Source organism: Marinomonas atlantica (genome assembly GCF_001639725.1).
GTDB classification, from domain to species: domain Bacteria; phylum Pseudomonadota; class Gammaproteobacteria; order Pseudomonadales; family Marinomonadaceae; genus Marinomonas; species Marinomonas atlantica.
This window is the reverse complement of the sequence record NZ_LTAW01000008.1, coordinates 1-57,671: the sequence shown is the minus strand read 5'-3', so window position 1 is coordinate 57,671 and position 57,671 is coordinate 1. Positions and strand designations below refer to the sequence as shown.

Annotated in this window: 51 protein-coding genes (1 of these 51 running past the window's edge); 38 read left to right on the top strand and 13 right to left on the bottom strand. The window is 45.0% G+C overall.

Going from position 1 to position 57,671, the window contains the following annotated elements:
- The 3 genes in view from hisF to hisB are tightly spaced (at most 21 nt apart) and all read right to left on the bottom strand, a layout consistent with a single transcriptional unit that may run on beyond the window.
- Positions 1–571 carry the 5' portion of an imidazole glycerol phosphate synthase subunit HisF gene (gene hisF / locus AYW75_RS14710; protein WP_067100929.1) on the bottom strand. Its footprint begins 203 nt before the window's first position, so the window shows 571 of its 774 coding nt (coding positions 1–571); its start codon is at positions 569–571; its stop codon lies off the left edge, out of view.
- A gap of 21 nt (positions 572–592) precedes the next feature.
- Positions 593–1,255, bottom strand: a complete 663-nt coding sequence (hisH, locus tag AYW75_RS14705) for an imidazole glycerol phosphate synthase subunit HisH (protein ID WP_067100926.1) — start codon at positions 1,253–1,255, stop codon at positions 593–595.
- 16 nt (positions 1,256–1,271) lie between these two features.
- The gene (gene hisB, locus AYW75_RS14700) at positions 1,272–1,865 is read right to left on the bottom strand and encodes an imidazoleglycerol-phosphate dehydratase HisB (RefSeq protein WP_067038498.1); all 594 of its coding nucleotides are present in this window, start codon (positions 1,863–1,865) and stop codon (positions 1,272–1,274) included.
- Positions 1,866–2,050: 185 nt separating this feature from the next.
- On the opposite strand from hisB, the gene AYW75_RS14695 reads away from it, so the two are divergent.
- The 4 genes from AYW75_RS14695 (at position 2,051) to AYW75_RS14680 (ending at position 6,898) form a co-directional block, all read left to right on the top strand.
- On the top strand, positions 2,051–4,252 hold the full coding sequence (locus AYW75_RS14695) for an AsmA family protein (protein WP_067100924.1): 2,202 nt from the start codon (positions 2,051–2,053) through the stop codon (positions 4,250–4,252).
- Positions 4,253–4,264: 12 nt separating this feature from the next.
- A complete protein-coding gene (mutY, locus tag AYW75_RS14690; RefSeq protein ID WP_067100921.1) occupies positions 4,265–5,329 on the top strand; it encodes an A/G-specific adenine glycosylase in 1,065 nt (354 codons plus the stop codon).
- A 48-nt stretch (positions 5,330–5,377) separates the two neighbouring features.
- Entirely contained in the window at positions 5,378–6,532 is a 1,155-nt protein-coding gene (chrA, locus tag AYW75_RS14685) for a chromate efflux transporter (protein WP_067100918.1), read from the top strand.
- Between the two features lie 81 nt (positions 6,533–6,613).
- Positions 6,614–6,898, top strand: coding sequence for an oxidative damage protection protein (locus AYW75_RS14680; protein ID WP_067100915.1), 285 nt, complete (start codon positions 6,614–6,616; stop codon positions 6,896–6,898).
- 86 nt (positions 6,899–6,984) lie between these two features.
- Here AYW75_RS14680 and AYW75_RS14675 read toward each other — a convergent pair whose 3' ends face one another.
- Positions 6,985–7,410, bottom strand: a complete 426-nt coding sequence (locus AYW75_RS14675) for a flagellar basal body-associated FliL family protein (protein ID WP_067100913.1) — start codon at positions 7,408–7,410, stop codon at positions 6,985–6,987.
- A gap of 145 nt (positions 7,411–7,555) precedes the next feature.
- Here AYW75_RS14675 and AYW75_RS14670 point away from each other — a divergent pair, with 145 nt between their 5' ends.
- The 5 genes from AYW75_RS14670 to trmB all read left to right on the top strand — a co-directional run bounded on the left by AYW75_RS14670 (position 7,556) and on the right by trmB (position 10,867).
- Entirely contained in the window at positions 7,556–8,047 is a 492-nt protein-coding gene (locus AYW75_RS14670; protein ID WP_067100910.1) for a disulfide bond formation protein B, read from the top strand.
- 181 nt (positions 8,048–8,228) lie between these two features.
- On the top strand, positions 8,229–8,696 hold the full coding sequence (locus AYW75_RS14665; RefSeq protein WP_067100907.1) for an Rsd/AlgQ family anti-sigma factor: 468 nt from the start codon (positions 8,229–8,231) through the stop codon (positions 8,694–8,696).
- Positions 8,671–9,657, top strand: a complete 987-nt coding sequence (locus AYW75_RS14660; RefSeq protein WP_067100904.1) for a WD40 repeat domain-containing protein — start codon at positions 8,671–8,673, stop codon at positions 9,655–9,657. Before AYW75_RS14665 ends, AYW75_RS14660 begins: the two co-directional genes overlap by 26 nt.
- A 36-nt stretch (positions 9,658–9,693) precedes the next feature.
- The gene (locus tag AYW75_RS14655) at positions 9,694–10,089 is read left to right on the top strand and encodes a DUF423 domain-containing protein (RefSeq protein WP_067100901.1); all 396 of its coding nucleotides are present in this window, start codon (positions 9,694–9,696) and stop codon (positions 10,087–10,089) included.
- Positions 10,090–10,153: 64 nt separating this feature from the next.
- Positions 10,154–10,867 (top strand): tRNA (guanosine(46)-N7)-methyltransferase TrmB, encoded by a 714-nt coding sequence (gene trmB, locus AYW75_RS14650; protein WP_067100898.1) that lies wholly within the window; start codon positions 10,154–10,156, stop codon positions 10,865–10,867.
- A 73-nt stretch (positions 10,868–10,940) separates the two neighbouring features.
- Here the strand turns inward: trmB and AYW75_RS14645 are convergent, their stop codons facing one another.
- Positions 10,941–11,339: an H-NS histone family protein gene (locus AYW75_RS14645; protein ID WP_067100896.1), complete on the bottom strand. Its 399-nt coding sequence runs from the start codon at positions 11,337–11,339 to the stop codon at positions 10,941–10,943.
- A 230-nt stretch (positions 11,340–11,569) separates the two neighbouring features.
- Here AYW75_RS14645 and AYW75_RS14640 point away from each other — a divergent pair, with 230 nt between their 5' ends.
- Entirely contained in the window at positions 11,570–13,732 is a 2,163-nt protein-coding gene (locus AYW75_RS14640) for a helix-hairpin-helix domain-containing protein (RefSeq protein WP_067100893.1), read from the top strand.
- A gap of 51 nt (positions 13,733–13,783) precedes the next feature.
- Here AYW75_RS14640 and AYW75_RS14635 read toward each other — a convergent pair whose 3' ends face one another.
- The gene (locus tag AYW75_RS14635; protein WP_067101128.1) at positions 13,784–14,689 is read right to left on the bottom strand and encodes a LysR family transcriptional regulator; all 906 of its coding nucleotides are present in this window, start codon (positions 14,687–14,689) and stop codon (positions 13,784–13,786) included.
- Positions 14,690–14,849: 160 nt separating this feature from the next.
- Between AYW75_RS14635 and AYW75_RS14630 the strand changes: the two genes are divergently transcribed.
- Complete coding sequence (locus AYW75_RS14630) at positions 14,850–15,443, top strand: FMN-dependent NADH-azoreductase (RefSeq protein WP_067100890.1); 594 nt, start codon at positions 14,850–14,852, stop codon at positions 15,441–15,443.
- Positions 15,444–15,509: 66 nt separating this feature from the next.
- Here AYW75_RS14630 and AYW75_RS14625 read toward each other — a convergent pair whose 3' ends face one another.
- Entirely contained in the window at positions 15,510–16,925 is a 1,416-nt protein-coding gene (locus AYW75_RS14625) for an MBL fold metallo-hydrolase RNA specificity domain-containing protein (RefSeq protein WP_067100887.1), read from the bottom strand.
- A gap of 213 nt (positions 16,926–17,138) precedes the next feature.
- Between AYW75_RS14625 and glmU the strand changes: the two genes are divergently transcribed.
- The 18 genes from glmU to AYW75_RS14540 all read left to right on the top strand — a co-directional run bounded on the left by glmU (position 17,139) and on the right by AYW75_RS14540 (position 34,953).
- Positions 17,139–18,506 carry a bifunctional UDP-N-acetylglucosamine diphosphorylase/glucosamine-1-phosphate N-acetyltransferase GlmU gene (gene glmU, locus AYW75_RS14620; RefSeq protein ID WP_067100884.1) on the top strand — a complete coding sequence of 456 codons (1,368 nt, stop codon included), beginning with the start codon at positions 17,139–17,141 and terminating at the stop codon, positions 18,504–18,506.
- 1 nt (position 18,507) lies between these two features.
- The gene (gene glmS, locus AYW75_RS14615) at positions 18,508–20,337 is read left to right on the top strand and encodes a glutamine--fructose-6-phosphate transaminase (isomerizing) (RefSeq protein ID WP_067100881.1); all 1,830 of its coding nucleotides are present in this window, start codon (positions 18,508–18,510) and stop codon (positions 20,335–20,337) included.
- A 214-nt stretch (positions 20,338–20,551) separates the two neighbouring features.
- Complete coding sequence (locus tag AYW75_RS14610) at positions 20,552–21,364, top strand: OmpA family protein (protein ID WP_067100878.1); 813 nt, start codon at positions 20,552–20,554, stop codon at positions 21,362–21,364.
- Between the two features lie 178 nt (positions 21,365–21,542).
- A complete protein-coding gene (locus tag AYW75_RS14605) occupies positions 21,543–22,592 on the top strand; it encodes a peptidoglycan-binding domain-containing protein (protein ID WP_067100875.1) in 1,050 nt (349 codons plus the stop codon).
- 301 nt (positions 22,593–22,893) lie between these two features.
- On the top strand, positions 22,894–23,103 hold the full coding sequence (locus AYW75_RS14600) for a Flp family type IVb pilin (protein ID WP_067100873.1): 210 nt from the start codon (positions 22,894–22,896) through the stop codon (positions 23,101–23,103).
- Between the two features lie 32 nt (positions 23,104–23,135).
- Positions 23,136–23,579 (top strand): A24 family peptidase, encoded by a 444-nt coding sequence (locus AYW75_RS18670; protein ID WP_082856549.1) that lies wholly within the window; start codon positions 23,136–23,138, stop codon positions 23,577–23,579.
- 21 nt (positions 23,580–23,600) lie between these two features.
- Positions 23,601–24,485 carry a Flp pilus assembly protein CpaB gene (cpaB, locus tag AYW75_RS14595; RefSeq protein ID WP_067100870.1) on the top strand — a complete coding sequence of 295 codons (885 nt, stop codon included), beginning with the start codon at positions 23,601–23,603 and terminating at the stop codon, positions 24,483–24,485.
- A 15-nt stretch (positions 24,486–24,500) separates the two neighbouring features.
- Entirely contained in the window at positions 24,501–25,832 is a 1,332-nt protein-coding gene (locus AYW75_RS14590) for a type II and III secretion system protein family protein (RefSeq protein WP_067100867.1), read from the top strand.
- Complete coding sequence (locus AYW75_RS14585) at positions 25,829–26,362, top strand: hypothetical protein (protein WP_067100865.1); 534 nt, start codon at positions 25,829–25,831, stop codon at positions 26,360–26,362. The genes AYW75_RS14590 and AYW75_RS14585 overlap by 4 nt, the downstream gene beginning before the upstream one ends.
- A gap of 11 nt (positions 26,363–26,373) precedes the next feature.
- The gene (locus AYW75_RS14580) at positions 26,374–27,615 is read left to right on the top strand and encodes an AAA family ATPase (RefSeq protein WP_067100862.1); all 1,242 of its coding nucleotides are present in this window, start codon (positions 26,374–26,376) and stop codon (positions 27,613–27,615) included.
- Positions 27,616–27,630: 15 nt separating this feature from the next.
- Positions 27,631–28,923 carry a CpaF family protein gene (locus AYW75_RS14575; RefSeq protein ID WP_067100860.1) on the top strand — a complete coding sequence of 431 codons (1,293 nt, stop codon included), beginning with the start codon at positions 27,631–27,633 and terminating at the stop codon, positions 28,921–28,923.
- A complete protein-coding gene (locus AYW75_RS14570; RefSeq protein ID WP_067100857.1) occupies positions 28,920–29,849 on the top strand; it encodes a type II secretion system F family protein in 930 nt (309 codons plus the stop codon). Before AYW75_RS14575 ends, AYW75_RS14570 begins: the two co-directional genes overlap by 4 nt.
- Complete coding sequence (locus AYW75_RS14565) at positions 29,839–30,723, top strand: type II secretion system F family protein (protein WP_082856548.1); 885 nt, start codon at positions 29,839–29,841, stop codon at positions 30,721–30,723. The genes AYW75_RS14570 and AYW75_RS14565 overlap by 11 nt, the downstream gene beginning before the upstream one ends.
- Positions 30,724–31,809, top strand: a complete 1,086-nt coding sequence (locus AYW75_RS14560) for a tetratricopeptide repeat protein (RefSeq protein ID WP_067100854.1) — start codon at positions 30,724–30,726, stop codon at positions 31,807–31,809.
- A 5-nt stretch (positions 31,810–31,814) separates the two neighbouring features.
- Positions 31,815–32,303: a hypothetical protein gene (locus tag AYW75_RS14555; RefSeq protein WP_067100851.1), complete on the top strand. Its 489-nt coding sequence runs from the start codon at positions 31,815–31,817 to the stop codon at positions 32,301–32,303.
- Positions 32,300–32,872, top strand: a complete 573-nt coding sequence (tadF, locus tag AYW75_RS14550; RefSeq protein ID WP_082856547.1) for a tight adherence pilus pseudopilin TadF — start codon at positions 32,300–32,302, stop codon at positions 32,870–32,872. Before AYW75_RS14555 ends, tadF begins: the two co-directional genes overlap by 4 nt.
- A gap of 3 nt (positions 32,873–32,875) precedes the next feature.
- A complete protein-coding gene (locus AYW75_RS14545; RefSeq protein ID WP_067100848.1) occupies positions 32,876–34,270 on the top strand; it encodes a TadE/TadG family type IV pilus assembly protein in 1,395 nt (464 codons plus the stop codon).
- Positions 34,271–34,320: 50 nt separating this feature from the next.
- The gene (locus tag AYW75_RS14540; protein WP_067100845.1) at positions 34,321–34,953 is read left to right on the top strand and encodes an OmpA family protein; all 633 of its coding nucleotides are present in this window, start codon (positions 34,321–34,323) and stop codon (positions 34,951–34,953) included.
- A 15-nt stretch (positions 34,954–34,968) separates the two neighbouring features.
- Here the strand turns inward: AYW75_RS14540 and AYW75_RS14535 are convergent, their stop codons facing one another.
- From AYW75_RS14535 to AYW75_RS14525, 3 genes are all read right to left on the bottom strand, one after another.
- Entirely contained in the window at positions 34,969–36,282 is a 1,314-nt protein-coding gene (locus AYW75_RS14535; protein ID WP_067100841.1) for a tetratricopeptide repeat protein, read from the bottom strand.
- Positions 36,283–36,345: 63 nt separating this feature from the next.
- The gene (locus tag AYW75_RS14530) at positions 36,346–38,322 is read right to left on the bottom strand and encodes a CHASE2 domain-containing protein (RefSeq protein WP_082856546.1); all 1,977 of its coding nucleotides are present in this window, start codon (positions 38,320–38,322) and stop codon (positions 36,346–36,348) included.
- A gap of 9 nt (positions 38,323–38,331) precedes the next feature.
- Positions 38,332–39,693: a FecR family protein gene (locus AYW75_RS14525; protein ID WP_067100836.1), complete on the bottom strand. Its 1,362-nt coding sequence runs from the start codon at positions 39,691–39,693 to the stop codon at positions 38,332–38,334.
- A gap of 358 nt (positions 39,694–40,051) precedes the next feature.
- On the opposite strand from AYW75_RS14525, the gene AYW75_RS14520 reads away from it, so the two are divergent.
- Entirely contained in the window at positions 40,052–40,750 is a 699-nt protein-coding gene (locus tag AYW75_RS14520) for a Crp/Fnr family transcriptional regulator (protein ID WP_067100834.1), read from the top strand.
- 153 nt (positions 40,751–40,903) lie between these two features.
- Here the strand turns inward: AYW75_RS14520 and AYW75_RS14515 are convergent, their stop codons facing one another.
- The gene (locus AYW75_RS14515; RefSeq protein ID WP_067100832.1) at positions 40,904–43,114 is read right to left on the bottom strand and encodes a glycosyltransferase; all 2,211 of its coding nucleotides are present in this window, start codon (positions 43,112–43,114) and stop codon (positions 40,904–40,906) included.
- Between the two features lie 7 nt (positions 43,115–43,121).
- Complete coding sequence (locus AYW75_RS14510) at positions 43,122–44,159, bottom strand: glycosyltransferase family 2 protein (protein WP_197478962.1); 1,038 nt, start codon at positions 44,157–44,159, stop codon at positions 43,122–43,124.
- A gap of 329 nt (positions 44,160–44,488) precedes the next feature.
- Between AYW75_RS14510 and AYW75_RS14505 the strand changes: the two genes are divergently transcribed.
- The 6 genes from AYW75_RS14505 (at position 44,489) to AYW75_RS18915 (ending at position 53,688) form a co-directional block, all read left to right on the top strand.
- Complete coding sequence (locus AYW75_RS14505; protein WP_067100825.1) at positions 44,489–45,304, top strand: ABC transporter permease; 816 nt, start codon at positions 44,489–44,491, stop codon at positions 45,302–45,304.
- On the top strand, positions 45,294–47,534 hold the full coding sequence (locus AYW75_RS14500) for a GNAT family N-acetyltransferase (RefSeq protein WP_067100823.1): 2,241 nt from the start codon (positions 45,294–45,296) through the stop codon (positions 47,532–47,534). Before AYW75_RS14505 ends, AYW75_RS14500 begins: the two co-directional genes overlap by 11 nt.
- A 147-nt stretch (positions 47,535–47,681) precedes the next feature.
- On the top strand, positions 47,682–48,557 hold the full coding sequence (locus AYW75_RS14495) for a PIG-L deacetylase family protein (RefSeq protein WP_067100820.1): 876 nt from the start codon (positions 47,682–47,684) through the stop codon (positions 48,555–48,557).
- A gap of 515 nt (positions 48,558–49,072) precedes the next feature.
- On the top strand, positions 49,073–51,853 hold the full coding sequence (locus AYW75_RS14490; RefSeq protein ID WP_067100818.1) for a beta strand repeat-containing protein: 2,781 nt from the start codon (positions 49,073–49,075) through the stop codon (positions 51,851–51,853).
- A 255-nt stretch (positions 51,854–52,108) separates the two neighbouring features.
- The gene (locus AYW75_RS14485; RefSeq protein ID WP_067100816.1) at positions 52,109–53,083 is read left to right on the top strand and encodes a transposase; all 975 of its coding nucleotides are present in this window, start codon (positions 52,109–52,111) and stop codon (positions 53,081–53,083) included.
- 209 nt (positions 53,084–53,292) lie between these two features.
- Positions 53,293–53,688, top strand: a complete 396-nt coding sequence (locus tag AYW75_RS18915) for a DUF6447 family protein (RefSeq protein ID WP_197478961.1) — start codon at positions 53,293–53,295, stop codon at positions 53,686–53,688.
- A gap of 107 nt (positions 53,689–53,795) precedes the next feature.
- On the opposite strand, the gene AYW75_RS14475 is transcribed toward AYW75_RS18915, so the two are convergent.
- The gene (locus AYW75_RS14475; RefSeq protein ID WP_067100813.1) at positions 53,796–54,929 is read right to left on the bottom strand and encodes an acyltransferase family protein; all 1,134 of its coding nucleotides are present in this window, start codon (positions 54,927–54,929) and stop codon (positions 53,796–53,798) included.
- Between the two features lie 234 nt (positions 54,930–55,163).
- Here AYW75_RS14475 and AYW75_RS14470 point away from each other — a divergent pair, with 234 nt between their 5' ends.
- Positions 55,164–56,192, top strand: a complete 1,029-nt coding sequence (locus AYW75_RS14470; protein WP_067100810.1) for a phospholipase effector Tle1 domain-containing protein — start codon at positions 55,164–55,166, stop codon at positions 56,190–56,192.
- Between the two features lie 307 nt (positions 56,193–56,499).
- Positions 56,500–57,671: trypsin-like serine protease (locus tag AYW75_RS14465; protein ID WP_067100807.1), on the top strand; the 1,172-nt coding region annotated here is incomplete at its 3' end.

The following is a 57,671-nucleotide window of genomic DNA, read 5'->3' as shown; positions in this document are numbered from 1 at the left end:
CAAGGTCAAAACCGTTTTTAGTACCGTCACGGTCCATACTGGTCAATAAAATTTCGCCAGCACCTAGGTCGACCATTTTTTTCGCCCATTCTACGGCATCTAATCCAGTAGGCTTACGACCACCGTGGGTAAAGATTTCCCATTTATCGGCTTCGCCTTCAGCGCTGACTTTTTTCGCATCAATAGCAACCACGATGCACTGAGAGCCGAAACGTTCAGCCGCTTCGCGCACAAAATCAGGGTTGAAAACCGCCGCGGTGTTAATGCCGACTTTATCCGCACCAGCGTTTAGCATACGACGAATATCATCACAGGTACGAATGCCACCGCCAACGGTTAAAGGGATAAATACCTCTGCTGCAATGGCTTCGACCATATGTACTGTGGTTTCGCGGTCATCAGAGCTGGCTGTGATGTCCAAAAAAGTGATTTCGTCAGCACCTTGCTCGTTGTAGCGTTTTGCAACTTCAACTGGGTCGCCAGCATCGCGAATGTCAACAAACTGAACACCTTTTACAACGCGGCCATTGTCCACGTCTAGGCACGGAATAATACGTTTAGCTAATCCCATTTTAGTTTCCTATCTGGTGGACTAAGGCTTGCCATCCCAATGGATGAAATTTTTGTACAGTTGCAAACCGTCTTTATGGCTCTTTTCAGGGTGGAATTGCACCGCAAATACATTATCGCGTGCTAAGGCTACGCAAAAGTCGTGGCCGTAGTGGCATGTTCCCGCTACTTCGTCCTTATTACCTGCTACAACATAGTAGCTGTGAACAAAATAGAAACGCGCACCGTCTTCGATACCTTCCCAAAGAGGGTGATCCATTGTGTGTTTTACTTGGTTCCAGCCCATGTGAGGGACTTTTAGCTTGGTACCATCGACATCTTTGTGTTCATTACCAAAGAATAGGGCGTTACCATCAAAATGGTTTAAGCAGTCCACACCACCGTTTTCTTCACTGTGGGCCATCAAAGATTGAATGCCAACACAGATCGCTAAAAACGGCTTTTCAGCCATGGCTTTTTGAATCGCTGGCACCAATCCCTGCTTTTTCATTTCAGCAATACAGTCGCGGATTGCGCCTACGCCAGGGAGTAGTACGCGATCGGCTGCATCAATCACAGCAGGATCACTAGTGACAATAATTTGGGTATTGTCATCTGCCGCGTGCTCGAGTGCTTTGGCAACTGAGTGAAGGTTACCCATGCCATAATCAATGACGGCAACCGTCGCTTTGTTTTCTGTACTCATGTTTAGGTCGATCCTATTACAAGCAGCCTTTAGTCGATGGCATTTGACCAGCCATACGCTCATCTACTTCTAATGCCATACGAAGTGCACGGCCAAAAGCTTTGAAAATCGTTTCTGCTTGGTGGTGTGTGTTTTTCCCGCGCAGGTTATCTAAGTGTAAAGTTACCTTTGCATGATTGATAAAACCGTGGAAAAACTCTGAAAATAAGTCCACATCAAAACCGCCCACAGAACCGCGTGTGAAAGGTACATGCATTTCTAATCCTGGACGTCCTGAGAAGTCGATAACAACACGTGAAAGTGCTTCATCAAGAGGTACGTAAGCATGGCCGTAACGGCGAATACCTTTCTTATCACCTACCGCTTGGTCAAACGCTTGACCAAGCGTGATTCCTAAGTCTTCAACCGTATGATGTGCATCGATGTGAAGGTCGCCAACCGCATGAATATCAAGGTCTATCAAGCCATGACGAGCGACTTGATCAAGCATATGGTCAAGGAAAGGGACGCCAGTTTCACAGTTAAATTTGCCTGTACCATCTAGGTTAACAGTCACTTTAATTTGCGTTTCGAGCGTATTGCGTTCGACGGTTGCAATCCGGTTAGACATGTAAGGAGCTCTCCGCTTTAGAAATCAGGTATTTAACCCAGTAAATGATATTTGAACGCCATTATAAAACGTGCAGAGCTTTGCATCTATGCTTTTCACGCCTATTAGGTGGATCGAAAAAGACAATTATGATGCTATGATTTAATAAGCTATTAAAAACGCATGTAACCGAGGTGGGAAACGATATGGTTTGGGTCAAACGTTTAGGGTTATTACTGGTTGCTTTGATTGCTCTAATCATTGCAGCTGTTATCTATGTTGTCGTGTTTGTTGATCCCAACCAATTTAAAGGGGAGTTGCAAGAGCTAGCAAAAGAAAAAGCCAATGTGACATTAAGAATGGACGGTGATATTGATTGGTCGATATACCCCCGCATCGGTCTAAGTTTGGAAAATTTTGGTATTGCTTTGGCGAACGATCCAGAGCTTGTAAGCTTTTCAAAAGCCGAGTTTGGTGTACAGTTGATGCCATTGTTTCAACAGCGCATCGAAGTGGACTCAGTTCGATTAGAGAACTTAACGGCCAACTTAAAAGTCGATAAAGACGGCAATCCAAATTGGCAAGTTGAAACAGCTGGCGATGCAACATCAGCAACGCAAAACGATAACAAGTCGAGTAATGAAAGCTTCACTATCCCAGATATTACTTTAGATGAACTGGCGCTGGTTAATGCGCATGTTATTTATGAAGATCAACGAACTGGCATGCGTTCAGATGTGGTCTCGAATGTTACGTTTACCAATGTTCGTTTAGACGAAGCATGGCCCATGCAAATGGATGCCGTTGTGACGCAGTCCAACTTAGATGGCAGCAATGCCATAACCGCTAACGTGGACTTTGCTGCCAACTTTACGTTGTTTGCAGAGCGTCAAAGCGTGTCATTTGCCAACGTTGAATTGAATGCTCGTGTTGCAGGTGACAATCTTCCTGCATCGCCTTTAGATGCTACGCTGAATGTTGTTCAGTTGGATTTTGATTTGCCTCAGGAAAACGCTTCGCTTGAAGGTCTTAAAATCAATACGTTAGGTATGGACATTACTGGACAGGTCAATGCTTACCAAGTATTGAGCGCACCAGAATTTGATGCCGTGCTAGACATGGCCGAGTTTTCTCCGAAAAGTGTGCTGAGCCAGTTGAATATTGAGTTGCCAGAAATGGCCGATGATAACGTACTGGAGAAAGCCAGCATGAGTATTACCGCTCAAGGCTCAATGGACAGCATAAAAGCACAACCGATCTCAATTAACGTTGATGATACGACAATCGAAGCGAATGCTTTGTTAAACCTTTCCCCATTAAATTGGGACATTGCGATTGCCGGTGCTAATCTTGACCTAGACCGCTATTTACCTCCCGTTAAAGATGCTGAAACCGCTAGTGAGGACAGTACTGAAGTGCCTGCAGGCCAAGGCACTACTACATCAGAGCAAGAGCTCATCCCAGTAGACTTGGTACGCTCTTTAAATGGTCATGTCGGCATTGCCTTTGATAACATTAAAGTAAAGAATCTACAGCTGGACAAAATTGAACTGGATACGACGCAAACCAATGGAAAAGTAAATATCTCGCCAGCTCAAGTGCATTTATATGATGGTGTCGCGCAACTAAAAGCACAGCTTGATGTAACCGGTAAGACACCGGAAATGGCAGTGACCCCGAGTATTGAAAGTGTTGAAATCTTGCCATTATTAAAAGATTTCATGGCGCTTGAGAAAGTTCGTGGTGCAACCAACTTGACGGGTGATCTGAGTACACATGGTAATCGTATTGAGGAGTTGATTTCGAATCTAAACGGTGACTTATTAGTCAATATTACCGACGGTGCTCTGCTTGGTACCAATTATACTAAAATGGTATGTAAGGGCATTGCCTTAGCTCGTACTGAAACGCTAGACGAAAGTGCTTTCAAAGAAGACACTCCGTTTGAAACCATGCGCATCCCTGCCAAAATTGTAAACGGTGAAGTATCAACACCGGGCTTACGTATGCAATCCTTGACGCTTGGCGTCACCGGTAATGGTGTTATTTCATTACCAAGTAATAGTTTGGACTATGAAACCCGAGTTGCACTGGTTGGCAGTGGACTTGATGAAAGTTGTGCGGTCAATAAAGACGTTGCCAATATTGAGTTTCCGATTGTCTGTAAGGGGGATTTCATGGATGATGCAGCCAGCCTATGTCGTCCAGATGTGAAAGGTTTTATTTCAGCCATCGCTGGTAAAGAAATTGCCGAAGCAAAAGCAGCGGCCAAAGTGAAATTGGACGCTGAAAAAGCGCGAGCTAAGGAAAAGTTAGACGCTGAAAAAGCGCGTTTAGACGAGAAAAAGGACGAAGCAAAACAAGAGCTTGAAGATAAACTGAAAAGCAAACTTAAAGATTTATTCTAATTGCGGTAATGAATGATTCCGAAACATAACTTTGCGCCCCGTGTACTGGCTTGGTTTGACCAGCACGGGCGCAAGCACTTACCTTGGCAACACAACAAAACCCCTTATCGTGTATGGATTTCTGAAATCATGTTGCAGCAGACGCAAGTGACCACAGTGATCCCTTACTACGAACGTTTCATGACCTCTTTTCCCGATGTGTTCGCACTAGCAAGCGCGCCGCAAGATGATGTCTTAGCGCACTGGAGTGGGTTGGGATACTACGCTCGTGCGCGCAACATGCACAAAGCGGCTCAACAGTTGGTAGAGCATTGGGAAGGGGAATTTCCAATGACTCAAGAGGGCGTGTGTGAACTACCAGGCATAGGCCGCTCTACAGCCGCAGCCATTTTATCCATTTCTCGCAACGAACCGTTAGCCATACTTGATGGTAACGTGAAGCGTGTCTTAGCACGTTTTCATGCCGTACCGACATGGCCTGGAGAGCGCAAAACCGAAGTAGCGATGTGGGAGCTTGCAGAAGCTTATGCCCCCAAGGATCGCTGCGGTGACTATACCCAAGCGATGATGGATCTGGGAGCGACCTTATGTACCCGTTCAAAGCCACGCTGTAGTGAATGCCCTTTACAAGCGGATTGTGATGCACTTGCCTCGGGTTCACCGACGGATTTTCCTAAATCAAAGCCTAAAAAAGCCGCTAAACCAATACGCAGCACGCAAATGTTGGTGCTACGCCAAGCCGATCAAGTGTTGTTAGAAAAGCGTCCCGCGTCGGGCATCTGGGGCGGTTTGTGGAGCCTGCCGGAAGTAGATTTGGACGATGATGTGGCTCAAGCAGCGGAACAGCGTTTGCCAGTTGTCGTGCTTGATGTCACAAGCCTGTCACCTTTTCGTCATACCTTTAGTCACTATCATTTAGACATTATCCCGTCGGAGCTGACAGTGGCATCGTCCGCTGAGATACAAGAAGGTGGTAAATACCAATGGTTTGCAATCAATGACGCGCTGTCGCTTGGATTGCCAACCCCGGTTAGGACCCTGTTGGACTCACATCAAGATATGCGCCAGCTAATATAGCGTCATCATCCGAGAGGTAGAACACGTTTTAATAGGGGCAAAGTGCTTATGTTTTTCTCGATTTTTTGGAAGTTCCTACTCTTGGGGTGTACTAGCTTTGGTGGCCCAGCAGCACATATAGGCTATTTTCGTAAAGAGTTTGTTGAACGCTTAGGCTGGGCAACGGAAGAAGAGTACGGTCAATGGGTGGCATTGAGCCAAATCATGCCAGGGCCTGGATCGAGTCAAGTTGGTTTTTCTGTTGGTTATCATCGTGGTGGATTACTGGGCGCTATCGCCGCATTTTTGGGTTTTACGCTTCCGTCTGTTGTGCTTATAACTGCGTTTGCAGCTTTGGGGATGCAGTTTGCGAACAGCGCTGTTTTTCTTGGGGTATTGGGCGCACTAAAGCTGATGGCCGTCGTGGTGGTGATCGATGCGATTTGGGGTATGGCCAGCACCTTTTGCAAAACGAATAGCACCCGTCTGGTCGCCTTGCTTGGCGCTGTTTTTATTCTATTGTGGCCTTTTGCTTTAAGCAGCTTACTGCTTGTGCTTTTAGCAGGCATCATAGGAGCGTACTGGTTTACGGACAGCAAGCCAATCCAGATCAAAACACATATTTCTTCGCGCGTTGCTTATATAGCCCTAGCGATATTTTGCGGGCTGTTTGTTCTGACCAGTTTTATTCACGGGACAGGTTGGTTGGCATTGTTTGCTGAGCTGTTTCAAGCTGGCAGTTTGGTATTCGGTGGTGGTCATGTTGTATTACCCCTTATGTCGGAACAATTGGCTGGCTTTATTTCTACTGAGCATTTACTGACAGGGTATGCCGCTGCGCAGGCAGTACCAGGGCCTATGTTTACTCTGGCCACTTATTTAGGTGCCGTAATAGCCCCAGAGGGTGCCATGATTGCTTGGGCACTGTTGGCGACCGTGGGGGTCTTTTTACCCGGTTTAATGCTGATGCTGGTTGGCCAAAAGTGTTGGCAATACGTGTCGCATAAACCGCAAGTGCAGGGCGCAGTAATCGCCATCAATGCGGCCGTAGTCGGATTGTTGTTAGCCACGTTGATATTTCCAATCATTCCAAGCAGTGTGTCAAACGTTTGGCAGGTAATGGTTGTTCTATTGGCTTTGCTGTGGCTAAGAGCGCGTAAACCTGCAATTTGGCAATTGGTTAGTGCGTTTGTTGTGGGTGGCATGGTCAGTGCTTTATTCTAGGTGACTTGAAACTGACGAAGTTAGCGCCATTATTACTGGTAGACAGTTTGGCACACAGCGAATAAAGATTGAGAGTTGATTATGGCGAATACCGTTTTTTGTAAAAAGTATCAAAAAGAATTAGAGGGTTTAGAGCGTGCACCACTACCCGGCGCTAAAGGGCAAGACGTGCTTGAAAATGTCTCTAAGCAAGCATGGCTTGAGTGGCAATCATTACAAACAATGATTATCAATGAAAAACACCTTAATTTGATGCAGCCTGATACACGTAAGTACTTGCTGGATCAGATGGATAAGTTCTTCAGTAATGAAGAGACAGACCGACTACAAGGTTACGTTGATCCTGGTGAGATTCAAGAGTTGTAGGATTCCCCGCCTGTTCTAATGCAAGATTGAAAAAGCCACGGCTATTTATATAGTCGTGGCTTTTTAATGTGAGGTAACAGATGTTTTTATTGCGTCACGAAACTAAAAAATAGGACGTCCATAACGGGTTCTGCCCCCGTTTCTTCTTTCAGCGTTTCATTAATCGCAACTTTGGCTTCTTCGCGAGTTTGCTCTCGGGCAATGGCACCAGTGACTTGCTCAGAATTACGAGAACTTAAAAACATCACCAATGAATCACGAATCAATGGCATATTAGCTAAAATCACACCTTCACGGTTGCTGTCGGTACGTAAGCTGATTTTGGTTTTTATGTAATGCAAACGCGAGCCTGAAGCGTTGTAGTTCACAATAAAATCAGGTGTTAGCTCGATATAACTTGGTGTAACAGCCGCAGCTTCGTCCTCAGCAAACGCAGGTGTGGCCAAAAAGCCCAATACGCAAGTTATCGCGATTAATAGGTGCTTTGTTCCTAGCAGCGTGATGTGCTTCATAGTTCCTCTCTCGAATTCACGGCATTACTCGTTATACTACCCTTCAATATGAACAGATGGCAGTGGTTCGTTGCACTTTATGCTTATTTTACTGTCTAGTTTTTCAATGTTCACTGTTATCTATCGATAAAAGGATCTTTCTTATATGTTTACGCTGTTGTCCGCTCGTCGTTTTCACGGTTTGGTCGCATTGGTGTCGTTTGCTTTATTGGGAACGGCGTTTTACATGGAGTACCAAATGGGCTTAGAACCTTGCCCATTATGTATGCTGCAACGCATTGCGTTTTTTATGATTGGTGTGTTTGCGCTGATTTCCGCATTGGGTCATAACGCCTCATGGCAGCGAAAGTTAGCGTGGCCTATTGTGATACTGTCTTTGTTGGGGGCAGGTCTTGCTATACGTCATTTATATCTTCAGAGCTTACCCATGGATGAGCTACCAGCTTGTTTGCCTGGTCTGAGCTATATGTTTGAAGTCTTCCCGTGGCAAGAAATTATGCAAGCCATGATTATGGGAACAGGAGAGTGTGGCGATGTGATGTGGACATTTTTGGGACTGAGTATTCCAGGATGGACGTTGGTTGCGTTTGCCACTATGGCGTTGATAAATTTATGGATTGCTATCAAAGCAAAATAAAATGTCATATATGAAGTTGGTTACACAAACGTAGCAGTTGTTAACAAAAGCCTGTTGCCTGTGTCTTGCAGGGGCTTTGAGATCAGAATATGCTAAAACCTGAAATATGAAGGATCGTAACGGCAGGCTTGGATAAGGCTGTCGAAGCCATCAAAATAAGAACGTAGTTGGGAGGCAAGTCATGTTAGAACGTTGCAGAACTGCGCAAGAGCGATGGGGTGGCGTACATGAGATCATCGATCGTTGGTTGAAAAGTCGTAAGGTCTTGGTTGAGTCTTATGTTGGTCTTCGAAATATCGGTGAGTACACACCAACGGATACGCCAAAAGTCTTGGCGTTTTGTGAACTGCTTGTAGATTATGTGTCAACAGGTCACTTTGAAGTATATGAACAACTAGCGCTTGAAGCGAAAGAATTTCATGATGAGACAGCGTTAGAATGCTTGCATAAAATAATGCCAGAGCTGTCTACGAATACCTCTATCGTCTTAGAGTTTAATGACAAGTTTGACACCAAAGAACATTGTAACAGTCAGTTAGTCGATTTACCTTTTGCCTTACAAACGCTGGGTTTATTAATGGACGAACGATTTGCCTATGAGGATCAACTCATTGAAGAATTGCATGAGGCGCACAGCGAAAGCGCTTAAGCACATTGCGTTAGCAGGTGCTACATTAGCCCTGCTGGGGGCATGTTCAGCAGAAGATCCTGTGACAACCAGTTCTATGGCTGCACAAGGGTTGTATTCTGCTGCACTCAGTGACAATGGCGATGCGTCTTTGATTGGCTCAATTCAGCACGGGGGCAGTTATTGGGAAAACAACCCATCTCAACGAGTTTATAATTGGAACCATGCCGCTGGTGAAGCGACGCCGTTAATCAGTGTAGACATCGACCCGAGTGGCGATTTTGCTGCTACGGGTGGTGCTCGTACGATGGTGTTATGGAATGCAGTGACAGGTCAGTCATTAGGCTTTTGGAATACGCCAGGTGATGTAAAAGCGCTAAAGCTTACGCGTAACGGTGATTATGCGTTAGTGGGTATGGATGATCAAACGGCCCGTTATTTTGATGTCAAAAATGGCGGTATTCGACATACTCTTCGTACAAACGCTGTTGTGCGTTCTGTTGATGTTACACCTGATGGTCGATATGGCGTTACAGGCGATGATCTTTACCAAGTGATTTTGTGGGATCTAACAACCGGTGAAGTTAAACAGCGTTGGACGTTAGACAACAATGTATCGACAGTCAAGCTTTCTAAAGATGGTGCTTATGTATTCGCCGCTGCACAGCTAGGCAATGCTAAAATATGGTCAACATTGACTGGTGCAGAGGTCAGTCAAATAAACACAGGTGCACTGCAGTCACGTAATGTCACTGTTAGCCAAGCGGTATTTTCAAACAACAACCGTAATTTGCTATTGGGGCAACAAAACCGGCGTGTCAACCTAGTTAATGTAATGTCTGGAGAAGTGACACAGTCTTGGGATATGCATTTAAAAGATACATTACGTCCAACGGGAGCCGCAGTTATTGCATTAGCGTTTGGTGCAGGTAATACCTACTACGCTATTGGCAGCAACGGTTATTTGAATGTTTTTCAATGACGCTGACGTTCATTGGGTCTAGCAATAAGGTAAATCATGCAACTTTCTAGTGTTCAGCAGCGTTGGGGGGCGATTGCAGCGTTTCAAGCTCTTGTTTCTGTTGCTGCTGGAGCTTTTGGTGCTCACGGCTTAAAGCAGGTTGTTGCCGAGCAGAGCCTAGCTTGGTGGCATACCGCTAGCCAATATATGATGTACCACAGTTTAGGTGGGATTTTAGCGGTTGTATTGATTACCGTAAGTGCCCGATTTCTATGGTCTGTGAAACTTTTTACGCTTGGTAATCTATTGTTTTCAGGCTCTCTCTTCGTTATGACGCTGACGGATATAAGTGTGCTGGGTGCGATCACACCGGTTGGTGGCGTGCTTTACTTAAGCGGTTGGTTAGTATTGCTTATCGGTTTCTTAAAGCCACATAAGAATGTGGTGAATTAACAGACATTTTTATTCGATTTTAGTACCATACGCGCCTAATTTAGAATTTGAGATTGGCAACTCCATGCAAGACGAACAAAACCCAACAGATACAGAAGTAAAACAACGCAGAATACGCAGTTTTGTTGTACGCGGCGGTCGTATGACAGATGGCCAACAGAAAGCCTATGACGCCAACTGGGAAGTCTATGGTTTGGATGTTGCCAATGGTCGTATTGCTTACGAGGAAGTATTCGGTCGTACATCCGACGTCGTGCTTGAAGTAGGTTTTGGTATGGGTGCATCACTGGTTGAAATGGCCAAAAACGCACCTGAAAAAGATTTTATTGGTATCGAAGTACACCCACCAGGGGTGGCAAAGTTGATGATGCTTGCAGCAGAAGCGGGTGTAAATAACATTCGAGTGTACTGTCACGATGCTATTGAAGTAATGGCAGATTGCTTACCACAAGGCCAAGCCGCGGCTTTCCAGTTATTCTTTCCTGATCCTTGGCACAAAAAGAAACACAACAAACGCCGTATCGTACAGCCATTGTTTGCACAGCAAGTTGCCAATGTGTTGAAAGTAGGTGGTGCTTTTCATATGGCGACAGACTGGGAAGCTTACGCTGAACATATGCTGGAAGTGATGGAAGAGCAAAAGAACTATGAAAACGCAGCCGGTAAAAACCAATATCACCCACGTCCTGAATGGCGTCCATTGACGAAATTTGAGCAACGAGGTGAGCGTTTAGGGCATGGTGTATGGGATTTGATTTATACTAAAATCACTGATTAATGTGTCTAAACTGTTCTATATAAACATTAAAAAACCGACGCTAGCGTCGGTTTTTTAATCAGCTGTAGCAGCATTATTTGATTTCTGCAGACTCACGAGAATTGCCAGCATCCAAATACTCTTGGAATGCTTTTGGTGTGCGGCCACGGCCACTCCACTCTACAGTTTCACCATTCCAATCAATACGGTATTTAGGTTTTACTGTTTTGCCTTTGGTTGGGTTGCTGCGAGCGCCGCTTAATGCTGCGATTTCTTCAAGCGTTAGGCCGCTTGCTTCAATAAGCTTAGCGATGTCGGCCGCTTGGCGAGATTTTTCTTCAACTTCTGCCTGGCGTGCTTGCTCGTCTTCTTGCATTTTAACCAATGCGTTATGGAACCCTTCAATAAGGTTCTCTAATTGTGGAATGGTTAATTCTTTTGCCGCTGCGCGTGCTTTGGCTTTGTTTCCAGCTAGCTCTGCTAATAAACTCATGGTTTCCCCTAATTATCTGAAACGCATTAATCAACGCGAACACAGAACAGAAATCCATCCAAAACTGTGTTTTTCTTTGGTTATGTAAACGGGTAAGCTTAAATCCAACTCACAATACATTTATCATTGCTAATAATAGCATCAAATTGAGTGTTAGTATCAATGCTGACCAACTAGTTTAATAAAAAATTCCTTAATACGCTCACTCTCTTCATTTTTAAGTAAATAATATGACGACACTGATTAATACTTTGTTAACTACTTTAGAAAAAGAATATTCGACGCCACAAAAGACTGTGAAAAATATCATTGCGCTGTTTGAAGATGGTGCAACAGTGCCGTTTATCGCCCGTTACCGAAAAGAGGTTACCGGTGCTATGTCGGATGAGGTATTACGCGAGTTTCATGGGCGATGGCAGTACTTAGTAGAATTAGAAAAACGCCGTGCTGCGATTATAGAGTTATTGAAAGAGTTGCCTGATATTCCTGCATCGGTTTTTAGTGCAGTTGAAAGCGCTGATAGTAAAACCGTGTTAGAAGATATTTACACACCTTTTAAAAAAACACGTAAAACCAAAGCTGACAGTGCCATTGAGCTAGGCTTGCTGTCATTTTCTATTGCATTGTGGCGTGATGGCAAAGCGTCAGTTCAACAGCACTATGAGAAAAATAAGGCGCATTTTAAGCAATCAATTTCGTTAGCCGATGCAGAAAAAGGTGCCTCTGATATTATAATTGAAAAGTTATCTCAGAATATTCATACCCTGCAGAGCGGTAAATTATTTCTTCAGAAAGAAGGCGTATTAGTCAGTAAAGTGATGCGTGGAAAAAAAGAAGTAGGAGAAAAGTTTCGCGACTACTTTGATTACCAAGAAGCGCTTAAAAAATGTCCGCCCCATCGACTGTTGGCGTTATTTCGTGGAAAAAAAGAAAGCATATTAAAGCTATCAATTGAATCTGGAGAGGCATTGCCTTACTCCTTAAATAATACAGTTAATATGATTCCTCTAGGGTTTCCTGATCTGAAAGAGCGAACACCGAGTAAAGAGAAGTTAGCATGGTTAGAAAAATCATGGCATGAAAAAATACAACCTAAACTGGAATCAGACTTACTTTCTGAGTTAAAAGAGTTAGCTGAGGCAGGTGCGATTGAAGTATTTCAAAATAATTTAAAAGATTTACTAATGGCTGCACCAGCCGGAGCAAAACGAACACTCGCATTAGATCCAGGGTTTCGAAATGGTGTGAAGTGGGTTGCGGTTGACGAATATGGTCAGTTATTAGAATACGGTGTGGTGTATCCACATGCACCTCAAAATAAAGCAACCGAAGCACAGTCAAAGCTTGCGCAGATTATTCAAACTCATCAGATCGAATGGCTGGTCATCGGTAACGGCACGGCATCTCGTGAAACACAAGCCTTGGCGGAAGATATGATTCAGCAGAGGTCGTTAAGCTGCCGCTGCGTTATTGTGTCAGAAGCAGGTGCTTCCGTTTATTCGGCATCGCCAGTTGCTATCGACGAATTTCCCGAATTAGATGTCACGATTCGAGGTGCAATTTCTATTGCACGACGTTTCCAAGATCCGCTTGCTGAATTGGTCAAAATTGACCCTCAAGCGATAGGTGTTGGTCAATACCAGCACGATGTAAAAGCCAACCGACTGGGTGATGCATTAAGTGTCGTAGTAGAGGATTGCGTAAACGCAGTAGGTGTGGATTTAAACCTAGCGTCGGTATCATTGCTCACGTATGTATCGGGCTTAACACAACGTATGGCGCAAAATATTGTTGAGTTTCGTGAGCAAGTTGGTGGCTTTAGCAGTCGTATGCAGTTAAAAAAGGTCAAAGGCATAGGCGATAAAGCGTTCGAGCAATGCGCAGGCTTTCTGCGTATTCAAGGAGGCAAGGAGCCTCTCGATGCATCTGCGGTTCACCCAGAATCCTATAGTCTTATAAAGAGCCTTGCTCGTTCCATTAATTTAGAGGTTAACGCTTTGGTTGGTAATCCAGAGGGCATAGCGCATTTACAGGCGGCGCCTGCGGCTGCGGAACAAGGCCAGTATACTTTCCAAGACATTTTGCAAGAACTTGCCAAACCTGGTCGCGACCCTCGTCCTGAGTTTCAGTATGCAAGCTTTGATGAAGCGGTTAACAAGATCGAAGATCTGCAAGAAGGCATGACCCTTGAAGGCGTTGTGACCAATGTTGCAGCATTCGGTGCTTTTGTGGATTTAGGGGTTCACCAAGATGGCCTGATTCATATTTCGCAACTGGCAGATCGCTTCGTCAAAGACCCTCGTGACGAAGTACGAATCGGTGAGGTTGTGAAAGTGGAGGTGATGGAAGTAGACGTAAAGCGTAAACGCATTGCTTTAAAACGTTTAAAATAATCGCAAGCAGTGGGTAAGGCCGCGCCTTACCCACGTAGTTAATCATCGTCGTTAACGACGAACATCAGCGCACCGCGCGCAAGACTGCTGTAACAACTCAACAAAAAGTCGGGTAGCAGGGCCAGTGCGCTCGCCTTTGCCAAAGATCGCATACATGTGGAAATTTCGTTCGCCACCAGATTCTAAGTTCAGTTTCTGTAAGCGACCTGATTCCAAGGCATCGCGCAAATCAGCAAACGGCAGCCAAGCAAAGCCGACGCCTGAAGCAACCACTTCATAAGCAGATTGTACACTGGAGACTGTCCAGCGGCGGTCTGCACCTAGCCATCCTTGGTCAATAGAGCTTTCTTGGCCAGAGTCTCTAATAACGACTTGCAGCTCTTTTTTCAGGCGTTCATTGCTGATCGGCCCTTCTTCTGAGCACAACGCATGTTCAGGCGCTGCGACAGCGATCATTTCGACTTCAACAATGGGGTCGGCCAAATAGCCCTTTGGTACCATGCCACTTAACACTAAATCAGGCGATCCTTGTGAAAGCGTATCCAGAGCACCGCTGAGTACGACTTCTTTTAGCTGAACGAGTGTGCCTTGGCTTTGTGGTTCAAAAGCCTTTAAAGCTCTGAGTAATGCTGGCGTTGGGAAGGCCTCGTCTACCACTAGCTCGATTTCAGGTTCCCATCCTTGCCCCAGGGTGTGAGCCAGTTCTTCTAAATCGATCGCCTCTCTTATTAAATGGCGTGAACGTCTTAATAATACCTCGCCACGCTCGGTTAACTTGGCTTTGCGGCCATCAATGGTAAGCAGCGGATAACCTAACTGTTCTTGAAGTTTAGCAACGGTATAGCTGATTGAAGACTGGCTTTTATGCAATGCTTCAGCAGCTTGTGCAAAGCCACCCTTATCGACAACCGCTTGTAAAACCCGCCATTGTTCTAACGTTACTCTCGGAGCTTTCATAAAAATCATCCACGTATTTCGTATTTACTGTCTTTTATATCGTATTATTCGATCTAAATCGTCAAAAACTTACGCTTTTATATCAGAAAAACTGGTTTTATTATGGGTGCATCAAACGAATTTGAAGCGAAGCTTCAGCACATACACTAGGAGATTACTCATGGCAACATTACTACGAATTGATTCAAGTGCTTCAGGTGATAATTCAAAATCACGCCAACTAGCAGATGCTTTTGTGTCACAGTGGCAAGCACAAAACCCAAACGGCACTGTTGTTGTACGCGACGTTAATGCAAAGCCATTACCACATTTTACCAGCGAAACATTGGGTGCACTATTCACTCCTGAAGAAGAGCGCAGTACAGAGCAGAAAGGCATTGTTGCTATCGGCGATGAATTGATTGAAGAGTTAGAGGCGGCAGATGTGGTTGCCATCAGTGCTCCGATCTATAATTTCAGTATTCCATCTACGCTAAAATCATACTTTGATTACATCGCTCGTGCTGGTCGTACGTTTAAATATACAGAAGAAGGCTCAGTTGGCTTGGTGAATAAAGACGCTTACATCTTCTCAGCAAGTGGTGGCTTCCTAGAAAACACGCCATACGATCATCAACTACCGTACGTTAAGACCTTCCTTAACTTCCTAGGCTTGAATGTTAAAGATGCATTTGTAGCAGGTGGTCAAGCCATGGGGGAAGAGGGCGACAAAGCATTTGCTTCTGCAAAAGGTCGCATTGCCGAGGCTGTTTAGTATCCAGTAAACGCTATCGATATAAATGATAAAGCCTCTGTATGCTGCCATACAGGGGCTTTTTAGTTAGCCTACCACCTCAACATAGTCAAGCTTGGCTTGCAGTGCCTTTTGCAAGGCCAACTTTGCACCCTGTTCGCCATGGACTAAATGAACCTTTGTTGGAGGCTGACGCATTTGAGTAGCGAAGCGTATTAAGTCTTGTTGCCCAGCATGGGCTGAATACCCCCCAATTTGCCAAACCTTTGCTCGAATTGGGTAGCGTTGGCCGTCTAACGTGACATATCCATCGTCTCGATTATGATAGGTGAGTAAGTCTCTTCCTGGTGTCCCTTGAGCTTGATAGCCAACAAATACAATATCGTTGCGCGTGTCGCCTAGCAAAGCTTTAAGGTAATTGACAACACGTCCACCTGCACACATGCCAGACGCGGCAATAACGACAGCAGGGCGCTTTTGTTGTGCTAAGTAGACAACTGTTTGCTCATGCATCTCATGATCATCAATGGTGGTCAGCTGTTCAAAGTTGAGAGGGTGCCTGCCTTGATGTAAGCGTTGTTGAGCTTCTTTGTCCCAATAGGGCTTTAATTCTCGATAGACGTCGGTGAATTGGCTGGCTAATGGTGAGTCGACAATAATATCCAGCTCGCGCCAATGTATGGTCTTTCCTGTCAAAGTGTGGCTCACACATTGCTCGGCATTATCATGGATGATGCTCTCTATTTCGTAGAGTAATTCTTGTGTACGCCCGATGGAAAAAGCCGGAATCAACACCACGCCACCATCAGCGAGTGCGTGCTCCATTGATGCTTGCAGGCGCTGACGACGGTGATGTCGATCTTCATGGTTACGATCACCGTAAGTGCTTTCTAATACTAACTGATCTGCTCGGTACGGCGATTTAGGGGCGGCTAACAGAGGTGCATAAGGAGCACCAAGGTCCCCTGAAAAGACGATGTCCCATGGTTTATCTTGTTGTACACGAACCGTGACGTAGGCCGAGCCTAAAATATGCCCAGCGGGTGATAGCTTAATCTGACAGTGTCCTTTAAATGAGGGCAGCAGTGGTGCTTCATACCAAGTTTCGTAATCAAGTGGCGCAATCTGCGATCTAAGCCTTGTCAGACAGGCGTCAATAATGCTCCGGTTACGAGTGACACCCACTTTCAAAGCATCTTCAATGACCAGAGGCAGTAATTTCGCACTTGGAATGGAGCAAAAAATAGGGCCGTTAAATCCCGCCGCCAATAAATACGGAATACGTCCAACATGGTCTATGTGTACATGAGTGACGATCAGTCCTTGAATACGAGATGCATCAAATTCAATACTGAGAGTATGTGCGTTAGCACCATCATCAGAGGTTTCCGCTCCTTGAAATAATCCGCAATCTACCAACAAGCTGTTATGTTCGTCTAAGGCCAGCTCGTGACAGGACCCTGTCACGCCAGTTTTTGCGCCGTGATGAATAATCTCGTACATACACTGTCCTTATGATGCCAAGAAGTAGGTTTAAAGAACGTGATGCTAGCATAGTTTTTTTAGCGGGCTCTATGATCCAGCGCATGTGCAATAGACAAGATTATGACGCTTACTTGTCAAAAAATTTATGACAAAACGAATTGCGACAATGTTGAACAAAAGGTCTAATACGGCTCAATTAAAAATGACGATTAAATAGTGGGTAAGTGCTCTATGACACAGGATATTGTGATCCTTGCTGCAGGCAAGGGAAGCCGAATGAAATCAGCCTTTTCTAAGGTACTTCATAAAATTGGTGGTGAAGCGATGGTGCGTCGTGTACTAGCCACAGCAACAGGCTTGAGCAATGCCCAGTTACATTTAGTCGTTGGCCATCAGGGTGAACAAGTTGAACAAGCTTGTCAGGATTTTTCTGCCAATATCGTATGGCAAGACAATCCTCAAGGTACGGGCGATGCGTTACGACGAGCAGCGCCGTTCCTGAGTGAAAACGGTACCACACTAACTTTATACGGTGACGTTCCCTTGATTCAGCGCTCTACCCTGGAGCGTATGTTGTCTCTATCTAACAATAACACTCTAGTACTACTGACCATTAAACTGGATAACCCGTTTGGCTACGGGCGTATCGTGCGTAATGCAAAAGGTGCGGTGTCTGCCATTGTCGAGCAAAAAGACGCCTCATCAGAACAACTTTTAATCAACGAAGTAAACACTGGTATTTTGTTGGCACCGAATGCGAAGTTGCAGCATTGGTTAAAGGCACTGACCAACAATAATGCCCAAGGTGAGTATTACTTAACCGATATTATTGCCATGGCGGCAGAGCAAGGTGTTGAAATTGTAACGGTTCACCCAGAGCAAGAGTCAGAAGTCAGTGGTGTCAACGATCGGGTACAGTTAGCAACTTTAGAGCGTGTTTGGCAACTGCAACAAGCAGAGCAATTGATGCGCTCTGGTGCAACCTTAATGGACCCGCAGCGTATCGATATTCGTGGAAAGCTAACCACAGGACAAGACTGTATCATAGATGTGAACTGTGTCTTTGAAGGTGCCGTTACATTAGGCGAAAACGTACAAGTGGGGCCAAACTGTGTGTTGAAAAACTGCACCGTAGCGGATAACACCGCCATTAAAGCCAATACCATGATTGAAGACAGCCAAGTGGGTGCACACTGTGATCTTGGTCCATTCGCGCGTTTGCGTCCAGGATCAGTGCTGTCCAATAAAGCCAAAATAGGCAACTTTGTTGAAACAAAAAAAGCGTTTATCGGTGAAGGCAGCAAAGTAAATCATCTAAGCTACGTCGGTGATACGCACATGGGTGCAGGCGTAAATGTTGGCGCAGGCACCATTACTTGTAACTATGATGGTGTGAACAAATTTCAAACGATCATCGGCGACGGTGTGTTTGTTGGCTCAAACACGTCATTAGTGGCGCCTGTTGAGATTAAAGCTGACGCAACCATTGCCGCTGGCTCTACCATCACCAAAGCGGTAGCAGAAAAACAATTGGCTTTTGCCCGAGCAAAACAAACAAACAAAGATGGTTGGGCGCGTCCGACTAAGCAGGAGAAATAATATGTGTGGTATCGTCGGCGCTATTGCCCAGCGTAATGTTGCGAAAATTCTATTAGAAGGTTTGTCACGCCTGGAATATCGCGGTTATGACTCTTCTGGTGTGGCCATCAATAATGAAGTTGGCGTACGTGCACATCGGGCCGTAGGTAAAGTGCAAGCACTAAAAGATAAGTTTGAAAGCGCACCATTAGATGGCAAGATGGGCATCGCCCACACTCGTTGGGCAACACATGGTAAGCCGACGGAAGAGAATGCTCACCCTCACTTTTCAGGCGAAGATTTGGCCTTGGTGCACAATGGCATCATTGAAAATCATGAAGCCCTACGCCGTAACTTGATTGAGCTGGGCTACGAATTTCGTTCGCAAACAGATACCGAAGTGATTGTTCACTTAATTCACGATGCCCTGAAAACAGAGCCGGATTTACTGCAAGCGGTAAAAAATGCGTTAAAACATCTGCATGGTGCGTTCGCCATTGCCGTGACGCTGAATAATGAAAATGACCGCCTGATTGCAGCCCGAAAAGGTAGTCCATTAGTTGTGGGTGTGGGGATTGAAGAGAACTTTGTTGCATCGGATCAGTTGGCTTTGTTGCATGTGACAGACCAATTCATTTTCCTTGAAGAAGGGGATGTCGTCGAACTAACGCGTGATCAAGTCACGGTTTTCGACGTAAATGATCAAGTACAAGAACGTCCTATTAGTGTGTTTAATCATCACGTAGACGCGTCAGACAAAGGCGAGTTTCGCCACTACATGCTCAAAGAGATCTACGAACAACCGAAAGTGATTGCTGCCTGTTTAGAGGGACGCATTAGCGAAGATCGCGTTTTAACCAGTAGTTTCGGTGCGGACTCGGCGTTTTTGAAGGAAGTGGAAAATATTCACATTGTAGCTTGTGGTACCAGTTATCACGCCGGCATGGTAGCTAAGTACTGGATCGAAGAGCTGGCAAACATTCCGTGTACCGTAGAAGTTGCAAGCGAATACCGCTATCGCAAAGTGGCGGTACCCAAAAAATCGTTGTTCTTAACGTTATCTCAATCTGGTGAAACGGCCGACACCCTGGCCGCGTTGCGAATGGCGAAAGAGTTGGGGTATCTAACCACGTTGGCCATTTGTAATGTGCCATCTTCCACCTTGGTGCGCGAGTCAGAACTCACATTGTTGACGCGTGCCGGAACGGAAATTGGCGTCGCCTCAACCAAGGCGTTTACTACCCAGCTGACTGCGCTCTTGATTACGTCAATTGCCATTGCGGCTGAGAAAGAAGAATTAAGCGATGATAAACAAGCGGCGCTGGTACAAGCTTTGCGCTCGTTGCCTGCTTATGTTGATGCAGCCATTAAGCAGGATAGTGCTATTAAATTAGTATCAGAGCACTTTGCCAATAAGCATAACGCTCTGTTTTTAGGCCGCGGTCCGATGTTTCCGATTGCTCTGGAAGGGGCATTAAAACTGAAAGAAATCAGTTATATCCACGCCGAGGCTTACCCTGCAGGTGAATTGAAGCACGGCCCATTAGCGCTGGTGGATGAGACCATGCCGATCATCACCGTTGCGCCGAATAACCAGATGCTCGACAAGTTGAAATCTAACCTACAAGAAGTGCGCGCTCGTGGTGGAGAACTGTTTGTATTTGGCGCCAAAGAAACAGGCTTCGAACAAGCCGAAGGTATTCATTACAATGAAATCCCATGGGTGGAAGAGGTGCTTGAGCCGATCGTACATACCATCCCGCTGCAACTGCTCTCTTACCATGTAGCCGTCGTAAAAGGGACTGACGTAGACCAGCCGCGAAATTTAGCCAAGAGCGTCACGGTCGAATAATCAAAATGGGAAGCGTTGGCTTCCTATTTTTTTATAGGCTTAACGCTCTTAAAAAGGCCGAAAAAAGAGTTGTTATGAATAAAATATTGCCTTCCCAGCAGTTATTGATGCATTAATGCATCAGGTTTAGTAGGCTTACTTTTTTTTACATATTCTGATAAAAAGTAGCGTAGATTCTTAGGGATTAGAAATTCTAACGCTTATGAGGAAAACAATGTTGAAGAGGTTTGGTGCGTTCTCCTTCACTGTATTAATGGGTCTAGCTACGCCTACCTTCAATACTTGGGCGTCAGATGTATCGGTTAATTACGATGATGCAATTGTGTCTGCGAGTCAATTTGATCAGGACTTGATGCAGCAGCATGATGCACAAGACATTGCTATGTTTATTCCTAACATCCGTATTGGTGATACACAGCAGGATATTAACTCGCTGATTGGCACACCATACAGTGTTCAGCATCAAGACCAAAAAACTCACTGGGATTACAACGTCAGCATACCACGCTCAGTGGATAGCTTCATGGGATGTCAATATCGCCTAGAGTTTGACGGTAAAGGTGTTTTGCAATCAGCTGATTGGCGCAAAAGTGTGTGTGACTTGCTCTATCGCCAGTATGTCGGTGGAGGTGCCGGTCAAAGTGAACCTCGCCTTGAGGTATTTTCTTTGATGAGTGATGTACTGTTTAGTTTCAATAAGTATCAACTCAGTAGTCATGGTCAAGATACGTTGGACAAATTTATTGTTCAGCTTATGCAACGTTACCATAATCCAGTTGTAACGATTACAGGTCATACTGATCGTCTAGGGTCTGAGCAAGCGAATATCAATATTTCTCGATTGCGTGCACGTGAAGTAGGTAACCAGTTTTTAGCGCGAGGTTTGCCTAAGCAAAACTTGTTGATTAAAGGTGTAGGTGAAACGAGTCCGATAGTGGTCTGTGACGACGCTCAGCGTGATGCCGCACTGGTCAGTTGTTTGTCACCAAATAGACGTGTAGAAATTGAAATATACGAAACCCCTTAATCTATCTTGAGTTATTTGTTTTAGGTGGTGATAATATCGCCACCTAAAGTTTTTCTTGACGCATTATTTGTATTTTCAACGAAGTGTCGTCGCTGTAAGAAACTAAGTATCGTGATCTTATTGGTATGTATTGAGTACTGCCGATCAAGACAGCAGAGATTAAAAGTAGGAAACGCCAGTGAGTACGAATAGAAACCGATTGTTATTAGGCTCCGTGCTAACGGCGCTAGCGCTACATTTGCCATACACCATTGCTGAGACAATGGGTGCTTCAGGCTCTATTGCAGCCGCGCCACAAACGTCTGTTAATACACAAACACTTCAAACACCAACAAATGATGCTGTTGCAGCAACCATGTCGGCTGCGCCGATGCCGTTACCCTCTGGAATGGAAGTTAATCCGGGTGAGTGTTGGGTTTATGGTCAAATCAAGCCACGTAAGCGTGAGCAAACTGTGCAAGTGACAGTCAAAGACTCGCATACTACGATCAATGTAACGCCTGCTGAAATTAAACGTGGTTACAAAAAAGTGGTAACTCGTGAAGGTACAGTGACTTACCGTCTTCAACCCGCTACGTATAAGCGTGTTACGGAACGAGTATTGATACGTGAAGAGACTACTCGATTCGTAAAAGTTCCAGCAGTCTATGAACAGCGGGATAAACGCGTTGTGATTGAAGAATCACGTACTGTACTAGAGCAGTGTCAATCTGCAGGCGGCGGTGTGGCATTCTGTGCTAAAGAAATTCCAGCGAAAGAGCAAATTGTAAAAGTGCAAGTGCTAGTTCAGCCAGAACAAAGTAAAGTAGAGGTCATACCTGCGAAATACGAAAACGTAACGAAATGGGTTGTTGATGAGCCAGCTCGTGTTGTAGAGGTTTCACTTGCACCTCGTATGGAAGATGTACAAGTAGAAGAAATCGTGAAGCCCGCGAGCGCTAGTCCTCAAGAAGTGCCTGCTCAAATGCGCGAAATGCGTTTGAAGTCTTACGACGGCAAACCTCGTATGGTAATGCGCCAAGCAGTGTGTAATGGCGATATTAATGACACTTTGATTGCATCTTTGCAGCAGCGCTTATACGACAGTGGTTATGAACCTGGCCCGATTGATGGCAAAATTGGTCAGAAAACTATGGATGCTATGGCTGACTTTCAAACAGACAGTGGTTTGGCGGTCGGTTCTATTACGTTTGAGACTTTAGATACATTAGGTATTCATCGTAATTAATCTCAATGTATTTTGTAAATTCGTTGAGTAGATATCCATTAAAGCCAGCAAAATATGCTGGCTTTAATATTTTGGAAATATTTATACACTTTTTTACATGCATATTTAGTTTTGTAATTATTTGTAAGTGGTTTCATGTTTATTTGACAGGTTACTGATTGACGAAACAGTAACGATTGATATGATTTGAGTACTTATAGCAATTAATATAAGCAGCCGTTTAAGGCACTTAATTTTTCAGGCCCCTAAATAGCGTCTCTTTGAATTAAGTTATGCTTACCCACATTTTGGAGACAATGTAATGTTGACTAAATTATACGCACAAGCTCAATCTTTCTTAGCAAGCCGTGAAGGTGTTACTGCAATTGAATACGCAGTGATTGCAGCAGCGATTGCTGGTGTTGTGTTTGCTGTATTCAGTGGAACTGGTGATGGCTCACTTCAAGACACACTTGAGACGGCACTTGAGAATGTTGGCACTGCAGTGAATACTGCAACAGGCGGTGAATAATATCTAACTCACAGTCATCTATATAAAAGTTTATGGATAGTGCTTTGCTCGCATTTGCTGGCGTGTTCATTTGCTTAACATGCATCGCATGGGATGATATGAGATCTCGACAAGTGAGGCATAGATATCTTCTTTGCCTCACTTTTTTATTGATATTTACTTGGATTGATCAGCCTAACTGGTCGATATTACCGTATAGCTTAGTTATCTTGCTGGTCGGCTTTGTTTTGCATCTCATTCGCATACTAGGTGCCGGTGACACGAAATTATTGTTTGTAATTAGTCTTGGTGTGACGCCTCAGTTTCTTTCTTTGTTCTTATATGGCACAGTCCTATTGGGCGGCATAGTCGCTTCGTTGTATTTGCTCTACGGCTATTGTACGGATCTTTCTAAAGTACGTAAGAAAGGTATTCCATACGCAGTCCCTATTTCTTTATCGGGCGGCGCTGCCATTTTATTTTCATATCTTAGCTAACTTAACTCTTAGGACACAGGAATGCGATCCAAACTCTTGATGTATTTGTCACTGATTATTTTAGCGGTTGGCTTAGTTGGTATCTACATGACAAAAACGTCATTGTCGCAGCCACCTGTAGATAACACCCCTGTCGCACCCGTTGTCAAAGCAGTGCCTCCTGAAGTCTACTTCTCAGTTTGGACTGCAAAGCAGGACCTAGCAAAAGGCTCTATCATTTCCCGTGACGACTTGAGAATCAAGCAAGTAACTCAACAAGAAGGCTTCGAAAACGGTATTAAAAAAGACATTGTTTTAGAGTTTGATGATGGCATGGTCGTTAAAAAAGCCATTGCAAAAGATGGCTTAGTTTTTCCTGAAGACTTAGTCTCGCCAGATGAACGAGATTACTTCAGCTTTGCGATTGAAGATGGCTTCTTACCTGTTCCGGTGTCAGTATCAGCAACAGCTGTTTTAGGTGATGTCATCAAGGCTGGATCCTTAGTCGATGTATTGGCGTTGTTATCAACGACTCAGAATTTGAATGGTAGTGCACCTGCACGTGACTTAGGTAGTGTGTCATTAAAGACAGTTGTTAATGGTGCAAAAGTACTTCAAGTCATCAAAAATGTGCCATCAACGGCTGCCAAGAGCAGTGGAATGCTGTCGTTAGTCCAACCCTCAACAGGCCCGCAAATGGTATCGTTAATTTTGCAACTAACCAAAGCTCAAGCAGCAAAAGTAACTATGGCAAGCAGTATCGCTAAGCTCGAAGTGTTATTGTCATCAGACAAAAACCGTAACGCACAAATTAATATCGATGCAGGGGACATTGTTCCTCAGTACCGAGCGGTAATTGAGTTACGACCAAATAGTAGCGGTAGTCAACAGTCAACGCCGAGTATTACTAACCCTTTGCTTCAATAAGGAATAAGGACAACAATGATCAAGCATTTTTTGATAAGTATGTTGCTCATGACGGTATCCTTGTCGTTATGGTCGCAAGACGTACTCAACATGGGCGAAGGGGAAGCTCGCGCGCTGTCTTCAAAGCAAAAGATTGGTTCTGTTTTTATTTCTGCACCGGATATTGCAGATTATCAGGTGGTTGATAAGCATAAAGTAGTGGTCTTTGGGCGCCAAGTAGGACAAGCAACAGTGATGCTCTTTTCCGAGGAAGGAGACACATTACTGACTCAAGAGATTGTGGTCAGCAAAAGCATGCTGAATATACAGCGCCATGTTTCCACACTTTACCCTAATGCCAAAGTGAATATTTACAATCTTGGAGACAAAGTAGTACTAACCGGAACGGTAGCAACTGAAAAAGAGAAGGATGGTATTAATATTTTGGTTGGAGAATTACTTGGAAAGACGTCTGAAAATCGTGATATTGAGTGGGATCTGGGGGACGGTCAGACATTAACGATGGACTTTATGCGTCGACGAGACTTTCAAGGAGTAGTTAACAACATTGAAGTGGCGACTACGAAGCAGGTTAACGTCAAGCTATCTGTGGCAGAAGTATCACATTCTTTAATGCAAAATTTCGGTTTAGATTTTTATTCCAATGGCCAGCCATCCGGTGTGTTCGTGAATCCGTTACGTAATATCAGTAGCGCCAATATAATCAGTGCAATCTCAGCGATTAATGATGATGAAGTCGGTCAAATTCTTGCTGAGCCAAATTTATCCGTTATTTCAGGTGAGACTGCTAGTTTCTTAGTTGGTGGCGAATTGCCCATTACTACTGTTGTAGACAACCAAGTTAACGTGACCTACAAAGAGTTTGGTGTACGCTTAGAAATGATGGCTAAAGTCTTAACCGATGACAATATTCGATTATCTTTAATGCCAGAGGTAAGTTCTTTAGACACACAGTATGGCAACAGTACTTATAATATCCCTGCCTTTAAAACACGTCGTGCACGTACTACAGTCGAGCTAGCAGATGGTCAGAGTTTTGTGCTTGGTGGGCTACTGAACAGTGAAGACCGTGAACTATTGCGTAAAATCCCATTTATAGGTGATATACCAATCATAGGATCCTTATTTCGATACACCGAAACAGAGCGTAATAAAACAGAATTGCTGATCATTGCCACTGTTAATTTAGTTAAGCCTATTGAAACAGGGTCTGTGCAGTTGCCGACTTTCCAGCGTACAACCAATGCTCAGCGTTTCTTCGTTTTACCCAAGCGCCAACAAGATGCTAAAACACCCAATCGTGCGTTAAGTGAAGAGATCTTATCGGCCGGAGGCTTTAAGAAATGATGAAAACCATTAAAGCCTTTGTGATTGCGCCTCTGATAATGACGCTCACTGCCTGTTCCATCATGGACCCTCTTCCTCATAAAAAGGGTCCAAGCGTTCAGATTATGCCTGTCACGAACGCTGTTTCAGTGAATGCGGATAGTGATCACATAGAGCAATCAAAACAAAAGCTGATGATTGTAGTGCAGCAATTGGGTCAACAAATAAAGACTCAGAAAGTGATGCTGACTTGGTACTCCAGTGAGGGAGAAATACTCAAGCACTTCATGCAGAGTTATTTACAAAAAATGGGCGTTTCGGCTACTAATGTAGTGTTGGAAGACCTTAGTCTCCGTTATAACCCACTACAACGCTTTGATTTCACTTTATCTGTCGTGGATTATCAGGTAGCAACAGCAGACTGCAAAGACAATAGTATCGATAGCTTCTATCAAACGGGTAACGGCTGCTTTATAGAATCAGCTCGTTGGAATAGCATGGTAAACCCAGAAAAAATGCTAACGAATGATGCCAATAATCAGTCTAAATAATAGGGGGTACGATGTTTGATTTAGTGGATTCCCTGAAAAAGTCGAAAAAGACGAGCCCAGCTGTAGAGCAAGAAAAAATCAGCACAGTGTTGTTTTACCAAACTGCCGAATGCGAAGAACTCGTATTAGAAGCATACCGTTTTGATGGAATTGCACCACCTGCAGTGGTAAAAAATACTGCCGTCGATATAACGGAGCATGTTCGTCATTCCGATATTGAAGTTGTAATAGTTGAACTCAATAACAGTGACGATGTAAGTGGTGATGCAGAACGCATCAGTCATTTGCTGCCCAATCATGCATCAGTGATTGTCATTGGTAGTGAAGATGCCATTTCTACTATTCGTAACTTAAAAGCCATCGGCTTTTATTACTTATTTTGGCCCATTACCAAGCAAGAATTGATCGACTTTGTTCGCAGTGTAAGCGAAAACCGTAAGCAAAATAGTCACCGTGGCCCAGGTCAAAACCGACGCGCTAAATACATCAGCATTGTTGGCGCGAAGGGAGGGGTTGGCAGTACGTTTATTACCGCTGAAATGTCTTATCAACTCAGTGCACATAAAAAATCCTCTTGCTTAGTTGTTGATCAAAATCATACAACGGGTGATTTGGATATTATGATGGGCATTCGCGATTATGAGCGTCGCAAAGTGCAGAAAGGTGAAATCGCTAACATTAATGAATCCTTTGCTCAGTCGATGGTTTTTCAACAAAACAGCTTGCTGTCAGTGCTATCACTTTCTTCAGAAACATTGGACGATCTTACCTTGCTCGAATACAGCAATTCAGTAGTGGACTACTTAGCTGCTGATGTGAACTTTGTCATTGAGGATAGATCAGCGTCGGTGGCGTTCGGCCTAGAGGCCGACCGCTTTGTCAGTCTATGTGATGTGATTGTTTTGGTGATGTCGGCTTCGGTGTCCTCTGTACGTGATGCTGCTCGTATGCGTGATAAGATACGACGCCACAATACGTCTGAATCGCTACGTTTAATTTTAGTGATGAATCACATCATGCCTGAGAAGTCTGAAACCATCACCAAAGAAGATGCAGAAATATTTCTCAAACAGCCGATCGATGTTGATATCCCATTCTGCGAAATGTTATCGACATACATATTAGACAATAAGCGTATTGCTAAAACTTCCTTAAAGGCCGCTAAGCCATTGCGCCAACTAACATCGATCATTTTAGGGGAAAAGTCGAAAGTAGCCCCGAAAAAGCGTTCTTTGTTTTCATTCGGTTCGTAAATCTAAGGGGTAACTATGATCGGTGCTAAAGCTATTTATGTTGGGTTGCGTAAGCAAATTTTTGATGCGTTAGACCCTGATGCAATTGCCGGTATAGATAAGGAACAATTGTCCCGACAACTAGCAGATGCTGTGGATCTGCTAGTACAAAGAGAAAATCTGTCCGTTCCTCGCACAGTCAGAGCAGAATTCGTCTCTAATTTAGTTAATGAATTAATCGGTCTTGGCCCGCTGCAAAGCTTGATGGAAGATGACTCCATTACCGATATTATGATCAACGGGCCCGACAGCGTTTACATTGAACGCAATGGCATTGTTGAGCCTGCCCCTGTTGATTTTATCGACGAACGCCAGTTGCTTGAAATCGCAAAACGTATAGCCTCTCGAGTAGGGCGTCGAGTTGATGAATCAACACCGACATGTGATGCACGCCTCGAAGATGGTAGCCGCGTTAATATCGTCATTCCGCCCATTGCGATTGATGGCACCGCAATCTCTATTCGAAAATTCAAAAAACAAAGTGTCGATTTTAAAAAACTGTGTGAGTTTGGTGCGATGAGCGTCGAAATGGCACAGGTATTAATGGTGGCAGCACGATGTCGACTCAATATACTCATTTCAGGTGGTACAGGATCTGGTAAAACCACGATGTTAAACGCTTTGTCACAATATATTGGTGACAAAGAGCGTATTGTGACCATTGAAGATGCCGCCGAATTACGATTATTACAGCCTCATGTTGTCCGTTTAGAAACTCGTACCGCAGGCATTGAAAACACTGGCGTCGTGTCCCAACGAGATCTTGTTATTAATTCACTTCGAATGCGCCCAGATCGTATTATTGTTGGTGAGTGTCGTGGTTCTGAAGCCTTCGAAATGCTGCAGGCGATGAACACAGGGCACGATGGCTCTATGTCTACTTTGCATGCCAATACCCCACGTGATGCTTTGTCGCGAGTTGAATCCATGGTGATGATGGCGACCAGCAACCTTCCTCTCGAAGCAATTCGACGTACCATAGTGAGTGCCGTAGACTTAATTATTCAAGTGAATCGATTGCATGATGGCTCGCGCAAAGTAATGAGCATTACAGAAGTGATGGGATTGGAAGGTAACAATGTTGTACTCGAAGAAATTTTTCGTTTTGAACCCTCGTATCAACAGAGCGAACATGGTGTTTTAGAAGGGGACTTTGTTACTTCTGGCCTGATGAAACGTTCTGTGCTTTTTGAAAAGGCTCGCTTTTTCGGACTAGAAGAGCGTCTAATTGAGGCTTTCCGCGGCATTGAGCAGGATGAGCGTGGATGATTTGGTTTTTTATCTTTCAAGTCTTTTTTGGTGTGGTTGCTTTTTTATACTTTTTTAGACAACGACGACACGTTAAGCAACATGAATACTTGCAAGAATATGTTCGCGTAACGCGACCTAAAAACACTAAATCAATCCAGCAAGTGGTCGATCTAAGATCACTGATCGGCTACAGCGTAACGGGTAAAATCTATAACACTTGGCTTAATCAGTTAGACCAGCTAGGTGCGTTTCCTCGTATTAAGCTAATGATATTCATAGTGCTCATGTACTATTGTGGTTACTTTTTTAATGAGAATTTTCTACGCTCAGATAATCAAATTATAAACCTCTTATTTATCATTGTCGGCTTGTTTGTAGGGTACCAATACTTACAAGGCAAGCAAGAAAAGGACTTCGAAGATACTTTCCCTGTAGCGCTGAACATGATGACCAGTGCTGTGTCTTCTGGAGAAAGCTTAACGCAGGCCATAGCCTATGTTGGCAGTGCATTAGAAGGGCGCGTAGCCCAAGAATTTACCACAATGGCGAAACGGCTCCAGCTAGGTGAAGCGCCTGAAGATGTGTTTCGTAAAGCGTGTGCTCGCTTACCGTATCCAATGTTCTACTTCTTTGTTATAACCCTAAGAGCAAACATTGAGCGTGGAGGACAGTTACGCGATATTATTCAGCGCTTAAATAAACTAATGTTCAATATTCGCTCAGTCGAAAAAAAGAAAAGTGCCTTAACAGCAGAAGCGCGGACATCTGCCAAAATTGTTGCGGCTGTGCCATTTCTATTTTTAATCATCATGCGCTTTTTCAGCCCAGAGAATTTTGACTTTATAATGTCTGATCCTAAAGGGCGTTTATTGTTGTATTACATGTTGGTGAGTGAAACCGTTGGCATTGTGATTGTATGGGGGTTGATGCGAAGTGCTCGATAAACTCTTTTCTGATCCTTTATTTATCCTATTATTGACGGCCTTTTTTTTGCAGTTGGCGATTTTGCTGTTTAGCTCCCGTATCAAGAAGAAGCGAGGCCTAGAATGGTTGGCAAAAGAGCATCAACAGACACACCGCACTCAACATGAGTGGTTAAAGCCAGTCAAGCACGCTGTGCGTGTAGCGTTCTCCGCCAGTGAAGATGAAATGAAGCGTAAGTTTTTATCTTCAGGCTATTACAACAATCGTTTTGCGATCTATTACATGCCTTTTAAGTATTTGCTGCTGATCACTGGTTGCGTAGTGCTTTACTGGATTTCCGGGCTATTGAACTGGACGACAAGTGATACCATCATCTATTGTTTATTATGGGTTGTGGCAGCACTAATATTACCAGATGCCTACCTAGCGGCCAAAGCGCGTAGATTAAAAGTGCGTGTGACACACAAACTTCCTTACATGATTGATTTACTGGCCGTCTGTGTGCAAACCGGTATGACCATTGAAGCGTCAATGAATTACTTAAGTAAGGAAATGAAAGACTTTGACCCTGATCTAGGATACTTGCTCAATAAAACCCGAGAGCGCACCAAAGTTGTCGGCCTAGAAAAAGCCCTTGATGATCTTTATGAGCGAGTGCCGACAAACGAAATGCGCAGTTTCGTAATGACGTTAAAGCAAAGTATTCAATACGGCTCATCGGTTTACGAGGTACTCACTAACTTATCTTCTGAAATTCGAGCTGTGCAAATGCTCAATGTCGAAGAAAAAATTGGTAAGCTGGCCGCCAAAATGTCAGTCCCGCTGATTCTCTTTATCATGTTTCCGATCGTGGTGTTGATTGCAGCTCCAGGAATAATGAGGATGATGAACTAAATGCTTAAACTCGTACCTATTTTATTCGGTGTATTGCTGCTTGTTGGTTGTGCAAGCAGTGGAAAAAACAGTTCAATGGCACTTTCAGAAGAAGAGTTCTTAGCGCTCTCTGCCAATAATACGCGTCTAATTGAACTCTACAAAGACCGTCTGAGAGAGCAAGATAGCCCTGATACTCGACTGAAACTGGCCAAAGTCTACCTTGATACAGGGGATAATGAATCCAGCCTCTTCACCTTATCGTCACTGATTAAATCGAATGCTGGGAACAGCGAAGCGTTTTATCTACAAGGCGTCGCCCAATACAATCTAGGACAACTTCGCCAAGCAGAAAACTCTCTCAATATTGCTATTAATAAAGATGATGACAGTGCTAAAGCCGTTAATATGATGGGCGTTGTCAAGGCAGAGCTGGGGCATCTGGCACCAGCACGCCAGCAGTTTAATAAAGCTCGTGAAATGATGTATGACGATCTAGTAGTCAAAAATAATCTAGCGTTACTTGATATGTTGGAAGGTAAATATCAAGATGCGGCTGTCCGTTTGATGCCAATTTATTTGAATAACCCAGACCGAGCCGACCCAAAACTCAAAGCCAACCTAGCCATTATTCTTTCAAAAATGGGCAGTTTTGAAACCTTACGTCGAGTATATGGAGACAAATATACTGATACTCAACTGTTTGATATTTTTAATGATTTGAAAGCCAGTTTACCTGTTTCTCGTGTCTACGGCCCTTCTGCCATCAACCCGAGACTCGAAGCACCTCTTAATTTACCGCACTCGAAAGAGTCTTCTTATACTATCGAGACTGAGCACGTTGATGATCAGATCGCAATTATTAGCACCGAACCATTAGCGCCTTTACCGACAATAGAAAGCAGAACCATCACTGCTCCGCAAGAGCCGAAGAAAAGCAGTGGCTTCTTTAGTTGGTTCTCGTCCAAGAAAAAAGCTAAGAAAGAGCATAATTTTGTCCCTCTATCTCCGTATTCTCTGCGCCCCAACGACGGTTTTAACATCCCGATTGCACAGCTGCGCTCAATGTCTCTGACCACGAGAGCTGTTGCGCAGCAAGAAGAGTAATATCGATGCCTATTGTCTCCTATACAGGTACTAAAGCGAAGAAGCAGCGAGGTTTAGCCGCGATAGAACTAGCGTTGGGCTTTGTGGGCTTTTGGACACTGTGCCTCGTATGGGTGGAAATGAGCTATGTATCTTACATGTCTGCCTTAGGGGATATCATGATCACTCAGGCAAGTAGCGAAGCAAAACGAGGAGACAGTGGTTTTTTAACGGCCTTTGATAATGCGTTAGCTGAACAAGATAGCTTATGGCGTCACCTTGTTGATGAAGATGACTTCACCACCAGTATTCGTTACGTTGCTGACTTTGAGGCATTGGCTGCTATTTCCGGTGATGCTGCCATCCCCATAGGAGAAAGTGGCGATGTAGACTCTCCAATCGCTATTTATCGAATTAGCTACCGTTTTACGCCAGTGTTCACAACACTATTTGGCAGTACCGAAGAAATCTTTACCAGAGAGATGATCGTCATTCAGGAGTCGAAGCTTCAATGATGGCTTTTCAATCTCGCTCCTTTATAAAACGTAAAAAACAGATTGGGACGTTTGTCGTTGAGTTTGCCGTGATGGCGACCGCGCTTGCCATGGTGCTTGCGTTTTGTGGCGATACAGTGATTCGTCTCTCCACCAAAGGTAAGTTGGATAGACTGGCCTACTCTGCCGTGACTATTATCAAGGAGCGAGGAGCATTATTCGAAGGTGTTGATTTCCAAACAACGAATACAGCCCAGTTTGAGAGCCTGACAGATATCGTACAGAACTCACTAGACCGAACCTTAGGGAGCTTTAGTGCAGACCGCTTTGGCATGGCTCTAGAGGTGCAAACGTTTAATGCCGATGGTGATCCCCTAACTCTAATTACTCAGCAGAACTCGCAAGATGAAGGCATTGAATGTGTGCCCACGACCGCGTTAGATGGTTCGTTGAGCGTCGTGTCTTCTCAAGGTCAGCAAGTAAGCCTATATCGAGTCACCGTATGCTACCAAACGGTTAACTGGTTTGGTGCCTTGGTGGGACGAGACTATGGCATTGTCAGCAGCAATGCTGTTTCAGTAGGGCGATAACGTATGAAATACTTCGCTCAATCAAAACAAAAAGGCAGTGCCGCCTTACTTTTTATTCTTATCTTTCCTGCGCTATTCGCAATCTTCGTCTGGGGAGTAGAGGGTGCTCGTGTACTGCAAAGCAGTGCTCGCCTTAAAGATGCTGCCGAATCAGCAGCTATTGCTGTGTCGGCTCAACAGAATGTAACCAATGACGAGTGCTATGCTATTACTCAGGGCTTTGTTGGTGCTTACTTTCCTCAAGCGCAATCATTTCAGGTTCCTGCAGTGCGTGAGGGAAGTAGTATTGTATGTGTTGTGGATGAGTCTTCTGAAACATCGATTAAAGAGTTTACGATAACGGCTCAAGTTACTGAGAATACTTGGTTTCCTAGCGCACAGATTGCCAATTTTGGTGACACATTCAGTTTTTCTGACAGCGTGACAGTACGTCAAGATCAGTCCACACCGATGGATGTTATCTTGGTCGCAAATTATGCTTCGACCATGACTGACTCATCTCACAATTTCAAAAAAAATCAAAAAATAGATAAGCTAGAAGAAGCGGTGCAAAGTATTGCTAGTAAATTGGCCGAGTCTGAGCTACCGAATCAGTTAGCATTGATTGGTTTTGATCACTATGTATCAAAGTTCGAAGATGATGGTGCCAATGAACGATGGCGTTTAGATCATTATATGAGTTTCGATGAAACGGGGCACGCCAAAAGCGCCTGTTCAAGAAAAAGTTCTAGGGGTTCAAAAATGGACGATATTGAAAATTGTTTAGACTCGATAGATGAATCTTCTCTATTTAACGCTTCTAAGATCAATGTTGACAGCACCTTGGATAAACTATTTTCCAACACGCTTACCCCTGTTAGCCTGTTTGATCTGAGCTACCGTGATAAAGGTAGCAAAATTGATAAAATAAAAATTTCAGGTCACCGACATTCTGTAATGGACACCATCGAGTTAACATCGGACTTTCCAAAAATATATAATGCAGCTTCCGGCAAAGGCAAGTCAGGCTTCAAAGTAGTCAAAGGAAAGTCTGATATTAAGGGGGCCAGTTACACAGGGTTAATCGGCGGTGCACGGCTTGCCGATCAAGGCACTAACCCTAAGAGGCTTATCATTTTGCTTACGGATGGTATAGAGCAAGCACCAGCAGTGGCTCAAAAGCTGGTTGACCAAGGTCTATGTCGTCGTATTCAGCAACATTTTACAAACCAATCTGTAGAGATCGAACTGGCTATTATTGGCTTCGATTACGATAACGTTAGTGGTGCTGATATGCGCCGTTGTATCGGAGCAAGCCGACAATATAACTATAGCCCTAAAGACTCTGCAGCAAACGATGAACTGATAGACCAATTGCTAAACTTTAGCCCTAACGGCGTCGGTCGTTTAGTGCAATAATAATGCTAACACGTGATCCACAGTGATAATGGAATCAAGGATACAGAAGTATGAAATCTACCTTATTGATCGCCACTGCTATGGCGTTTACAACGCATGTAAACGCTCAGACGCAGACCGACGCCAATGTTATGGATTATTACTGTCATGGTGACACAGTAGAGTTTCAGCATACGGTAACGGTGGGGCCGTCCAGTACGGTTTACTTGAGTCAGAACGGCCACGCAGTTATAGCAGGATCTACCCATGAAGAACCAAGCCTTGAGGTAGTGAATGAGCAAGTCCAACAGCACGGTTACATCGACAGTCACTGTGTAGGCTATTTCATATCACTTGGAACAGACAGCAAAGCTGTAGATGGGCAGCTTGCTCAACTACAATTTGAAAAGGGCAGTGCTGAGCTAACAGAAAAGTCTCGCTACACACTGTATAAGCTTTTACCGCGTCTACGTCGCTCGACACATTTGATTATCGAAGGTCACGCAGACTTTTTGGAAGTGGATCGTAAAGCCGCATTTGAGTTAGGTGCAAAGCGTGCTCAAGCAGTAGCCGATTACATCAAAGAGCGTGATGCAGCACCCTACGACCTAGTGTTGATGTCCAAAGGCGCCAGTGCACCAAAAGCCGATAGTAACAGCGCATTAGGTCGTGTGATCAACCGTCGAGTAGAACTGCGCGAGTAGGCGTCTAGGAACAGGTTAGAAGCGGTAAGTAAAGCCCACATCAAAGCTTTCGGTTTTAGTCTTGAACAGAGAAATATTACTTTCTTGATCGCGGTAATAGTAGCTACCGTGCATCAGCCAGTCTTGATTGACAGGATAAAAGTACTGAAGCGTGCCAGCAACAGATTGAGTCTCTCGCCTCGTATTCGCCTCAAATAAAGGGCTATAGCCTTCTTTATCACGTGTTTTAATATAACCGATGCGTGAAGATAAACGTCCACCAAACAGCGTCACGTCGTAATAGACACTTGCCTCCTGCTGTGAACGATTACCACCGGAGCGATCATCTATCTCGTTGTTTAGCCCTAAGCCAAGTTCAAACCCTACTCGATGTCCAGCGTTGCTGATAGAAACACCGGGGCGCACCATCAAAGACATTTCATCAAGTAGGCTCTGGCCTGTGAAATCAACATAGCGCCCTTCAAACTCGATGTAAGAGCGTGTCTCAGAGCGAGGGTATATTGTCAGTTTGCCTTCAAGAGCAGAGTATAAGCCTTTATCACCTAAACGTAAGTGTTCCAGTCCAATTGCCCAGCGGTTACGTTGGTGCAAGTACTCAAAATCACGCTCATAGGTCAGCTTAAATTCATCGGTATCTGATTGGTTCAATTTACTCTCACGCGTATTGAGAGAGAAACTGAGCATATCAGTACCGTCTGGTTTCAAACCGTAGTACTGAGACAGCACGCTGATGTAATGGTAATGGCCAGACTGAGCTAAAAAATCAGGTGTTAAGTTAGCAGGAAAGCGCTGCCCCAGACGTGTCAAATAGAGAGTCTCGACATGAGTCGCGTTGTTTAAATTGCTACTATGCCCGTAGAGATAGGTAAATTGAGTCTGCCAATAGTGTAGATACTCGCTCCAAGCCTGATGACGTTTTTCAAGATACGCATACAATGGCGCTGGAATATCTTGTTCTCTCAGTAACTCTTCATTCACCTGAAGCGCCGAAATAAGCTGGTCACTTTGAAACAAAGCTTGTGCGTAATCAATACGCGCTGAGCCGTTATCAGGGTTGATTAACAATGATCGTTCAAGCATTTCAACTGCTTTAGAGGTATCGCCAGTGTACAGAAGGGACGCCCCATAAAGCGCAAAGTACTCACTGCTGTGTAAGCAGTTATCGAGCTGCTTTGCCAATAATGGTCGCAACGTTAGCCAAGTATCCAGCGATGGTTGTGCAGGAATGTTATCAGGCAAAAAACACTGGTTACGCTCGTCCTGAGCATAACTAGAGGGAGTAATTGTAAGTGCGGCAAAAACGGCCAACAAAGGGCTGTAACGAATCATCAAAAAAGCCGTTCCTAATCCATGGGTAGTTCATAAAGCTAAGACACAGTATACAGTACAAAATTATGAATGGCTTTGTCTAAGCGGCACAACTCGATTGTGTTCACGATCAACAAGCGGATCAATACGATGTGACTTCGGCGCGAATAGTACATGAGGTGTTGTTAAACCATCAAGTAAGAAGGAACCCTGAGACTCTAGGCTATCGCCATGCAAGTCCCGAGCGGAACATTCACCTACCAAAATAGGTTGCGCTAGATCCTGGGTAAGTTCTTGAATGCGCAATACAATGGTCACCGTATCCCCCAACAGAGTATGGTGGCGACGGTGAGCAGGCCCGATTGACCCCACCAAAGTCGCACCACGCTCAATACCAATACCTAGAGCGAGCGGCTCAAGTCCTTTAGGTGGTCGCTCTGGTAAAATACTCGCCATTCTATCTTGCAGTGCATTGGCTGCATCAATTGCTCGATTGCTTGCATCATTAAATTGTGCGGTATGCCAACTCGCTAAAATAGAGTCGCCTTTGTATTCTTCGACTTGCCCGCCAAATGACTCGATTACACCAGAAGCTTCTGTGAAAAAGTAATGCAGCAAAGCTGCGGCTTCTTCCGGTGGTCGGCTTTCTTCGTAGGCAGAAAAGTTTCGCAGATCAGCACACATTAAAACTAGATCGTGGCGCTTAGCTTCGATTGCACTAGAAGGACGAGTATGAAGTAAACCTTGAGCCACAGGCTTGGGAAGATAACTACTTAAATGACTAAATACTCGTAGATGCTGGTGGCGTAATAACTGATGATCAGCAAGCACGAATAAAGCACCTGAAAGTACGGAAAATAATGCGACATTGAACCAGCCTAGCCAAATGTCAAAGCTTAATAAATAGCTGTGCAATGCCCAAGCTGATATCGGTAGTGCAAGAGTTGCGATGGGCAAAGCATAAGCAGAAAATTTTGCTTGAGTTCGCGCCAGTAACAATAATAACCCAGCAAAAAACAGCCCCTCGAACCAAAGTAAATAATCAGCATAAGCAGGGGTATAAGGTGTTCGGCCATCCAATAAATTGCTTAAGAATCGAGCTTGCAGCTCAATGCCTGGTGTCATGCCACTATGGGGTGTTGGTACAACGTCACCTAAACCAAACGCCGTTGCGCCGATTAAAACCCAAGTATTCTCAAGCAAGGCCGCTGGTGCAGAGCCATTAAATACATTTGCCGCAGACACAACTTGAAAACTGTCTGGGCTTTGGCGGTAGGACAAACGCATATTACCCTGTTCATCGATAGGAATAGATAAACCAAAGTACGAGTCAATCGCAACATGCCATTTAGAAGACATCTGGCCTTGTTGTTTACGTACTGAAACCGTTGGATGATCACTCGCAAGGCTGCTTAATAAACCTTGTAAGGCTAATGAGGGGTACACACGGCCTTCAATACAGACTAAAGGCGGTTGTTTACGGATCATGCCATCATTATCAACAATCGGTGTGATATGGCCCACGCGCGTTTGCGCAAGGGTAGGCGTATTACCAAGGTAGCTATTGGCGTTTGGTATAGGAAACTGACAGCGAGTTGTCGCCACATCGCCATTAAGCTGACCGCTTCGTAAAGAAGATTGAGGGTCAAAAATAGGCACTTGAGCCAGTACACCATTGTTACGTGCTAGAGCACTGGCTAAAACATCATCGCCTACTTTAGACTCAGGGAATACGACATCAAATAACTGTAATGAACTACCATACGCAGCAAGCTTGTTGGACAGCTCCGCCATGGTTTCACGAGGCCAAGGCCAAGGCCCAATGTCAGCTAAGCTGGTTTCATCAATCGCCACAATAGTAATGCGCTCTTCTCGGTCTTGTTCGGGAAGCAAAGACCAAATTAATCCCCCCATTTTTTCTTCGTACTGATATTTCATCGAAGGGAAAACGAAGACAAGCAGAGCCATCAACGCAAACGCCATGGCAAGCAGTCCAAGTAAAAAGGACCATCTACTAGGGGGTTGTTGTTGGATGTGGGAACGGTTAAACAGAGATTTCATGAAAACTACTTATTCTGCATGCCAATAAGTGACACCTTCAACTGAGGTGTCTACATTCACATCCTTGTAAAACATAAAACTACTCACATCACCTTCCATTGATGATGCACCATGAATCGCTGTATCACTTGAAACAAAGTTAAAAAAGCCATCATCACTGATTGCACCACTACCTGAAACGGTAATCTTTGGAGCAATACTAGAGATAACCGTTACCTCCGTGACAAACTCACGATCAGTGAAATCAATATCTAAACGGCTTGTTGAAGCAACTGAAGCAACGGACAATTGCCCGTTATTATTCAGCGTTGCTTGAGAAGATAGTAAGTTAAATGAGACATTTCCTAATGAACCATCAATACGATTGCGTTCAGACGGTGAGCGGAATAAAACCAAATCTGAAATGGAAGAGTGGGACGAAATGGGGTCCGCACGACCTTCTTTGGCTTCGTTATATGTGTATACAACACGGTCAGTGGTTTTAGGTCCAGAATAGCGGCCCCACACTAACTTATTGCTGTCTAGAGAAGCTGGCTCATCAATAGTGGGGTAAGTGGTATTAATAAAAGAGTCTGCATTGCTATCATTTACCAAACGATTATCTTTTGACGAATCATCCGTGTTTGGCAGCAGATCATCTTGGTTCGACTCGTCAGAGTCTGTTGATGATTTACGAGCTGGGCGAGATTGTATTTTAGAGCTATCAATCTCAACAGAAGGCACACCAGCAGAAAGCGGTAGCAATCGTGGTGCACTGTAAAGAGAGCTAAATTCCAATAACTGTTGTGCATCGCTGTCTAGCTCAACGAAATTGGAATGACACGGACCCACAGATGCCGCTTGGCAATCATTTGAATAAGGTGCAACGATGATCGCCCCTTCATTAACGACTGCCTGAAGTAAATCATTAGAGGATTTAACAACGAAATCTGTACCGCGAACGCCAATCGCTGCAATGGGAGTGTTTAGACGAAACTTATCTCTGGCCGCTTTAGCGCCTTCTCCAGAAATTGAACGCATCACACCTTCATCCAAGCTAAACTTTATGACCGACTCATTCGGGTGTGCTGTATTGTATTCATAGTGTTCAATTGCTAAGCGACTTTCTGGGCGTACACTGACAAGACCATTATCAACAAAACGAATGTGAACGTGACCATTGCCCAGTGTTTGAATAACATCACCAGAGCCAATCTTACTGCCAACAGCCACAGGCGTAGAGCCATTAATATATGCCTTACCTAATAAAAACGTTACTTCCCCTGCATCGTTCTCTGGTGCCGCGTGCACAGAGGCAGACAGTAAAGCCAAACCACCTAAACAGACGTTGGCATAAAACTTGAAAGATTGTCGTACGTTTGGCAAAAGCATGATTATTATCCGCCTCGAGCCGTCTTAAAAAAGAGACTCAAAAAGAAGCATAGTTGAAGTTATTATTAATAATACGCGTCTTAGGTCAAACAGAAGTGATTGCAATCACACATAACAAGCTTCGAAACGCTTTTCTAAGGTCAGTAATTAACGGTGAAAAGTTATCCCCAAGTGTGCAATTTTATTGTAGCTGTGGGCAAAAAGATTCCGCCCCTGTGGATTGTGGATAAGAAATCAGTTTTAATGAACAGTTAAGAAATATCACTTACAAAGTATAGGCCGCTTGGCTAATTTAAAATAAGTAAACAGTATTTGTGATCACCACTCGACATAACAATAAAGATGCGGATAGGGGCTTATGGCAGTAACCATAGAGTTACTTAAACGCTTTTCAATGCTGTCCGCATTACCCGATAGCACCCTAGAACAACTGGCGCAGCAATCGACACTAAAGAACGTCAGCCGCAGGGCTGTTGTCGTAAATGGTGGGGCTGTGTCTGAAAACCTATGTTTCTTGTTTGAAGGGCGTCTCCAAGGTGTTGATTTTACCTTGGATGGCCGAGAAGTGGGCTTATACTTTATTGAGCCAGGAGACTTTTGTGGTGAGCTGGGTTTGTTTGATCAGCAAGGACAACCAGAAAGCGTTATCGCACTGTCCAAATCCCAAGTGATTTTTATGCCAGCAAGCGCGGTACGATCGGCTCTGCAAAGCAGTCACCAACTGGTTGAAAGCCTCTTTACCCGCATGGCAACGCGAGTACGTAAACTGTCCGCTCAAAGGGCCTTATTAGGTCTTTCCAGCACCGTAGCAAGGGTGTGTGGTCAACTGTGGATGATGTTGGAAGAGCAAGACCCTAATAATCGAAAAGACGGAGTCATCGCCAACCCGCCGACCCACCAAGAGCTTGGTATCATGCTAAACCTCAGCCGTGAAACCGTGACCCGTGTATTTCAAACATTACAAGCGGAAGCCATAGTCAAACGTGATGGTACAACTCGATTATTAATACTTAACGAACAAGGCCTCAAAGGCCTATTTGAAGCTGGCGACAGCTAAAATGCCTCTAACAGAGCAGACAGCCCCAGCCTGACCAAAAAAGCACCACAACGGTCGGGGTAGAATACCCCTCCCGCAAACTCACAATGCCGCTACATACGCGGGTTATAAATACCCTCCGTAGGAGGACTGTCTCAGCCTGAACGTGGTCGGTTATTTCATTAACCGATCACGGATGCGTCGTTGCATTGATAGAGGCACATGCTTCGCAACGGCACGGAGTAAAGGCGCTTGGCGTAACTGGAATAGCCCGTAAAGCGCTTTTCTACGCAGACGTTGATTGATTGAAAGCTCTGAATTCGTTAATGGCTGTGTCTGGCTAAGCCAAACTAATAATGATTGATTTTCGAGTGTTTGCAGCTTAACCGGCGCAGCACCTTGAAGAGCCAATGCTAAATAACTCTCTTCGTAAGACATATGCTGCTTAGCAGGAGGCTGTTGGCTAATAAATGCGTTTAGTTCGTTTGCTTCAGAGCCTTTATCTTGCATTGCTTTGAATAGCTTGGCCATTTGCTCGGCTGTATTTTGCCAAGGCACGATCCAGCTTTGTTGACGACCATGCAAACGTTCAGAAAATGCACCAATATTTGGAGCAACGATAGGTAACCCTGCTTCAATGGCGGCACTTAGAGTGTAGCTATAAGTCTCAGGCCACAGCGCCGTGAACCAAACCACATCAGCATTTCCTGACGAATGGCGAGACATTAACATCTCAACCAGTTCGCTTTCTTGAAAACGGCCACTGACTGACAGTGTTGTTTTTGGTTTCGCCTGAAGCTCGCGGTAACCATAGCCAATTAACTCAAACTCGATGTTTAGTCCCTGTTTAGCACAAAGGCGAGCCGTATCTTCGAGTAAGTCGGCCCCTTTAATCTTGCTCAGAGCACCAACTACAACCACTTTTAGGGGCGTATTAGCGGAAGTTTTTAAAGGCTTAACAGTGAACGTATCATGCTTTAAAAAACGTCCGTTTTCATGATATTGAGTGACCACATTGGCATTGGGAAAAACGGCTTTGTAAATGTCATGACAAGCATTGCTGGGCGCAAAGCAAAGCTTGGCACCATTTAACAGTGACGAAAATGACTGCGTCCAATTAGGATCAACCTCTAGGTTATCAGCAGTCAGATAAACGCCTTGGTCATTTGTCAGAGAAATGCTCTCATGAACAAAGTAATAATCATGCAGTGATACAAACCAAGGTTTATTCAGATCTTTTGGCAGTGACATAACCCAACGAGGTAACCCAATCATATGATGAAAATGGAACCCAGCTAACGGTAGTTGCGACAGCACATCCTGCAAGAGTTCTTGTTGGCTGTGTGCTTCAAAATACAGACTGTATTCAGACTCTTCGGTTGCTGAAGCGTCAGCACCATGCGCGATGCGCGTGAGCACTAAATAGCCCGGTTTTTTAAGACTTGGCATCAGCATTAATGAATAGCATTGTTCGCTGATTGCTTGGCTAAGTTCCTCGATAAAGCGAACTGTGCCGCCACCGCGATTATGGCTCACATGAACCGTAATGGGTTGAGCGCCAAAGCGTAAAGAGGCTAACCAAGTTCGAACGCGCGCTGCTTTAGCTGGGTCTTCGGCAATGTGACGTTGAACATCGACATCATAGCGAGGATGGCGCTTGAGCAACTTACCCAAGGCCGTGTGTTTTAACTCGTTGTGCTCATCGCCAAAGCTGACATTACCTGTGTGCTGGACAAATGTGTCCATGGCAAAACGGTTTTTCCAGCCAGCTTTAATCGCTCGTTGGCAAAAATCATTTTCTTCGCCATAGCCTTTACCAAATGTTTCAACATCAAAGTAGCCTAAGTCATCAAGGCAAGCGCGGCGGATATACATGCAAAAGCCCACGCCACTCGGAACATCAACGGCTTTGCCTGCATTCGTATGAGCGACAATTTTGTCGAGTAAACTCAATGGCGTATTGCTGGCAAGGTCATTGTCTTGGCAAAAATCAGGGTAGCTACAAATGGTCGCATTGTTTGAAAAAGGCGTTACGGTACCGATACGCTCATCTGCATACGCCGCTTTAGTAATACGATCCACCCAATCATTGACCACTAAGGTATCGCTGTTAAGCAACAGTACATCGCGTTCTGGATGCAGCTGCATACCGCGGTTAACGGTAGCGACAAAGCCCAAATTTTCTTCGTTGACTAAGAGCGTGTAGTCACCCAATGCGGCACGTTCGCGCAAAAGAGCACTGACTTCAGGTTCAGGAGAGCAATCATCAATAAGGATCAACTCGTAGGGCTGCTGATTGTGGGATGCCTTGATACTGTCTAGGCAATCGATCACATCTTGTAAGCCGCGGTAAACCGGCACAATGACATCAATCGGATGGTTCATGTATTCCTCAATGTTTACGAGCAAATAGTTTACGACACACATAGCGTTTGCATTGACACGCAAATGCAGAGGGTCGAGAAGTCTTTAACCAATACAGCAAACCACGAGAGCGTTCTAAAACCTCGTAACGTTGTTGCGCATTGGTGAGTAAATTATTTAAATGTTCTATGTCACCGTCTTTCGCTTGGATCGTTGCTAAAGCATGACTATGCATAGCGCCAATACGATCCAGCTCAGCACGATTTTGCGTTTGAATACGAGCAACGTATTCTTCGTGCCATTGATGACTGTTTGCGATCAAAGCAAATCTACTGTCTTCATCAAGTTTATTTAGCCATTTAGCGTACACTTGTTTAAACGCTAAATGTTGGCGTGCTTCATCGCGCACCCCCGACCCAGCATCATGAATACGGTAAGCACAGCTTGCATAGTCGACAAAATGCAGTTCACAGATTTGCGACACTTGTAACCAAAAATCCCAGTCTTCAAACAAATTAAACTGAGTATCAAACCAGATGCCAGATTCTCGCACAGCTGTCGGTAATAAAACTGTCAGGATCGGCAAACTATTTTGATAGTAAAGCTGGTTTTCAGCCAATTTATGGCCTGTGATCGACAGTAAATGTTCCGTACCATCAGCATCAATATGAACCGCACGGGCTTGACAATGTACGGCCACTAATTGCTCAAAGGATTGACCTATTGCAAGGCGCGCCTGCATAAGCTGAGCAATGTGGTCAGTATCAAAATAATCGTCGTCATCTAGAAAAATACTGAATGGGCTAGTGGCTGCTTGCAGTCCTACATTAGCGGCTTGGGCGCGGCCAACACTTTGTGTATGTTGGATCAAATTAAACGAGAGATTCGCTTGCTGTGCTAACCATTCTTGCACCAATGGCTCAATATCCGAACCACCATCATTGACCACCACCAATTCTAACGGTCGAAAAGACTGATCTAATACAGAGCGCACCGCTTGCTCTAATAGCTCAGGGCGATCTTTCGTCCGGATAATGATACTTACCGCAGCCAACTCATTGTTCATATTTTTTAACCTAACTAAAGCGTATCCTTCGCAATCAAAAAATTCCTGAAAGCCAAGCGCGAAATGGTAGCTTTTTCTGTCGGAACATACCAGAAACCCGCCAACAATATTCAGAACGCACCCATTACCCATGATGGGTCGGGATAGACTACCCCTCCTACAACGCATACCCTTCGTAAGAGGGCTGTTCCACCCCGTCCGAAATTTCCCGCCCGCACATACCTTTGTAAGTCTGTCACAGCCCAACCTAAAATAAAGAATCCTCTCCTACAAAAAGCCGCTCTGTGGTATCTTAGCCGCCGTTTTGACGCTTTAGGACTGAGCAATTTATGTTACCCACCCGATGGCTTTGGCAATACCTCGTGCCCGTGCAGCATTTTCAGCTGATCATGCAACTGACCAAACGCTCCATACATCAGCGTTTCAAAGGTTCTATTTTAGGTGTTGCTTGGGTTTTTTTAACGCCAATCCTGATGCTTAGCGTCTACACCTTCGTATTTAAATCGGTTCTAAAAGCCAAATGGCCCGGTAATGAAGACGCGAACAATATAGAGTTTGCACTGCAGATATTCTCAGGCTTATTAATATTCAACCTTTTTGCGGAGGTGCTTAGCCGCGCAGCAACGCTGATCACCGACCAACCTAATATGGTAAAAAAGGTCATCTTCCCATTACCTGTGTTTGCATGGGTTAACGTACTCTCTGCGCTGTTTTTTGCGTTTGTAAGCCTTGCTGTTCTATTAATTGGGGCGTTTTTTATGCGTGGGGAACTGAGTGCCCATATCTTAGCCCTGCCGTTGGTATTTTTACTCAGTGCACCGTTATTGCTGGGATTAAGCTGGGGGCTGTCTGCATTAGGCGTGTACCTACGCGACTTGGCACAAGTGGTAACGCTTATTCTAACCCCTTTGATGTTTCTCTCTCCCATCTTTTACCCTACCAGTGCGCTCCCCGAGTTTATCCAACAAATCGTACTGCTCAACCCGTTGGTCATCCCCATTGAAGCGCTTCGTGATGTGGTAATGACAGGGCAGTGGCCACAATGGTGGTGGTTAGCCGCCTACCTTTCTGTCTCGGCAATCGTGTTATTTGTCGGTGCTGCAGGTTTTCATAAATTGAAAAAGGGGTTTGCAGATGTCCTCTGATCTAGCGTTAAACATCGACCTCGTATCGAAAACCTACCACCTTTATGACAGCCCTCAAGACCGGCTCAAACAAATGCTGTTTCGAGGACGTCGACAGTACTACCGCGAATATCAAGCACTAAAACCACTTACCTTTAGCCTGCCAAAAGGCGAAGTATTGGGCGTTGTCGGGCGCAATGGCGCAGGCAAGTCGACCTTACTGCAGTTAATTTGTGGCACACTAACGCCCACAGCAGGGCAAGTTCAAGTGCAGGGCCGCATCGCCGCGTTGTTAGAATTGGGCGCGGGGTTTAACCCACAATTTACCGGCCGCGAAAACATCTATCTATCTGCGTCAATCATGGGCATTGAACGCAATGAAGTCGAAGCGAAGATCGACGACATCATCGACTTTGCAGGGGTACGCAATTTTATTGATCAACCCGTATCTACCTATTCCAGTGGTATGTACGTACGTTTGGCGTTTTCCGTCGCTACCACCATTGAACCAGATATTTTAATCATTGATGAAGCATTGTCCGTAGGCGATGGTGACTTCGCACGTCGCTCTTTTGAACGCATCATGGCAATGAAAGAGCGTGGTGCAACAATCCTGTTTTGCTCTCACTCTTTATATCAGATCGAAGTACTGTGCTCGCAAGCCATTTGGCTTGAAAAAGGCCAACTGATCAAAACCGGTGAGCCGACTAAAATCGTCTCCGAATACCAAGCCTTTTTAGACGTGCTCAGCAGTAACCCAGAGGCCACCCCTGCGGATGTTCTAGCCCCTAAAACAGCACGTAACCCGCGTATAGAAAAACCGATAACCGGTGAATACGCCCGCCTGAAAAAGGTCACGGCCCGTACGCCTGATGCGCAAGGGGATCGCCTTGAACTCGTCAGTGGTCAAACAGACTTAACCCTAGACATTAGCTTTCTCTCCACGCTAAAGAACCAATTGCCGCAGATCGCCGTGGTCATGCACAACGCCGCAGGGCAATTGATCTCCAGTTGTGGTGCGTGGACCGATGGCACACAGCCGACTGTCAATAGTGAAGGGGAAGGGCAAGTCAGCATTACCTTCCCTCAGCTACCCTTACTCAAAGGCATCTACTACGTTGGCGTCTTAGTGTTCGATCAAACCGGTGTGTTTTTGCACGATGAAGCCGACCCTGTTGTTACACTAGACGTCAGCCAACCGAATCAAGAACGCGGATTGGTGATGTTGCCGCACTCATGGAAAATCACCACCAAAGAAGCCCGCTTAAAAGCCGATGCCAGCGTGTCCAAGCGACAGCCCAGTGACCGTTGGCAAGTGCGCAGTGCTGAGCCGAACGACCTAAACGCGATTAAACAAGTCTTCTTTGAAGCATTTGGGCAACCCTTAGACGAAGACATTTGGCACTGGAAATATCGCCATGCCAACAGTCCCGGCTACGTTGTTTTGGAAGGCGACGACATTGTCGCTTTCTGTGGCGGCGCACCACGTCAAGGTTTAGTGCAAGGCCAGCCAACTACGTTTTGTCAGATTGGCGACGTGATGGTCAACAACCGCTCCCGCGGTGTATTAACCAAGACTGGCCCATTTTATCGCTGTGTCTACCCATTCATGGGGGAACAAATTGGCGAAGGGCGAGCAGAAACCTTTGCCTTTGGTTTCCCCAATCATCGCCACCTACGGGTTGGCCAGCGTCAAAAACTCTACGCCAAATTTGATCACATCCTTGAAGCCACTTGGGCACCACAAGCAGGGCCGTATCACTTTACCCGCTGGCACGGGGACGCAGAGCAGGGCGCAATCATTGACCAGCATTGGCAGGCCATGCAGCCACACGTGCAGCAGCATCTGATCGGCCTACATGACCAAGCGTGGCTACGTTTTCGTTATTTAGACAAGCCCAACGACGACTATCAAATTCTGCTGGTCACAAATCAACAAGGTGAAAGTCTTGGGGTCATTGTCTTAAAAGATCGCGTGGAAGCAAACTACGTAGAACTGCTCGACTTTATTAGTACCCCCGACAGCGCCCCGCAACTGATTGCCGCCGCTCAACAAATAGCCCACCAGCAACAGCGTGAGAAACTTTATGCATGGCTCACTCCCAACGTGTATCGCTGGCTAGAGCAGACCAACGGTAACACCGCCAAAACCGACATTGTTATCCCTGGCAACGGCCTCGATAACCTACAACACACCGCCATCGCCATTGACAACTGGTGGCTCCTCGGTGGCGACAGCGACTTCCGCTAATCACAAAGCCCTTCTACAAACAAACCGTAGGAGGGCTTCTCCCAGCCCGACCGAAATAACAGCCACAAATAAACTCTGTAGGGCTGTCCCAGCCCGACAAAACCCTTCACAATAGAAAGCCTCACCTAACACCATTGAGGACTCCCCGTGTTTGAGCGCTTTTTCACCCCTTACCAAGCTTCCACCGCAGTACTAGGCGACCGCATTGCCATCCTTGCTCCGCACCCTGACGATGAAATCTTCGGTTGCGGCGGCAGCGCGATCAAATGGCAAGCACAAGGCAAAACCGTTCAAGCGTTTATCCTCACCTCGGGGGTGGTCGACGGTGAGTTCAACGATCAACTCAACCCAGAACACTGCCGTGCTGAAAAAGCCAAGCAGCGCGCCGCTGAATCCTATGCCGCTGCCGCGTTATTGGGGCTCCCTGCGCCCATTTTTTTAAACCGTCAAGACGGTGGTTTAGTGCACGACAATGAAATAGAAGCAATGCTGTTAGAGCAACTGCAATCATGGCAACCTACTACCTTAGTTGTGCCGTCTATATGGGAAATGCACCGCGATCACCGAGCCACCGCAGAGCTAGGCCTTGCGCTGGCACAACAGCTAGCGTCGGTCCAACAACTCGCCATGTATGAAGTCGGCGTACCATTGTCCCCCAATGTGTTAGAAGACATCAGCCCCCAGCAGGCGCGTAAATGGCAAGCCATGCAGTGCTTTCCATCTCAGCTGCAAGCCCAGCATTACGCCGAGCAAATCCGTGGTTTAAACCAGTACCGTTCGTACACACTCGGCTTAAACATCACCCAAGCCGAAGCGTTTTGTTGCGTCCCAGCGTCTGAGTTGTCTGAGTTTGACGCGCACTTCGAGCCAAACACCACCACCCAATCCCTCATACGTGCGGAACAAAGCAACCATGAACACGCCCAGCAGATTAGCGAGCTACAACAGCGCATCACCCAGTTACACAACAGTTTGTCGTGGCGAATTACCCAACCGTTGCGTTGGTTACGTGCCAAGTTTTAACGTGAAAACGGGCTATAAAGGCCCACAAACCCCCATTAGATAAGGGCTAATACCTTGTTTCGTTGAAATAAAGCCTAAAACTGCTAAAAAATCGTTGATTGCTCCATGGCTTTTATGACAACCTTTGCGATTGTTTAAAACAGTTTGTTTTTGCAAAGTTTTCTATTGCTCATAGAACATTTTGGTAAAGCAAATCGACAGAGAAGTGAACAAAAGTGAAAACGTGTGATGCCCATCACATCCTTTTGACCGAAGCTCCCTTACTCTGCACCCTATGCTAAGTGATTGGCTAACTCGACGTAACGTCAATAATATTGATTTAGAGTGGTCGTCACAGAAGTGTCACAACAAAGCGGCATGATATCAGTGACAACACTGGCCGCAGTTCGGCGCTTGCAACTGAAACTCGCGCACCAGCGCAAGTTACACTAATACTGATTCACGTAAGGCTGCCTAGGATATGGGCGTCAAGCATGAAGATTAGTAAATAACCTTTGATCAAGGAGTTTTTAAAAATGGCTATTAGTCAAACACAACGTACTGAGCTACTACAACTTTTGGTAGCAATGTTCGACGCAGCACCAGGTTCTGACGTTCTAGATGAACTAGCAAACGGCATCGACGCTGGTAACACGATTCAAATGTACGCAGCTAACCTAGTTAACTCTACTGAATTCACTGGCATCTACTCTCGCGCATTGACTGCAAACGAGTTCGCAACTAAGTTCATCGGCAACCTACTAGGTAGCAATGTAACAGCGGAAACAACAGCTGAAGCAGTAGCATTCATCGAAGCTCGTCTAAACGCTGGTGCATCTCGTGACACAGTGATCCTAGAAGCAGTTTCTGCTCTACAATCTGTGCCAGAAACTGACACTAAATACGGTGCAGCCGTTGCTCAACTAAGCAACAAAGTTGAAGTAGCAGAGTACTTTGGTACACAAGGCAACTTCACTGGCCTAACGCTTTCTCAAATGCAAGCGGCTCTAACGGGTGTGACATCTGACGACGCATCTGTAACGACTAAGAAGTCTGCAATTGATTCTGGTGATCTAGATGGTGTTGGTACGAGCGGCCAAACTTTCACTCTGACAACAGCAGCAAACTCAGGTGTTTCTTTCACTGGTACATCAGGTAACGATACATTCAATGCTAACGTTGCAGTAAACCCTGCAACCGGTGTTGCTGAAGTCGAAACTTTGACAGCAATCGATTCTATCGATGGCGGTGCTGGTACTGATACACTTAACTACACAACTGTTGGTGGTACTGCGCTAGTTTCTTCTGCATTCACAAACATTGAAAATGTTAATATCGTTTCTGATGCAGCCGTTGCTGCAGATGTTTCATCAAACTCGGCTGTTCAGAAAATCACTGCTAAAGTCGGTACTGATGCTGATATCGATACAAGTGGTAACGTTACTTCTGTCGCTCTAACTGGCACTTCTGAGTCTGTAGACATTACTGATAACGCTACAACTAAAACATTGACATCTGTTAGCATCACTGGTGCAGGTAACAGTGCAGGTGATAATGCTAAAGCAGTTAACTCTACAGCACTTACTTCTTTGTCATTAACTAATATTACTGGCACTGAAAACGATGACGACGCTGATGACATTTCAACAGATACAACTCAAGCTTTGACGTTGGGTCTAAATAACGTTGTTATCGGTGCCGCAGACATTCTTGCTGCAACAGCAACTAGTGCGACAGTAAACGTAACTGGTACTAGTGCAGTTACTGTTGATGATCTTGATTTCTCAGCTGCTACAACTGCTACAATCAACCAAAACTCGACTAAAACTTTCACAGTTGACGGTCTTGATGTTGCAGCAGTAACAACACTAGATATTAACGGTTCTGGCAAAACGGTATTGACTGCTGGTACTTACACAGCACTTACTACTGTTGATGCTACTGGTTCTACTGGCGGTGTTACTATGACTGCAGCGCTTGATAATGCAGATCAGTTCTTGGGTGGTGCAGGCGCAGATGAAATTACTGTTGCAGCAACTACTAAAGCACAAACTCTAGGTGCAGGTGATGACACTGTAAACGTAACCGTTGCTGCTTTAGGTACCGGCGGTTCACTAGAGGGCGGTGACGGTACTGATACTCTAGCAATGTCAGTAGTAAATGCGGAAACTGCAACAGCTTCTACTACATTCAAAGATAGTGTTTCTAATTTCGAGAAACTATCTCTTGGTGCTGTTGCTGCTGACAGTAATGTAGAAGTTATCAACCTAGCTAATTTAGATAACATCAACTACATCGTATCTGCTGGTATTACTGGTAACGATGGTGGTGACGCACTGACTCTAAACAACGTAGTGACTGGTGGTACTTTCGAGCTAACTGGTGACAACGCTGCTGCCGAAGATGGTGTGACAATCAACGTATCAGGCTCTGCTACTAATGATTCAGATGTATTCAATCTACATCTGAACACTGGTACTACAACTGGTGTGATTGTTGCAGATAGTATCACTATCGCAAACGTAGAGACTGTTAACATTTCTACTCAGGACGGTGAAACTTCAACTGCTCCAGTAGCTGCGGCTATCCACACAGCTACACTAGTGTCTACTTCAGCAACAACTATTGTCGTGTCTGGTAACAACGGTCTTAACCTAACTAACACTGGTAACACTGCAATTACATCTTTCGATGCATCTGCTGTGAAAGCTGATACTGCTGCTGATACTGCGGCAAATCTAGCTGTTACTTTTGTTTCTGATAACGTAACGTCATCAGTAACAATGACTGGTGGTGAAGGTAATGACACATTAACTTCGGACGCTGCTTCAACTAAAGGCGATACTCTTAACGGTGGTGCTGGTAACGATACTCTGACTGGTGCAGCTGGTAACGACACACTTAACGGTGGTGACGGAAATGATATTCTTGTGTCTAACAAAGGCCAAGATACTCTGACTGGTGGTGCGGGTAACGATGACTTCCAAGTTGGTGTTTCTACTTCAGGTACTGTTTACGCAACAATTACTGATTTGTCTGCAAATGACATGATCACTCTAGCTGGTGGTCTAGGTAATGCATTTACTACTACAGCAGTTACTGCTGGTGCGAATGCTGTATTCCAAGACTACTTGGATGCAGCTGCGGGTACTGCAGATACTGCAGCTTGGTTCCAGTTCAACGGTAACACTTACGTTGTAGGTAGCGCTGATGGTACTGGTGGTTTCACAAACGGTACTGATACTGTTGTAGAGATCACTGGTCTAGTAGATCTTTCTACTGCAACTATCTCTAATGATGTTCTAACTATTGCTTAATAAGTTTTAGTTTATAAGCCCCGTTTTGTGAACTGACCCCATAAAGTTGGAATCTGTTCAAGCGGCTTTCAAGGCCTGATTTCGATACGCTATCGGACTCAGGCCTTTTTAACGAATAAAAATAGTAAAGACACCCACTCTAATTTGACTCCTCTTTGATCAACTGGAAAATAGTAAAGACACCCACTCTAATTTGACTCCTCTTTGATCAACTGTATACTTAAACAGTATCTTTCATGGATGGAGGAACTCCCAATGCCCCAAGCTCGAAAACAGCAAATTAGCCTTGCTGATACCCCTTATTATCACTGTGTCTCCCGTTGTGTGCGCCGTGCTTTTTTGTGTGGTGAAGACAAACAGTCAGGAAAAAGCTACGAACATCGCCGATATTGGGTAGAAGAGCGGTTAATTTTTCTTGCTCAGGTGTTTGCTATTGATCTGTGTGCTTATGCAGTCATGAGCAATCATACCCATGTTGTGCTGCATATAAATACAGAGAAAGCACAGTACTGGAGTGAACGCGAGGTGATCGAGCGTTGGCATCAGCTGCATAAAGGTACGCTGGTGACGCAGCAGTTTATTAAGCAGGGATTCGTGGCGGAGTATTTACAACCTCTATTGGATGCAACTGTCGCAGAGTATCGTGCTCGCCTGCAAGATATTAGCTGGTACATGCGGGAGTTAAATGAGCCTATTGCACGCCGAGCAAACCATGAAGATGGCTGCACAGGTCGCTTCTGGGAAGGACGTTTTAAATCACAAGCTTTGTTGGATGAAGCCGCTTTGGCTGCTTGTATGGCCTACGTTGACTTAAATCCAGTGAGAGCCTGTATGGCGGAAACACCAGAAGCATCAGGCCACACCAGCATTAGACAGCGGATCAACGCTGCGAGAAATGGTCAACAGCCTAGTTATTTAATGCCTTTTGTAGGCAATCCCAGAGAAGATCAACCATCGGGTCTTTGTTTTGTCTTGCAAGATTATCTGAACTTGGTCGATCTTACTGGACGAGCAGTGCGACATGGCAAGCGCGGCTCGATTGATCTGTCTTTTTTGCCCGTCTTACAGCGTTTGAATATAGCATCAGAAAATTGGCTAACAATCGCCAATGAGTTTGAGCAGCATACTTACTGTGCCGTAGGTGGTGAGCATTTGCTGACGTGCTATGCACAAGCTCATGGGAAGAAACGACGTGCAGGGTTGTCTAAAAGCAAAGAGTTGTTTGCTTAACTAAGTCTTTCAGTCAGATAAAGTGTAGGCCAAAGTGTTTCAAAGACAGGTCAGGCTGGTTCGGCTCTCCTACAAGGGTGGCTGTTGATGACATGAGGGGATCTTACCCCGACCAAGATGGGTTGTTTTTCTCCTCGCTGGTTCAAGCGTGGTACAGCTGTTAGAATGGGCGCTTTATCTGTTATCACCAAGACGAGGGAGATTCCTTTATGGCCAACATCACGATTGATGGCAAAGAGTACGATGTGGATGCATTGAGCGATGCGGCGAAATCTGAGATCGCTTCACTAAACAGTGTGGATCAAAAGCTGGCTTCACTTCAGGCGGATGTGGCTATCTTTCAAACGGCTCGCAATGCATACATTCAAGGTCTTGTATCAGTATTGCCAGAGAAAGTGGCGCACCCAAATAAAAAGAAAGACGTGATTACCGTTGATGAAAAGAAGTACGCATTGGAAGATTTCTCTGAAGAAGCAAAAGGCCAATTAGCCTCGCTACAACTGACAGAGCAAAAAATCACGGCGGCACAGTCAGACATCGCGATTACGCAAACAGCGCGTAACGCTTATGCAGCCTCTTTGAAAACGCAATTAGACGCGGCTTAGTCTGGGAATAATTCAAGAGCGCCACTGGCTATGATTTGCGAGCGGCGCAGAAAAAAGCTCACTATAAGTGAGCTTTTTTGATGCTAGGGTTTGGCTGCGATGTTTTATTATGAGCTGGGTTGCGTGGTGGCTGTTTTATTGCGCCATGACAGCCGTTTCATAAGCGATTTTTTGTAGCCCAGCATAGGGGATTCAACAAAATGCCAAGAGAGCACCGAGCAGAATAAAGTGATAAGCGTTGCCCAAAACACCATTCCAAGAAAGCCCACGTCTGTCCAATAAGAGAGACATTGCTGTACAGGGAAAGCGTAGATATACATGCCGTAGGAGTAGTCGCCTAGCTTGTTAAACGCCAAAATTTTGCCTTTTGGCAAGTAGGCAAGGACCAGTACGGTGTAGACAATGGTCAGGGTTCCATACAGTGGGTAGATGCTTGTCTCCCGTAAAAACTCAATGCCCAGTACCAGTACCAATGCCCAGCTTGCGTTTAATGGAATACGCGCTCGATAAGCGTACATTGCACCACCGATAAAGAAACAGCAGTTAAATAATGCTTTGAATAACGTGTGACGTTCGCCTGTCGTGGCGTAGTCTTGCAATAACGCAAAGGTCCAGACAGCAATGGCGATTAAAATGAGCGGTTCTGCAACGCGCATTTTGTCTTTCAAAACGCGGCTGATTAACCAAGCACCGTAAAAAAACACAATAGTGGCGACGTACAGTCGTGTTTCAAGAGGGAGTGTCCACAGTGATCCGTTTACCGCATTTGGGTATGGGTTGTCTGTGAACACACCAGGTAATGTATATTGGGTGCCGCTTGTCAGCAGATTAATGTTGCCAAAATAAGACCACGTTTCAGGGTGGCTGAGGTATTCACCAACACTTAAAGAGGTTGTCAAAGGGCCAATAATGAGTACCGTCAATATCATCACGACCACGAGTGCTGGGAGCAGCCTCAGTGTCCGAGCGATGATGTACGACATCAAGCTGCTGCTGTTACACATACTGCGGTAGATCAAGAATCCGCTGATCGAGAAAAACACCATGACGCAGAATTCGCCCATGGACGTTCCCACATACTGGTAAATAAAATCATTGAAGGCATATGTGTGCTCGGCTAACGGCACGCTGTGATACACCAAAACGCCCCACGCACACAGCAAGCGAATCAAGTTGAAATTGTTGTTGGTGCTGTCCGTAAACTCGCCAACGTAACGCTGATAAAAGCGTTGATTATCCATTAATAACTCCAGTCTGCATGGGCTTAGTCAGTGGCATTGATAGGATGCAATATGTTACGAGGCAGCTGTTTGATAAACAAGCTGAAAACGCTGCCAATTGTACTTTTAAAACGTTGCTGTAGAGCAAAAAAACGTCAGAAACCTTATTTTTAATAGGGGTATTGTGCATTTTTTTTGTTTGATTCGTTATCCTGATCGAATCACTAGGATGGTGAATCAAGATAGGGAGATCATATGTCGATACTGTTTTTTCACTTCGATGGTACAACCAATGAGCCAGCAGATGCCTACGCGCCCACATTTAAAGATGAAAGCATTTCTAACGTTTTAAAGTCCCATTTATTGCTGGGGGGAGGGTTAGAGGATACAGATGGTCGCTTGCAAGTACCTTCACCGCATCGATCCTTTTATTATTCAGGCATTGGTACCTATGGCAGCTTATTAGAGCGTTGGCTAAATGCGAGCTTTGCCTTTGAGAGTGCTGATGTGGCTCAGATTTTACGGCGGGCATTGTACGACTTTCAGTGTCACTTTCATGCAAACATCGAGCGTATTATTTTGATTGGCTTTAGCCGAGGCGCGGCGTTGGCTCGTCGTTTTGCCGCGTTAATCAACCCCTACCTAAAACGGCCCATCGTCATTGAAGCCGTTATGGATACTGTGGCGTCTATTGGTTGGCCAAACTTAGATCGACTACAGCGACCGACCAATGATGTAGTATTTGAAGAGGGCGGTTATTTACCGTGTTGTGTCACCAAAGCATTACACTTACTGGCATTAGATGAGCAACGGCTGGCTTTTAGACCGACCTTAATGAATGACGATCAGCGGGTTGAAGAGGTCTGGCTACCTGGCGTACACAGCGATGTTGGCGGTGGTTACCGAAAAGATGGCTTAGCAGATTTGAGCTTTTCAGTGATGTCTCAATGGCTTCATCGAGCTTTGGAGATCAAACAACGCAGATTGTATTTCAATATAGAAGAGTTGCCGTTATTTAATCAACCAAATCTTAGCCATGCTCATTGGTCCAAGTTATTAGAGCTAGCGCCAACAGTAGGTGGGGAGATCCATACACAGCAGCGTCCACTTGCTTTTGCCAGCGCCACCTTAGCTCCTCGATATTGTCATGTATGGCGCAACAACCAACCCTGTTCAAACAGCGCCCCTCTATGGCATAGAAGTGTTTTTCAACGAATGCAGTTACATTCAAATTACCAGCCTTGTGCACAAGTTGTTCGGCCTGCTTTGGGGTGGGTGTTTTAGAATTTGCCTGTATCTAAAAGTAATAGTTATTACTGTACTCAAAAAACATATGTTGCTGTTGAGTGGTATCGATGTACCTCTGTTTTTGTCAATCAACATTGGACGAAAATACGTGTGCTGTTTGGGTTGCTATTCTATGTGTGTAGCAGGGCATCTATCCATCTATCTACGATTAATAATGATCGATATTTGTCGTATCTTTGGTGCTGTATTTGGCCTGAATGGGTTTTCTTTTCTATGGTTATTAGCCGTGAAATGCTAAAAAGAACACGATAGAATGACGAAAATTGATATTTAGGTTGTATTAATGATCACCACTCTGTCCAGCTCTGCTTCTCGATACAGTACGTCTAACAATGGCTACGATGGTGTCGTGCGTATTTCAGCCAATGGCTCGGTTGGCACGGGTGTGCTGCTGTATGACGGTCGAGCGGTTTTGACTGCTGCACATTTATTGGAAGGGGTAACGTCTGCACAGGTAAGCTTTCTGATAAATGGTGTGGTGCAACGAGGCTCAAGCTCAACGATTGTCGTTCATCCGAATGCCGATACTTCGATGGCCAATAATGATGTGGCTATTCTCTGGTTAAGCTCTGCACCAGAAGGGGCTGAGCGTTATCAGTTATATCGAGACACGGATGAAGTAGGCCAAAGCTTTCGTGCTGTGGGGTATGGTCAACATGGTTCAGGGAACACCTCTACACGGAGTGACGGCTCAGAAACGCATCGATTAGTGGTGCAGAATAGCTTTGATGTCACGGGCGATACATTAAAAGCGGGGTTGGGAAACTCGATCTCTTGGACACCAGCATCAGGCACACAATTATTAGCTGACTTTGATAACGGCAGTGCTGCCAACGATGCCTTTGGTCAGATGCTAGGTGTGAACAATCAAGGCGTGGGGATCGATGAGGGCTTAATTGCTCCGGGTGACAGCGGTGGACCTGCTTTTATTGGGGATGCTGTGGCAGGTTTGGCAAGTTATGTCGCGTCTATCTCCACATGGTGGGCTAACACGGATGTGGACGCGCTACAAAACAGCAGCTTTGGTGAGTTTGCTGCTTGGCAACGAGTCAGTCATTACCAACGTTGGATTGATCAGTCTATCCGAGAGCAATATATCGATGCCCCAACGACGCCTGATGAAGTGAAATTAGAGATCACTGAAGGTAATAGTGCTACTAGCTATGCATTTTTTATGGTGTCGTTTAATGGTGATCGCGGGCTAGCGAGTGATATTTTAAGTGTGCAGTATACAAGCCGTGATGGCTCGGCCAAAGCAGGAGAGGATTATTTGGCAGTATCCGGTACCTTGAACATTTATGATGATGAGCGTTATGCGCTAATTGCTGTTGAAGTGCTTGGAGATACCGCAGCTGAGTCGGATGAAACCTTCTATTTAGATATATTTAACCCAAAAGGTGGTGAGTTCCCTGACAGTATGGAAACGCTTACTGCGATGCGAACCATCATGAATGA

Excerpts from the sequence above, each read along its gene's own strand:
- AYW75_RS14655 (WP_067100901.1), top strand. The coding sequence starts at position 9,694 with ATGCAACTTTCTAGTGTTCAGCAGCGTTGGGGGGCGATTGCAGCGTTT.
- AYW75_RS14585 (WP_067100865.1), top strand. The coding sequence starts at position 25,829 with ATGATGAAAACCATTAAAGCCTTTGTGATTGCGCCTCTGATAATGACG.
- cpaB (WP_067100870.1), top strand. The coding sequence starts at position 23,601 with ATGCGATCCAAACTCTTGATGTATTTGTCACTGATTATTTTAGCGGTT.
- AYW75_RS14680 (WP_067100915.1), top strand. The coding sequence starts at position 6,614 with ATGGCGAATACCGTTTTTTGTAAAAAGTATCAAAAAGAATTAGAGGGT.
- AYW75_RS14645 (WP_067100896.1), bottom strand. The coding sequence starts at position 11,339 with ATGAGTTTATTAGCAGAGCTAGCTGGAAACAAAGCCAAAGCACGCGCA.
- AYW75_RS14610 (WP_067100878.1), top strand. The coding sequence starts at position 20,552 with ATGTTGAAGAGGTTTGGTGCGTTCTCCTTCACTGTATTAATGGGTCTA.
- AYW75_RS14490 (WP_067100818.1), top strand. The coding sequence starts at position 49,073 with ATGGCTATTAGTCAAACACAACGTACTGAGCTACTACAACTTTTGGTA.
- AYW75_RS14525 (WP_067100836.1), bottom strand. The coding sequence starts at position 39,693 with ATGCTTTTGCCAAACGTACGACAATCTTTCAAGTTTTATGCCAACGTC.
- glmS (WP_067100881.1), top strand. The coding sequence starts at position 18,508 with ATGTGTGGTATCGTCGGCGCTATTGCCCAGCGTAATGTTGCGAAAATT.
- AYW75_RS14510 (WP_197478962.1), bottom strand. The coding sequence starts at position 44,159 with ATGAACAATGAGTTGGCTGCGGTAAGTATCATTATCCGGACGAAAGAT.
- tadF (WP_082856547.1), top strand. The coding sequence starts at position 32,300 with ATGATGGCTTTTCAATCTCGCTCCTTTATAAAACGTAAAAAACAGATT.
- AYW75_RS14555 (WP_067100851.1), top strand. The coding sequence starts at position 31,815 with ATGCCTATTGTCTCCTATACAGGTACTAAAGCGAAGAAGCAGCGAGGT.
- hisB (WP_067038498.1), bottom strand. The coding sequence starts at position 1,865 with ATGTCTAACCGGATTGCAACCGTCGAACGCAATACGCTCGAAACGCAA.
- AYW75_RS14625 (WP_067100887.1), bottom strand. The coding sequence starts at position 16,925 with ATGTACGAGATTATTCATCACGGCGCAAAAACTGGCGTGACAGGGTCC.
- AYW75_RS14540 (WP_067100845.1), top strand. The coding sequence starts at position 34,321 with ATGAAATCTACCTTATTGATCGCCACTGCTATGGCGTTTACAACGCAT.
- AYW75_RS14580 (WP_067100862.1), top strand. The coding sequence starts at position 26,374 with ATGTTTGATTTAGTGGATTCCCTGAAAAAGTCGAAAAAGACGAGCCCA.
- AYW75_RS14665 (WP_067100907.1), top strand. The coding sequence starts at position 8,229 with ATGTTAGAACGTTGCAGAACTGCGCAAGAGCGATGGGGTGGCGTACAT.
- AYW75_RS14570 (WP_067100857.1), top strand. The coding sequence starts at position 28,920 with ATGATTTGGTTTTTTATCTTTCAAGTCTTTTTTGGTGTGGTTGCTTTT.
- AYW75_RS14590 (WP_067100867.1), top strand. The coding sequence starts at position 24,501 with ATGATCAAGCATTTTTTGATAAGTATGTTGCTCATGACGGTATCCTTG.
- mutY (WP_067100921.1), top strand. The coding sequence starts at position 4,265 with ATGATTCCGAAACATAACTTTGCGCCCCGTGTACTGGCTTGGTTTGAC.
- AYW75_RS14470 (WP_067100810.1), top strand. The coding sequence starts at position 55,164 with ATGTCGATACTGTTTTTTCACTTCGATGGTACAACCAATGAGCCAGCA.
- AYW75_RS14535 (WP_067100841.1), bottom strand. The coding sequence starts at position 36,282 with ATGATTCGTTACAGCCCTTTGTTGGCCGTTTTTGCCGCACTTACAATT.
- glmU (WP_067100884.1), top strand. The coding sequence starts at position 17,139 with ATGACACAGGATATTGTGATCCTTGCTGCAGGCAAGGGAAGCCGAATG.
- AYW75_RS14515 (WP_067100832.1), bottom strand. The coding sequence starts at position 43,114 with ATGAACCATCCGATTGATGTCATTGTGCCGGTTTACCGCGGCTTACAA.
- AYW75_RS14505 (WP_067100825.1), top strand. The coding sequence starts at position 44,489 with ATGTTACCCACCCGATGGCTTTGGCAATACCTCGTGCCCGTGCAGCAT.
- AYW75_RS14670 (WP_067100910.1), top strand. The coding sequence starts at position 7,556 with ATGTTTACGCTGTTGTCCGCTCGTCGTTTTCACGGTTTGGTCGCATTG.
- AYW75_RS18915 (WP_197478961.1), top strand. The coding sequence starts at position 53,293 with ATGGCCAACATCACGATTGATGGCAAAGAGTACGATGTGGATGCATTG.
- AYW75_RS14660 (WP_067100904.1), top strand. The coding sequence starts at position 8,671 with ATGAGGCGCACAGCGAAAGCGCTTAAGCACATTGCGTTAGCAGGTGCT.
- AYW75_RS14500 (WP_067100823.1), top strand. The coding sequence starts at position 45,294 with ATGTCCTCTGATCTAGCGTTAAACATCGACCTCGTATCGAAAACCTAC.
- AYW75_RS14630 (WP_067100890.1), top strand. The coding sequence starts at position 14,850 with ATGGCAACATTACTACGAATTGATTCAAGTGCTTCAGGTGATAATTCA.
- AYW75_RS14675 (WP_067100913.1), bottom strand. The coding sequence starts at position 7,410 with ATGAAGCACATCACGCTGCTAGGAACAAAGCACCTATTAATCGCGATA.
- AYW75_RS18670 (WP_082856549.1), top strand. The coding sequence starts at position 23,136 with ATGGATAGTGCTTTGCTCGCATTTGCTGGCGTGTTCATTTGCTTAACA.
- AYW75_RS14600 (WP_067100873.1), top strand. The coding sequence starts at position 22,894 with ATGTTGACTAAATTATACGCACAAGCTCAATCTTTCTTAGCAAGCCGT.
- AYW75_RS14530 (WP_082856546.1), bottom strand. The coding sequence starts at position 38,322 with ATGAAATCTCTGTTTAACCGTTCCCACATCCAACAACAACCCCCTAGT.
- AYW75_RS14635 (WP_067101128.1), bottom strand. The coding sequence starts at position 14,689 with ATGAAAGCTCCGAGAGTAACGTTAGAACAATGGCGGGTTTTACAAGCG.
- AYW75_RS14560 (WP_067100854.1), top strand. The coding sequence starts at position 30,724 with ATGCTTAAACTCGTACCTATTTTATTCGGTGTATTGCTGCTTGTTGGT.
- trmB (WP_067100898.1), top strand. The coding sequence starts at position 10,154 with ATGCAAGACGAACAAAACCCAACAGATACAGAAGTAAAACAACGCAGA.
- AYW75_RS14640 (WP_067100893.1), top strand. The coding sequence starts at position 11,570 with ATGACGACACTGATTAATACTTTGTTAACTACTTTAGAAAAAGAATAT.
- hisH (WP_067100926.1), bottom strand. The coding sequence starts at position 1,255 with ATGAGTACAGAAAACAAAGCGACGGTTGCCGTCATTGATTATGGCATG.
- chrA (WP_067100918.1), top strand. The coding sequence starts at position 5,378 with ATGTTTTTCTCGATTTTTTGGAAGTTCCTACTCTTGGGGTGTACTAGC.
- AYW75_RS14475 (WP_067100813.1), bottom strand. The coding sequence starts at position 54,929 with ATGGATAATCAACGCTTTTATCAGCGTTACGTTGGCGAGTTTACGGAC.
- AYW75_RS14545 (WP_067100848.1), top strand. The coding sequence starts at position 32,876 with ATGAAATACTTCGCTCAATCAAAACAAAAAGGCAGTGCCGCCTTACTT.
- AYW75_RS14520 (WP_067100834.1), top strand. The coding sequence starts at position 40,052 with ATGGCAGTAACCATAGAGTTACTTAAACGCTTTTCAATGCTGTCCGCA.
- AYW75_RS14695 (WP_067100924.1), top strand. The coding sequence starts at position 2,051 with ATGGTTTGGGTCAAACGTTTAGGGTTATTACTGGTTGCTTTGATTGCT.
- AYW75_RS14485 (WP_067100816.1), top strand. The coding sequence starts at position 52,109 with ATGCCCCAAGCTCGAAAACAGCAAATTAGCCTTGCTGATACCCCTTAT.
- AYW75_RS14575 (WP_067100860.1), top strand. The coding sequence starts at position 27,631 with ATGATCGGTGCTAAAGCTATTTATGTTGGGTTGCGTAAGCAAATTTTT.